This is a genomic window from Leeuwenhoekiella marinoflava DSM 3653 (assembly GCF_900129005.1).
GTDB lineage: Bacteria > Bacteroidota > Bacteroidia > Flavobacteriales > Flavobacteriaceae > Leeuwenhoekiella > Leeuwenhoekiella marinoflava.
This window is the reverse complement of sequence record NZ_FQUN01000023.1, coordinates 24,097-80,678: the sequence shown is the minus strand read 5'-3', so window position 1 is coordinate 80,678 and position 56,582 is coordinate 24,097. Positions and strand designations below refer to the sequence as shown.

29 protein-coding genes are annotated in these 56,582 nt (G+C 40.1%); 15 read left to right on the top strand and 14 right to left on the bottom strand.

Annotated elements, in window-relative coordinates:
- A partial coding sequence (locus tag BUB91_RS18195) for a transposase (RefSeq protein ID WP_217653702.1) occupies positions 1–468 on the top strand: 468 nt, incomplete at its 5' end.
- A gap of 118 nt (positions 469–586) precedes the next feature.
- Here the strand turns inward: BUB91_RS18195 and BUB91_RS18190 are convergent.
- Complete coding sequence (locus BUB91_RS18190) at positions 587–2,209, bottom strand: RagB/SusD family nutrient uptake outer membrane protein (protein ID WP_073100628.1); 1,623 nt, start codon at positions 2,207–2,209, stop codon at positions 587–589.
- Positions 2,210–2,219: 10 nt separating this feature from the next.
- Positions 2,220–5,231: a SusC/RagA family TonB-linked outer membrane protein gene (locus BUB91_RS18185; protein ID WP_073100624.1), complete on the bottom strand. Its 3,012-nt coding sequence runs from the start codon at positions 5,229–5,231 to the stop codon at positions 2,220–2,222.
- A 221-nt stretch (positions 5,232–5,452) separates the two neighbouring features.
- On the opposite strand from BUB91_RS18185, the gene BUB91_RS18180 reads away from it, so the two are divergent.
- Complete coding sequence (locus tag BUB91_RS18180; RefSeq protein WP_073100623.1) at positions 5,453–7,171, top strand: GMC family oxidoreductase; 1,719 nt, start codon at positions 5,453–5,455, stop codon at positions 7,169–7,171.
- Between the two features lie 3 nt (positions 7,172–7,174).
- Complete coding sequence (locus BUB91_RS18175) at positions 7,175–7,888, top strand: gluconate 2-dehydrogenase subunit 3 family protein (RefSeq protein WP_073100622.1); 714 nt, start codon at positions 7,175–7,177, stop codon at positions 7,886–7,888.
- Positions 7,889–7,998: 110 nt separating this feature from the next.
- Here BUB91_RS18175 and BUB91_RS18170 read toward each other — a convergent pair whose 3' ends face one another.
- The 8 genes from BUB91_RS18170 to BUB91_RS18135 all read right to left on the bottom strand — a co-directional run bounded on the left by BUB91_RS18170 (position 7,999) and on the right by BUB91_RS18135 (position 20,095).
- Positions 7,999–9,186, bottom strand: coding sequence for a Gfo/Idh/MocA family protein (locus BUB91_RS18170; RefSeq protein WP_073100621.1), 1,188 nt, complete (start codon positions 9,184–9,186; stop codon positions 7,999–8,001).
- A 6-nt stretch (positions 9,187–9,192) separates the two neighbouring features.
- On the bottom strand, positions 9,193–10,530 hold the full coding sequence (locus BUB91_RS18165; protein ID WP_073100620.1) for a Gfo/Idh/MocA family protein: 1,338 nt from the start codon (positions 10,528–10,530) through the stop codon (positions 9,193–9,195).
- A gap of 2 nt (positions 10,531–10,532) precedes the next feature.
- Positions 10,533–11,909: a 3-keto-disaccharide hydrolase gene (locus tag BUB91_RS18160; RefSeq protein ID WP_073100619.1), complete on the bottom strand. Its 1,377-nt coding sequence runs from the start codon at positions 11,907–11,909 to the stop codon at positions 10,533–10,535.
- 106 nt (positions 11,910–12,015) lie between these two features.
- Complete coding sequence (locus tag BUB91_RS18155) at positions 12,016–14,061, bottom strand: glycoside hydrolase domain-containing protein (RefSeq protein ID WP_073100618.1); 2,046 nt, start codon at positions 14,059–14,061, stop codon at positions 12,016–12,018.
- A gap of 47 nt (positions 14,062–14,108) precedes the next feature.
- Entirely contained in the window at positions 14,109–15,428 is a 1,320-nt protein-coding gene (fucP, locus tag BUB91_RS18150) for an L-fucose:H+ symporter permease (protein ID WP_073100617.1), read from the bottom strand.
- Between the two features lie 191 nt (positions 15,429–15,619).
- Complete coding sequence (locus BUB91_RS18145) at positions 15,620–16,429, bottom strand: alpha/beta hydrolase (protein ID WP_073100616.1); 810 nt, start codon at positions 16,427–16,429, stop codon at positions 15,620–15,622.
- Between the two features lie 30 nt (positions 16,430–16,459).
- The gene (locus BUB91_RS18140) at positions 16,460–18,172 is read right to left on the bottom strand and encodes an arylsulfatase (RefSeq protein ID WP_073100615.1); all 1,713 of its coding nucleotides are present in this window, start codon (positions 18,170–18,172) and stop codon (positions 16,460–16,462) included.
- Positions 18,173–18,286: 114 nt separating this feature from the next.
- On the bottom strand, positions 18,287–20,095 hold the full coding sequence (locus tag BUB91_RS18135) for a glycoside hydrolase family 2 protein (protein WP_073100614.1): 1,809 nt from the start codon (positions 20,093–20,095) through the stop codon (positions 18,287–18,289).
- A gap of 253 nt (positions 20,096–20,348) precedes the next feature.
- On the opposite strand from BUB91_RS18135, the gene BUB91_RS18130 reads away from it, so the two are divergent.
- Positions 20,349–24,317, top strand: a complete 3,969-nt coding sequence (locus tag BUB91_RS18130; RefSeq protein WP_073100613.1) for a hybrid sensor histidine kinase/response regulator transcription factor — start codon at positions 20,349–20,351, stop codon at positions 24,315–24,317.
- A 161-nt stretch (positions 24,318–24,478) separates the two neighbouring features.
- Here the strand turns inward: BUB91_RS18130 and BUB91_RS18125 are convergent, their stop codons facing one another.
- The 4 genes from BUB91_RS18125 to BUB91_RS18110 all read right to left on the bottom strand — a co-directional run bounded on the left by BUB91_RS18125 (position 24,479) and on the right by BUB91_RS18110 (position 31,442).
- A complete protein-coding gene (locus BUB91_RS18125) occupies positions 24,479–25,990 on the bottom strand; it encodes a rhamnogalacturonan acetylesterase (protein ID WP_241652676.1) in 1,512 nt (503 codons plus the stop codon).
- 157 nt (positions 25,991–26,147) lie between these two features.
- Positions 26,148–29,006 (bottom strand): glycoside hydrolase family 2 TIM barrel-domain containing protein, encoded by a 2,859-nt coding sequence (locus BUB91_RS18120; protein WP_073100611.1) that lies wholly within the window; start codon positions 29,004–29,006, stop codon positions 26,148–26,150.
- A gap of 6 nt (positions 29,007–29,012) precedes the next feature.
- Complete coding sequence (locus BUB91_RS18115) at positions 29,013–30,293, bottom strand: rhamnogalacturonan acetylesterase (protein WP_073100610.1); 1,281 nt, start codon at positions 30,291–30,293, stop codon at positions 29,013–29,015.
- A 102-nt stretch (positions 30,294–30,395) separates the two neighbouring features.
- On the bottom strand, positions 30,396–31,442 hold the full coding sequence (locus BUB91_RS18110) for a GntR family transcriptional regulator (protein WP_073100609.1): 1,047 nt from the start codon (positions 31,440–31,442) through the stop codon (positions 30,396–30,398).
- 151 nt (positions 31,443–31,593) lie between these two features.
- On the opposite strand from BUB91_RS18110, the gene BUB91_RS18105 reads away from it, so the two are divergent.
- The 11 genes from BUB91_RS18105 to BUB91_RS18055 all read left to right on the top strand — a co-directional run bounded on the left by BUB91_RS18105 (position 31,594) and on the right by BUB91_RS18055 (position 54,741).
- Entirely contained in the window at positions 31,594–33,690 is a 2,097-nt protein-coding gene (locus tag BUB91_RS18105) for a bifunctional aldolase/short-chain dehydrogenase (RefSeq protein ID WP_073100608.1), read from the top strand.
- 94 nt (positions 33,691–33,784) lie between these two features.
- Positions 33,785–35,065: a sugar isomerase gene (locus BUB91_RS18100; RefSeq protein WP_073100607.1), complete on the top strand. Its 1,281-nt coding sequence runs from the start codon at positions 33,785–33,787 to the stop codon at positions 35,063–35,065.
- Between the two features lie 18 nt (positions 35,066–35,083).
- A complete protein-coding gene (locus BUB91_RS18095) occupies positions 35,084–36,457 on the top strand; it encodes an FGGY-family carbohydrate kinase (protein WP_073100606.1) in 1,374 nt (457 codons plus the stop codon).
- A gap of 5 nt (positions 36,458–36,462) precedes the next feature.
- Complete coding sequence (locus tag BUB91_RS18090; protein ID WP_073100605.1) at positions 36,463–37,614, top strand: alpha-hydroxy acid oxidase; 1,152 nt, start codon at positions 36,463–36,465, stop codon at positions 37,612–37,614.
- A 3-nt stretch (positions 37,615–37,617) separates the two neighbouring features.
- Positions 37,618–39,027: a purine-cytosine permease family protein gene (locus BUB91_RS18085; RefSeq protein WP_073100604.1), complete on the top strand. Its 1,410-nt coding sequence runs from the start codon at positions 37,618–37,620 to the stop codon at positions 39,025–39,027.
- Between the two features lie 1,123 nt (positions 39,028–40,150).
- A complete protein-coding gene (locus tag BUB91_RS18080; RefSeq protein WP_073100627.1) occupies positions 40,151–41,635 on the top strand; it encodes a glycoside hydrolase family 28 protein in 1,485 nt (494 codons plus the stop codon).
- A 2-nt stretch (positions 41,636–41,637) separates the two neighbouring features.
- Positions 41,638–44,139, top strand: coding sequence for a glycosyl hydrolase 115 family protein (locus BUB91_RS18075; RefSeq protein ID WP_073100603.1), 2,502 nt, complete (start codon positions 41,638–41,640; stop codon positions 44,137–44,139).
- A 12-nt stretch (positions 44,140–44,151) separates the two neighbouring features.
- The gene (locus BUB91_RS18070; RefSeq protein WP_073100602.1) at positions 44,152–46,032 is read left to right on the top strand and encodes a rhamnogalacturonan lyase; all 1,881 of its coding nucleotides are present in this window, start codon (positions 44,152–44,154) and stop codon (positions 46,030–46,032) included.
- Between the two features lie 24 nt (positions 46,033–46,056).
- Positions 46,057–48,936, top strand: coding sequence for an exo-beta-1,4-galactosidase (locus BUB91_RS18065; RefSeq protein WP_073100601.1), 2,880 nt, complete (start codon positions 46,057–46,059; stop codon positions 48,934–48,936).
- The gene (locus BUB91_RS18060; protein ID WP_073100600.1) at positions 48,933–52,580 is read left to right on the top strand and encodes a DUF4450 domain-containing protein; all 3,648 of its coding nucleotides are present in this window, start codon (positions 48,933–48,935) and stop codon (positions 52,578–52,580) included. Before BUB91_RS18065 ends, BUB91_RS18060 begins: the two co-directional genes overlap by 4 nt.
- A gap of 7 nt (positions 52,581–52,587) precedes the next feature.
- Positions 52,588–54,741 carry a hypothetical protein gene (locus tag BUB91_RS18055; RefSeq protein ID WP_073100599.1) on the top strand — a complete coding sequence of 718 codons (2,154 nt, stop codon included), beginning with the start codon at positions 52,588–52,590 and terminating at the stop codon, positions 54,739–54,741.
- Positions 54,742–56,582: the final 1,841 nt, after the last annotated feature.

Genomic DNA, 56,582 nt, shown 5'->3' with positions numbered 1-56,582 from the left:
TTTTGGTACGATAAGCACCAAAAGGTATACGAGTTCATTACCAACAGCTACGACCTTGATGCAGACAAGATTGCCGATATTTACAAGAACAGATGGCAGATAGAGACCATGTTCAAGCGCCTCAAGCAGAACTTCCCGCTAAAGTATTTTCTCGGGGACAACCAAAATGCCATTGAGATCCAGATATGGGTAAGTTTGATCGTTCAACTTTTGATGCTGGTGGTGCAACGTAAGGCAAAAAGAAACTGGGCTTATTCCAATATGATGTCCGTAATACGGTATCATTTGATGACCTATATTGACCTATTCAAATTCTTGAAGAACCCAGGGGGCCAAATGGGAGGAAGTCACCACAAAGGACATTGGACAACTAAGCTTGTTTGCCTCTCCATAGGGAGGTTCTATTTTGAAATGACCAAGGTAACTCAACAAAAAAGGGCAGTCACAAAGGATTATTCCTTATTTTAGATTTTTACCGGACAACAATGATAATTTATAAACTTCTTCAAATAAAAAAGCCACCTACTGAAATCACATAGGTGGCTTTGGCTAAATAAAGACCTTCAAATAAATATAAAGTCCTTTTCTAATTATATCCCGGGTTTTGATCCAAATTAGGATTTGCCTGTAACTGGTTAAATGGAATAGGATAAAGTGTCAGGTGATCGTCACCGCTAGGCTCATGATCCCACCAGCTTCCTGTTGTGAATTCGCCAAAACGAATTAGATCTGTACGGCGCATTCCTTCAAAAATGAATTCACGACCACGTTCTGCTAATAACTCATCCATTGATAATGTAGCTGTAGTGTACATCTCATCTGCCCAGTCTTCTGAAGAAAAATAACGCTCTCTACTCGCATTGATTAAATCAACTGCATCCTGAGTCGCATTCCCTCCATTCTGACGCATTAAGGCTTCTGCTTTGTTGAAATAGATTTCAGTTAAACGGTAGATCACATAATCTCCTTCTAAATAGTTAGGATCATCTTGTGTTCCTGAACGGTATTTATGAAAACGTGCTCCACTATTTTCTTCTCCGTCTGTCATAGAGCCCACTCCTGTTTGGCCTTCACTGTTACGACGAATGTTATTGACATAAACAAACGGCTGACCATTATACTCTTCTGAACCTAAAATAGGCTCATCAGTACCCAGCTTATACTGTGGACCAAACAAAAACCACTCCTGCTTACGAATATCATTTTCCTGATAGGCATCAAAAGCACTTGGTACCACAACAAAAGCATTGTTGCCGGAAAAATTAACATCTAATGCAGCAGTCATGTTAGAGAAGCCCATATAAAACGACCCCCAGCTGTAACCAAACCCATTTTTTCTACTAAATGGAAACTGAAAGATGTTTTCTGGTGAATCTTCATTCGTATTATTAAACGGCCCTAACGGATCTTGATCTAAAGCCATATTTCCGGTTAAGGAACCGCCTTCACCATTAATTACTTTATCACTGTATGTAATACAGTCTTCCCAGCGCGAAGTACCTGACCAAACCTCTGCATTTAGGTATAATTCAGAAAGAATTGAATATCCTACTGCTTTACTCATTCTACCTATCAATTTAGGAGATAAGGGCTGTAATTTTTCTACATTTTCAAGTAGTTCTTGTTCAATAAAAGCAAAAACCTCTTTACGTGAAACAGTCTCTGGGTTTTGAGGTATACCTACCTGAGTTACGATAGGTACATTACCCCACATATCCATAATTTTCATATAGTGATACGCACGTAAAACTTTAGATTCTGCAATAATAGATTCTAAACGTTCTGGAGTTACATTTGCTGCCGCAGCATCAACATTCTCTATACTTTCTATTGCATTGTTAACAAAACCAAGACCCGTCCACATCAAGCTCCAAGCATTATTAAGACGTCCTTCGCGCTCTGTCCACGTATGATAATGCTGCCTAATGTGATCTGCATTGTCATAACCATGTCTTCCTTTTTGTGGCCAAGCCGTCTGATCTGCTGATAGTTCGTTATGGTAGTAATAACCACTTTGACCAGACCATGCCAACCAGGCCTGCATATGGGTAAAGGGCCTTAATGTAGCCTGAATCAGTTCTAATTCGTTATTGTAAAAATTAGATTCTGAAAGTTCTGAATAGGTGGTCTCGTCAAGATCGGTGCACCCAAATGTGAGTAATAGCACCATACCACAGGTAACTTTCTGAAGTATATTTATATTTTTCATCTTTTTAATATTAAAAATTAACATTGATACCTGCCGTTACCGTAATCGTTCTGGGGTAGAAATTTCTGTCATCTACACCAGGATACAAACCGGTATCCTGCACCTCAGGATCTCTTCCGCTATATCTCGTAAATGTTGCAAGGTTTCTGGCGCTACCATAAATACGTAATCCGGTAAAAGCACTCTTCTCTGGTAAATTGAACGTATAACCCAGAGTTAGGTTGTCCAATTTTACAAAATCTCCTTTCTCTAGATAATAGTCTGAATATTGCGGAGCTTCAGAAATTTGACTGTATTTACCCAATGCTGATGTTAGTAGGTTACCTCCACTGTTTGGGTTACCATAAAACAAGTTTACGGTATTTAAAATATCATACTTAAATTTCCCTCTAAAAAAAACAGTTAGATCAAAACTCTTATACCGAAACGTATTACTTAAAGAAGCAAAGTATTTAGGTAAACCGTTACCTATGTAAGCAAAGTCTTCATTGGTCATCTCATCCGAAAGAGCAATACTTCCATCTGCCTTATAAAATTGCCATTCACCATCATCCGTGAAACCCGCAAAACGCTTTCCATAAAAATTACCTATGGGACCACCTTCCTCATTTCTAATAGCGTCTCCCAAGTCTCCAGGATTACCTATATCCCCTCCATACAAATCACTAATAGAGAAAATTTGGTTCGAAAGACTGGTCAATTCATTTTTCTGATAACTTCCTGTAAAATCAACATTCCATTGAAAAGCTCCTTGATCAAGCACCCGATAACTTAAAGCCAACTCAATACCCGAATTTGTTATTGTACCAACGTTTGTATAAATACTACTCTGTACATAGGGGGGTTGTGGCACACCATAATTTAATAATAAATCTTCCGTTTTACGGCTGTAAACGTCAATAGCACCTGATAATTTATTACTCCAAAAACCGAAATCAAGACCAATGTTCAATTCTTTTTTAGTTTCCCATTTTAAATCAGGATTAGGATTTTTTACCGGACCGTACGTCTGATAATAGGTCGCCCCGCTTGCATCTTCTAAAAACACCGGATATTTTCCTCCTGTTCCTAAGGTTACTATAGATTGATAGTTTGGAATTCCCTGATTACCGGTAACCCCAAAACCTGCACGCAATTTTAAGTTGGTTACAAAACCTGCATTTTCCATAAAAGATTCATCAGAAATTAACCAACCTCCTGAAATTGCCGGAAACGTGGCCCATTTATTATTAGCTCCAAACCGCGAAGAACCTTCATGACGCACAGATGCTTGTAAAAAATAACGCTCTTTAAAATTATAAGAAACACGTGAAAAATAAGCAATAAGTGTATTATCTTCTTTAAAACTTGAAAGATTTGGCCTTGGTAAATTAGTATCGGTAATTGCATTACCAGAACCAAAATTCCAATCTTCAAAACCGTCTGTGGTGAAGCCACTATTATCCATAGAATATTCTTCTGTAGTAGAGTATTGGTAACTATATCCACCTAACACTTCAAGTGTACTTTCTTCAAAATTCTTCACATAATTTACTGTTGGTTCTATAGTCTGGGTAAAATCTAAGTGATTTCCTTTATAACCATATCCTGTACCTCGGTAGGAACTCCCAGGTCCGTATTGGGCATAATCCATAGTACTTCTGTAAAAGCGATCATCCCAAGAGTTTCTTTGATAAGACCCAAAAATAGAAGCTGTAAAACCCGGAGTTATCTCATAACTCAACTTCATATCGCCTGAAAACGTAATCTGTTTACGCTGGTTAAAACGGTTTTCATATTCTGAAAACGGATTATACCCGTTAGCTGGCTGATAAAATCCATAACGCCCTTGATTAAACAATTCATTCTCTGTATCATCATTAAAAGGGGCATATATTGGCGCTGTTGGATTCCAATCTGCAACAATACCAAACTGACCACCTCCCAATAAATTAGCATCATTGATATTTACCGCTACGCTGGATGCAAAATTTAATTTATCATCAAAACCTGATTGGTTAAAATTAGCACGAACACCAAACTCTTCTCTACCATTTTCTAAAGCGATACCTTCTAAATCTCTATAAAAAATTGAAGCTCTGTATGTACTATTTTCTCCACCTCCGGAAGCTACAAAGTTGTGATATTGGCTAATATTTGTATCATTAACTAATGCATCAAAAATATCTGTAGAAGCCCCTAAATCAGTTATCTGATCTATAACACCATCTGCACTAGCTTGTCTTAATTGAGATGCATTTAAAAAACTAGGCTTACTGTTTACATATTCTCTAGATAAAAATGTTGAATAATTAAAGGCTGTAGTTCCTTTTTTACCTTTCTTAGTAGTTATTAAAATCACCCCATTAGTCCCACGCGTACCATAAATTGCCGCTGCAGCACCGTCTTTCAACACATCAAAAGATGCTATATCATTTTGTTGAAGCAAATCAAGGTTTCCACCCGGGATACCATCAATGACAATCAATGGTTCTCCAGACCCAGTAATAGAAGTAACCCCTCTCAATTGAATAGAAGCGCTTGAGTTTGGATTGTTACCACCTGGACGTGTGATTTGCAAACCAGCTACTTTACCGTTAATCAATTCTAATGGTGAAGTGACTACCCCTTGATTAAAATCTTCAGTCTCTACTTTAGAAACCGCAGTTGTAACGGCTTTACGTTGTTGACTACCATAACCTATCAAAACGACTTCATCTAATGATTGGGCATCAGACTCCATTGTTACTGTAATCGTATTTTGAGAACCTACCGTCTTCTCAATTATATTCATACCTACATATGAAAAGACCAGTACAGCTGTATTTGAAGTAATTTCAATGCTATAATTACCGTCAAAATCTGTCGCAGCTCCATTAGATGTACCTTTTTCCTGAACCGTAACTCCAGGAAGAGGTAAACCGGTATCATCTTTAACAGTACCCGTCACGGTCTTACTCCCTTGTGCAAATACAGTATGACTGGTAGTCATACCTAGCGCAAAGAAGAAAATCATAATAAACTTTCTTAATTGTTTGTTCATAATTGCTTTTTGGTTTTTAAAAAATTGTTTCGACAACGTTAAAGTAAAACGTTTTAGCAATTTTAATAAAACGTTTTACTATAATTGCTATCGAAATGGTTAAATTTAGATAATTTAACATAATTCATATTTCTTACAAGTTATTAGCAGTATCTCATAACTATTATGAATTTAAACGCCAAATAGTTGAACATAATTTAAACTTTTAGTATTCTTACTCTATGCAAATAAAAGAATCATCAAAATTTTATGACATAATCATTGTTGGCTCTGGTGCCGGTGGTGGTATGGCTACAAAAGTTCTGGCAGATGCCGGACTCAAGGTTGCAGTGGTAGAAGCAGGTCCGTATTTTGACCCTGCCGCTCCAGAACAGCGCACTCAATTAAAATGGCCTTATGAATCTCCCAGACGTGGTGCTTCTAACCGAAGACCTTTTGGTGACTTTGACAGTGCTTACGGGGGTTGGGATATAGAAGGTGAACCCTATACTCAAAAAGATGACACGCAGTTTGACTGGTTTAGATCTAGAATGCTGGGTGGGCGTACCAATCACTGGGGCCGCATCTCTTTACGTTTTGGTGAGCGAGATTTTAAACATTACAGTTACGATGGTCACGGCGATGACTGGCCAATAGGCTATGAAGATGTAAAACCTTATTATGACAAAGTTGATAAACTTATAGGTGTTTTTGGCACTAAAGAAAATATAGAAAATGAACCTGATGGCTTTTTCTTACCTCCACCTAAGCCCAGATTACACGAACTCTTTTACATCAAAGGAGCACATAAATCTAACATACCGGTGATCCCGTCACGGATGTCTATGCTTACTAAAAAGATAAATGAAGATCGTGGTATTTGCTTTTATTGCGGGCAATGCTCTCGTGCCTGTGCGGTTTATGCTGATTTTTCTGCCGGAACCTGTTTGATCTTTCCTGCTCAAAAAAGCGGCGGTCAGATTGATCTCTTCGTGAATTCGATGGTGCGCGAAGTGACCACTAATGATGAAGGAAAAGCTACTGGGGTTTCTTACATTAGTAAGGATGATCGTAAAGAATATAAACTCAAAGGCCGTGTTGTTGTACTGGCAGCTTCGGCTTGTAGTTCGGCTCGTATTTTATTGAATTCTAAAAGCGAGCAACATCCTAACGGACTAGGAAATAGCAGTGATATGGTGGGGCGTTATTTACACGATTCTACCGGTGCCAGCCGTTCGGCTTTTATACCAGATTTAATGAATCGCGATACTTATAACGAAGATGGTGTGGGCGGAATGCACGTGTATACGCCCTGGTGGGGAGATAATAAAAAACTGAATTTCCCGCGTGGATATCATATTGAAGTTTGGGGAGGATTGAGTATGCCGAGTTATGGTTTTGGATTTAACCCAAATGACCTGAACCGCTTTTTTAATCAAAAAGTAGGTGGCTACGGTAACAGCCTGCGTTCTGATATTAAAAAATATTATGGCTCTACGATAGGTATGGCAGGTCGTGGTGAGTCTATAGCTATGAAAGATAATTATTGTGAAATAGACCCCACAACTGTTGATGAATTTGGTATTCCGGTGCTTCGTTTCAATTACAAATGGTCTGAACACGAGGTCAATCAAGCGAAGCATATGAATGATTCTTTTGAAGAAATCGTACACAATATGGGAGGTACCATGCTTCAGGATGCGCCTTCAAAAGCGTCTAATTACGGTCTTGAAAACCCCGGGCGTATCATTCACGAAGTAGGAACCACGCGTATGGGAAGTGATCCTAAAACTTCTGTGGTAAATGAATTTCAGCAACTGCACGATGTAGACAATGTGTTTATAGTAGACGCCGGTCCTTTTGTATCTCAAGCTGATAAGAATCCAACCTGGACTATTTTAGCGCTTTCGTGGAGAGCTTCAGACTACATCATAGAACAACTTAAACAGCAAAACATTTAGATTATGGATAGAAGAGACAGTTTAAAATCTATATTTTTAGGTTCTCTAGGAACCGGTCTTTTACTTACTGGATGCAATACGGATGTGTCTGCTCCAACTCCGGAAATTGCAAAAGCAGCTGAAGATTATTTTGGCCGCACTCCTAAAGAAGCTGCATTAATAGAGGAACTAAATTCTGAACAGTTTTTTAATGAGCACGAGATGGAAACCTTAAATATTTTGTGTGCGCTCATTTTACCGGCAAACGATGAGTACGGGAGTGCTACGGATGCAGGTGTTCCTGATTTTTTAGAATTTATTGTTAAGGATATGCCTCATTTACAAACTCCAATACGCGGGGGTTTGATGTGGCTGGATCACGCTTCTAATTCCAAATTTAATACTGAATTTAAAGAGGCTTCTGAAGAAAATCAAAAAGCTATTCTTGATACAGTAGCTTTTCCTGATCCTGATAAGCCCGGTTGGGAACAACCCGTACAAGTTCAGTTTTTCTCTTTGATGCGGAATCTTACTATGACGGGTTATTATACTTCAGAAATGGGTATAAAAGATTTGGATTATAAAGGAAATCAGCCAAACATTTGGGATGGTGTTCCCGAAGAAGTTTTACAAAAGCACGGCGTAAGCTACGATCCCGAGTGGATTGCAAAATGTGTAGATCAAAGTCAGCGTGGTGTTGCTGCAGCATGGGATGATGAAGGTAATTTGATTACCTGATAATTTTTAAGCATTGCATACAAAAAGCCTCCTGTATCAGGAGACTTTTTGTATTTAGATAAGAATTTAAAAATTCCAGTAAGAATCTAAAATAAATTAAGGTTGAGCAATTAAATAGTATGCTTAGGATTCCATTTTACAATTTCATTATTTAGCATAGAATCTATAGCCATCTGCACACATATAGCCGTATTTGCCCCGGTCTTTAAATCAGATAAAGGTTTAGTATCATTCTTAATCGCATCTCTAAAATCCATTAAAGCTTGTTTGCTGGGATCTGCGTGACTAAACTCAAACGGGATACCTTTACCAGCATCCCAAGGTATCGTTGCTCCTGCAACACCATCTACATCTGCACGCTTCTTCGTATAGTTTCCTTCAGGATAAAACCAGCCGTTTACATAATCTAAAATAATGGTGCCTTTATCACCCATAACTTTAATCTGATAATCATCTTTTGCATTGGTTGTTAAGCAAGTAAACGTTGCCTCTACTCCGCTAGGATACGAAAACAAGTGATGGACATTGTCAAAGGTCTCGCGTCCATCTTTCCAATAATCAATTCCGCCGGTTCCAAAAACTTGCGAGGGTGTTTCTCCCAAAACCCAGTTTACAAAATCAATCTGATGCGAACACAGTTCTGCTGTTAATCCACCTGAATATTCCCGATACATACGCCAGTTTATCATACGCTCCAGTTCAGGTTTAGGCACATTACGACGCCAATTTCCGCTACGATTCCATTGACATTCAAAAGCGGTTATTTTTCCTATTTTACCATCCTTGATAAGATCAACAACGTGCGTGTAAAGCCTGGAACTGTGATACTGATGACCGGTTTGAAAAACCAAATTTTCTTTTTGAGCATCAACTACATTTAAAATATCTTTATAGCCCTTAGCCATGGTTTTCTCACCATACACGTGTTTCCCGGCTGCCAAAGCATCTAATTCTATCTGGCCATGGGTGCTGAATGGAGTGGAAACCAAAATCGCATCAATACGTTTGTCTTCTAATAATTTTCGATAATCTGTAAATGCCTTTGCAGAATCACCCGCTCTTTTCATCCCATTTTCTAACCGAAACGGAATGATATCACAGCAACCGGCAACTTCTATTCCTTCAATACCATTCATTACTGAAATCAATCCGCCACCACGATCTCCGGTCCCAATAACGCCTATGCGTATGGGTGCGTTAGTTCCTATATGCTTATTGATATATGCAAACCCCGGACTAACAGATGAAACTGCCGCCGCCGCAAGACTGCCTTTAATTACAAAATCTCTACGCTTCATTGCTCACTAAATTTTCGGTTCCCAATTAGGTTCATAATCCCGGCTCCAAAGTTGCATAGCGTCCCGATCGTAAATCCGGCCTGTTTTATCATCTATATCAAAACCGTGACCTACCCGATACGCCATATTTGCATAATGTACCATAGCCATACTTACCGAAGCATCTTCGATAGGTGCTTTCAACGTTTCTTTTCCGCGAATACTTTCAAAGAAGTTAACCATATGTGCAGTTGAAGAATCGCCTCCACCACCCAGTGCGAGTCCACTTTCATCGGTCTCATCACTCTGCTTGATTACTTTTCCACCTCGATCCATCAACAGATAATTAGAACGATCTACAAGTACTGAACCTTCAGTTCCAAAAATTAACGTACCGCGACCACGACCATAAGTATTATACCCATTGCGACTTTTGCCATCCCAATTGATGACTTTATCATCTTCAAAATTGAACGTTGCATACATCGTATCATACATCTCCCAGCCGTCGTTTTTAAAATGTCTTTTTTCGGCTTGAACCTCAGCATATTTTGGAAAATTTACACCCAATGCCCAGCGGGCAATATCCAATTCGTGGGTTGCATTATTCCCGGTTTCTGCAGTACCATATGCCCAACCATACCAGTGCCAATTGTAATCCCAGGTTTCACTGGTATACGCTCTTCTTGGTGCAGGCCCTTGCCATAAATCCCAATCGAGTCCGGCCGGTACAGCCGCCTTTTGTTGTATTGGCGTTTCTCCCCGTGCATTAGAATAAAAAGCCACCGCTTTATATACGTCGCCAATTACACCTTTATGAATCTGATTGATGATATCTATCGTGTGTAAAGAAGAGCGCTGCTGATTGCCCATTTGCACTTTTTTATCAAACTTTTTTGCAGCTGCTACCAGCAATTCATTTTCATCCATATTGTGACTACACGGCTTTTCTACATAAACGTGTTTACCAGTCTTCAGGGCCAGTATAGAACCCGGAGTGTGCCAGTGATCTGGCGTTGCATTTATCAGAATATCTACATCTTTATCGTCAATCACTTTACGAATGTCATTCTCGAGTTTAGGGTTGTAATCTATATGTTCTTTAAATTTCTTAAGTGCGTTGAGTCGGCTTTTCTCCATCACGTCACATAGATATACTAAACGTACATTAGATTCTTTACGAGCTATGGGTGCATAATAAGCCCCAAGGCGACGACCAAGACCTGCTACGGCGACATTAAGTCTATCATTTGCTCCTATAATATTGCGATAACTACTGGCAGCCATACCCATTGTGGTGTTACTCAAAGCCAAAGCCGTACCGCCTAAAAGTGATTTATTTAAAAAAGATCTCCGTGTTGTCATAATTAAAGTTCTTTGATTTTGATATTTTTAAAAGCTACACGATCCCCGTGATCCTGAAGCAATATGTTTCCCTTTTCAAATGTTCCGAATCCGGGCCAGTCTTTGTATTTACTTTCTTGAACCAGTTGTAAAAAAGCATCGGTATTTCTATCATAATCAAGAACTTTCACATCGTTAAGCCAGTGCTCTACATGATTATCTTTACTCACTATTCTTGCGGTGTTCCACTCCCCAATAGGATTGACCGGTTTAGCAGGATCTGCCTGAATTAAGTCGTACAGAGAAGCCAATGTGCGACTACCTTCGTGATTACCCAATTTCGCATCAGGGTGACGCATATCATCTAAAATCTGATATTCTAAACCTATAGAAGAACCTTCGCCCTTATTCAAATCTGTATCTACATAATATTTTATACCGCTATTTGCACCTTCTGTTATTTTAAAATCTACTTTAAGTTCAAAATCCTGATACTGTTTTGTTGTCACGATATCACCTCCGGCAGTAGATTCTTCTCCTCCGGTGGAAAGCACAATGAGTTCGCCATCTTCTATTACCCACCCTTTTTCAGGAAAATGATCTAGTTTTCCACCACGCCAACCATCAGTGGTTTTACCATCCCACAATAATTCCCAGCCGCTTTCTTTTTCGGCTTGTGTTAAATTGTTTTTAGTATTTAAAGCTGGTAAGCTCATCGGCTTGGCGTATTGCTGTGCATTTTCTGAAATAATATTGATATTCTTCCAACGAATTTCTTTACCCGGCTTTTCGTCTTTTCCAATTGCGTGAACCTGCAATGCAATAAATCCTTTTGCTGTTTGATCATCTACTAAGTGCGCGGCTTCTACCCCATTAATCCAGGTTTTTAGTGTATCACCCAAAGCTTCTACACGATAGTGGTTCCATTCTCCTTGCTTAAAAGCTTGTTGCGCTTTTGTGTTACCCGTAAGTGGATACAGCCACCCTTTGCGCGCCTCATCATAAATACCGGCACTCCACGCCCGATCTGAAGGATCAATCTCAATCTGATAGCCATGCACTCTTCCATCTTTAAAATCGGGTTTGCTTAAACTGCGGATTTGTATTCCGGAATTCATCGTAGCATCTACTTTATAATCCAGGTCTAAAATAAAATCACTGAAATCCTGAGTTGTTGCCAAAAAAGAGTTTGGAGTGTTTGATACGGTAGTTCCCACAATCTCATCTCCCTCTATACGATAATCTGCCTTACCATTCAATTGCTCCCAGCCGGTTAGTGATTCTCCATCGAATAAAGGTTCCCAAGGTTCATCGCTGTCTTGATTTGATTCTTTACAGGAATTTAGTGAGAGAACTCCTGCTAAAACTAGCGGCAAGAGCTTCAAATTCTTTGTAATCATAAGTTTGTTATTTAGTTGTTTAATAGTCTCTTTAAATATACGAAATCGATATTGTGTTACTTATAAAAAATAGCGGAAGCATTTTTAAATCCTTCCGCTATTTAACTCAGTTTAATTCAACTTTTGTTATAAACTGATTGGTCGTTCCCCAACTTGTATTCGGTAATTTACTGGTTTCAATAATCAGATTTCCACCAGATGTTATTTCTTGATGTGTTAACCAGTTTCGGTTTATAGGCTTACCGTTTAACCTAGCTGATTTAACATAAAAATGATCTTTATTATAATTCTTTACTGAAATTTTAAAAGTTTTTCCCGGAGCTGTATTCAGTTTTACTTCCTTAAAAATAGGCGCAGTCAAATAGTAAACCGGACTCCCTACATTTGCTGCCGAAAGTCCGATGCTGTGTAACACAAACCAAGAAGACATGGTACCGGCGTCGTCATCCATTGTACGTATATAAGCCTTCGGTTTATTTTGATAGATACGCCCTACATACGGATCAATCCCTTTACTATTATCATTAAAATAGGTTTGAACCACCGTATCTAAAAGAATCTCCCGGAATAACTTTTGAGATTTATAAGGCTGCTTGGTCGCATTATACAATCCGGGTACTTGCAGATCTGGTTGATTGGCATGGTTATAATTGAATTCTTCAAAAAATTGATCCAACTGATTTGTAAATGCTGTTGAACCACCTGCCAAACTTTGCAATCCATTTATATCCCAAGGTACAAACCAGCGATATTGCCAGATAGTCCCTTGATATAAACCACGCGCCTGCATTCGGTCTACATCACTTCTAGTCAAATCTTTAAAATCTTTATCCCAGTAGGCTTTGTAATCTAAAGCTTTATTCAGGTAATCCTTACCCGTATTTGTATCGCCCATCTCATTAAGAATCTCACTCATCGCCCACAAATCGTAAGAAGATTCTAATGCTTTGTCGGGTGCACCAAAATCAAGGGTTTTAGCTTCTCCTAGTAAAGAATCTTTTATGGCTCTAAAATCTACTTGGTAACCTTTTTTATAGGCATCGAGCAAAACAACCATTGCATGTTCGGTGCGAACCGTAGGCGAAGTCTCGTGCTCTGTTGCCCAGTTCTTTTTACCAAAACGATACAGGTTTGCTATACTCGTAGTGATGTCTTTATATACTTCAGGATATGCAAGAGAAAGTAAAGGCAACTGCTCTCTGTAATTATCCCAAATTGCCCAGCCATTATACACTTTATAATCTTCATTTTGAACAGATCCATCTGTTGCTCTAAACGTACCATCTTCTTCGGAAACTAAAAAAGGAGATTGCGCACTTCGATATAATAGTGAATAAAATAAATCTACCCGATCTTGCTCTCCTTTAACATCAATGTGACTCAATTGTTTGTCCCAACTAGCTGAAGCTTCTTTCTTAAGTTGGTTGAAGGTTTTAGAAGCAATTCGCTTTTTAGCATACCCCGCATTCACCGAAGAAAAACCAACCTGAACTACTGCATTCGCTCCTACAGATTTAACGAGCAATTTATGCGCATCAAGCTGTTGAATTTCTGCAGTCTCTGGCAACTTAATCGAATAATAAATTCTGTACGTTCCCGCGTGACAAGTAGTTTTGGTATCCACATAACCTGAAATTAAATTTCTTCTAACCTCGTGATTTTCTGAAACAAAACGATTGCTCAATGCAAAAGACAAATCAATATACAAGCCGCCGTTTGAATTAGGGAAACTGTAATTATGCATTCCTAAATTTTGAGCAACCGTCATTTGTGCGTCAATTCCGTTTTTAAAATTCACGTGATAATATCCCGGTGTAGCTTGCTGGGTGGTTCGTATTAACTCGGTCTCGACATCTGCATAAAGTATAGGCTTAATCAAAATATTACCACCACTTCCCGTACAACCTACACCTTCCATTCTGGTGTGTGTAAAGCCATCAAATTCTTTAGCGTAATACTCATAACCCGTATGCTGGTGTGGATTAGTCTGCGGTCCCAGATTCATCATATTAAAAGGCGTAGTAGCTGAGGGGGACATCTGCCCGTGATCGCCACTCGTACCTAAAAAGACATTTACAAATCTATTTTTTTGTTGCTGTGTATAACCGGATAGTGCAAGAAAACAAAGGAGAACCGGGATAATTTTACTCATTAAAGATTTTTTTGATTTTGAACTTTAAAAATAAAGCTTTACTACACTTAGGCTATTTCGGCAATGTTATGTTTTTTATGAATCCACATCCCATAAATCGCGACACTAACAAAACAAATCACGGGTAGTAAAAAAGACAAGTTCATTTCTGATAGCCCCATTACGGTAATGTCATTTACTTCCACTCCTCCTAAATCTATAATCATTCCTTGTAGTTTAGGTAATAATGCTCCACCTACAATTGCCATAACCAGACCTGCAGCTCCTATTTTAGACTGGTCTTCTTTTAAACCTTCTAAAGCGATACCGTAGATAGTAGGGAACATAATAGAAAGAAAAAGCGAAACCATCACCAAACTGTATAAACCGGCATCCCCTTCTAAAACAACTGTTCCTAAAGCAAATAGACCTCCTAATGAGGAAAAATAAAATAACAATTTGCCCGAACTTATGAACTTCAGTAAATAAGTACCTATCGCACGCCCTACCGTAAACAGGATGAATGCAACCAACTGATAGTTTGCAGCCGTAGAACTGGAGATTCCTTTAGATTCGGCATATTGGTAAATGTAGGTCCAGCATCCTATTTGCGCACCCATATACAATACTAGTGATATCACGCCCAAGGTGTACTTCTTATTTTTAAACAACTCTGCAAACGTATCTTTAATGCTAGGCATAGCCCCATCTCCCTTAGCTTGCGGCATTTTGTTCACTGCAATTAGGATTAAAATGGCTAAAACAACCAGACCTAAAATCACATACGGATTGCGAATTACCATCAAATCAGCAGATTTTATGAGGAGTTTTTGAGTTTCCGGCAGCACCGAAAAATTCTCCACATCGTCGGATTGTAACAAATCAAGAACAAAGAATTTTGCTACCATCAAGCCCACAATCAACCCAACCGGATTGAAGGCCTGCGCCAGATTTAAACGCTGTGTAGCTGTTTTTTGATCTCCCATCGCAAGAATATATGGGTTTGCGGTAGTCTCTAAAAATGCCAGACCAAAGGTAAGAATGTACAATCCTAAACAGAAAAACCAGAATTGCCCGGTTGTTGCTGCAGGGTAAAATAATAAGGCGCCACCGGCGTAGAGCGTGAGACCAACCAAAACTCCTGACTTGTACGAGAACTTACGTACGAAAAGTGCCGCCGGAAGCGCCATGCAAAAATATCCTCCATAAAAAGCCATCTGTACCCATGCGGCTTGTGAATTGGATAATTCTAATACTTTTTTAAAAGCCTGAACCATTGGATCTGTTACCGCATTTGCAAACCCCCATAGTGCAAATAAAGATGTAACCAGAATAAAAGGGAGTAGTAATTTTTTAGGGACAACCGGAGTTGCTTGAGATGTATTCATTTATTTAATATTAAAACCATTGCATTTCTGAAATCGAACCCACACAATCGTTGTAGTTGAGTACTTTCAGAAATTTTAAAACGATGTTTGTGTAAAACCTGAATTAGCGAAAACGATATCTGAAAATATCACTAAAACGTTTTACTTTTGTAAATCTATATTTTAAAAGTCAAAAATAAAAGTGCAATTATTTATTTCTCAAAATAGGAGTTAAAAAATACCAATTGGTATTTGATAGCATTACGCCAAAAATCCCAGGTATGCCCTCCTGGACTTGAGATAAACGTATGCGGTATATTAGTGTATTCAAGCTTCTCGTGCAGGTTTACATTAACCTTGTAAAAGAAATCAGATGTACCACATTCTATAATTAGTTTTAATGAATCAGGTGTTAACAGGTTTGTAAGGTTGATCACCGTATTGGCCTCCCATCGCTCTTTATGTTCTGCATACGACCCTAGATATGAAGCCAGTTCCCAATTGTTAGGAAATGGAGTTATATCTACGCCGCCGCTCATACTACCGGCAAGTGCATATATATCCTGATGCTTAAAAGCCAGATACAATGCACCATGGCCTCCCATACTCAAACCGGTGATTGCTCTTCCACTCTTATCATTAATAGTACTGAAATGCTGATCTACCCAATGCACCAATTCTTTTGCAACATAAGTGTCATATTTACTTTCAGGCTTAACTTCACTGTCAAAATACCAGCTACCATAGTTTCCATCAGGACATACGATAATCAGCTGGTATAGATCTGCATAATCATCCAAATCAGGTACTTGTTTTGACCACTCTGTGTAATTTCCGGAATAGCCATGTAGCAAATAAACTACCGGATATTCTTTGGATGTCGAATACCCTTCAGGAGTAATTACAATAGCATGGATATCTTTCTGCATCGCGTCACTGTGTGTCGTAACCGTTTGTATTTTTCCGGCATAAGCCGAAATAGAAAAAGAAAGAGCCAGAAAATAAATACCTAACAAACGCATAGCTGATTTTTTAGATTGAAAAGTTAGCTATTAATTTGGGAAAACATCGGTTTCCTGTGCCATTGTATTCCATTCTTCTTGCATCGCAGATACCCGGTCTGGAAATTGAGTTGCAAGATTATGCATCTCGGTACGATCTTCTTTAAGATTATACAATTCCCAAGGTGCATTAGCGTCTAACTTAACCAGTTTCCAATCACCCTTACGCAAAGCAGCAGCTCCAAAATGTTCCCAAAACAAGGTTTCATTTATCGTGGTTTCTTCAGCATTTTTAATTGCAGAAACCATACTGTTACCCATATATGGGTCTATCTGCTTCCCATTAAATTCCTCGGGATATTCTGCACCAGAAAGCTCTAGAACGGTAGGCATAATATCTATAATATGCGCTGCAGATGATTTTACACCTCCACGTTCTTTTATTCCGTTAGGCCAGTGAATGATAAATGGAGAGGTGATTCCTCCCTCATAAACACGTGCTTTCCAATATCTAAATGGTGTATTGGCCACATTAGCCCATACCGGACCGATACCAGACATTACCGTTTCGGGTCCGGGAAGGTGCTTCTCACTTTTCTTTACAGGATAGTGTATCTCCTCCCCTTCTCGGGTTTCTGAAGGTCTGTCAAAACCAATTCCGTATTGTGACGGGCGCTCAGAACTTGCTCCGTTATCAGACATAAACAGAATTACTGTATTGTCTAACTGACCGGTCGCTTCTAGCTTGTCTATAAGTTTACCTATATTTTGATCCATACGATCTATCATCGCTGCGTGAACCGCCATTGCCCGGGAATCCCACTTCTCATCTTTGTTTTTTGCCCAGTCTAAATCAGGAAACATAAATTCTGAAAGCTTTGTGGTATCTCCTTTAAAAATTCCTTTTTCGATCAGTTTTTTATAACGTTCTTCTCTGATTTTTTGCCATCCAGCATCGTAAACCTGCTCGTACTTTTTGATCTCTTCTTCCGGAGCCATTAGTGGCCAATGCGGAGCACAATGCGCTACATATAGAAAGAAAGGTTTTTCTTCTTTTACAAAATGATCCACATAAGCTACTGCAGAATCCCCTATGGCATCTGTATAATAAAAATCATCTGGCACTTCTTTTACCGGCTCGGTACCATTAACCAAAGCAAACGGATCAAAATAGTCTACCACACCCCAAATGTTTCCATAATATTTATCAAAACCCCGTGCTGTTGGATAGGTGTCTAAATCTGAAAAAGTTTCCTTTTCGGTTTGATGATTCAACCATTCTAATTGCTCATTGCCTCCCAAATCTTCAGTGGGTGAAACGTGCCATTTTCCTACCATTCCGGTCTGATATCCCGCAGTTTTTAGAACTTCGGCTAAAGTCACCGTCTCATCATCTAAGCGACCTCGATAACCCGGAAGGTTACGATCCATCGTCATCTGCCCTATCCCTGCCTGATGTGGATATTGTCCGGTGAGTAAAGCTGCCCGAGAAGGGCAACACCGGGAAGTATTATAAAAAGAATTGAAACGCAAACCACCCGCCGCAAGACTATTGAGGTTAGGGGTATCAACTTCACCGCCGTAACATCCCAGATCTGAAAAACCCAAATCATCTGCCATGATCAACACGATATTAGGCTGATTTACCGCTGTTCCTTCTGCCTTTGCGGTATCTGTATTAGCATTTCTACAGTTAATAAACAACAAAGAAGCTGTTGATAATAGCGCAATTTTTTTAAAAAAGTTGTGAGACTTATAATTCATACTAAAAATGGTAAAACGTTTTACTTCGTGTTAAAATTAGATTTAAAAAAAGCAAAATCATAGTTCTCTATAAAAAATTGAGAACTATGATTTTAAAATACTTCCTAAGATCTATTAGTTATGGAGTTCATGGATAACTTCGGTATTGATTTTATTCACACGCTTGATATCAAGTTTATCAATATCACGGTCATAGGTCATCAAACCGTTTACCTCCCCTTCTACATCTGTCGTTTGTGTATATATCGCTCCAGAAAACCCAGCACTTACGAGCTCTTTTAGCTTTTCGGCATAAGCAACATACTCGTCTGTAACTTCTTTAGAATTGTTGAATTTCACATAACCCCAGTTGTTACCTGTTTTCCATAAATGCCCTTCTAATGGCAAACCTATGCCGCCATACTCACCAATCACATTAACGCGGTTTGCATCGTACAAATACATTTTAGGAGCCGGATAATGGTGCAGATCTAAGATGTCTCCGGTCTGGAAAAAGTTACCGCCACTTGCCGAATTCACTAAACGTGAGGGGTCGTATTCATTAGTCCAATCTGTGATCTCTACAGTTTTAAACTGCCCCCAGGATTCATTAAACGGCACCCAGATCACGATACTTGGGTATGAGTATAAATAATCCATGATTTCTTTCCACTCTTTGCGGTAGATCGCTTCAGACTCGGCGCTGCGTTCAAACTCATTACCTTTATGATAATTTTGATTTTGCCAATCACGAGAATCATCCCCATTAGGCATGTCTTGCCAAACCAAAATCCCCAGGCGATCGCAATGCGTATACCAGCGTGCCGGCTCAACTTTAACATGCTTACGTATCATATTATACCCATAATCTTTGGTCTTGATGATATCGTATTTTAAAGCTTCATCAGTAGGCGCTGTATATAAACCATCAGGCCACCAGCCTTGATCTAACGGACCAAATTGAAAATAATCTTTGTTATTCAATTGCATACGCACAATGCCTTTATCATCACGCTTTTTTGAAATTTTTCGCATAGCGAAATATCCATTTATTGCATCATGAGTTTTTCCGTTAGCGGTAAGTTTAATTTTGGTGTCGTATAAAAATGGAGATTCTGGAGACCATAATTTTGCATCTGGGATCGTAATCACCAGTTGCTCACCGGCAGCTGCTTTTGCTGTTGCGATCGTTTTGTTTCCATCTAAAATCGAGACCTCAACAATATCACCATAGCTAAAATCTGCTGAAGCAACATCAAAAGTAACCGTGCTCTTATCAATATCAGCAGTGGTACGCACCTCTTCGATATGTTTTGGCTGCACAGGTTCTAACCAGACGGTCTGCCAAATCCCGGTTACCGGCGTATACCAGATCCCATCAGGTTTTTTAACTTGTTTTCCTCGAGGCTGTGGCCCATCGTTTGTTGGATCCCACACTTTTACCGTCAATTCTTGTTTGCCACTTTTTAAAAACGGACTGATATCAAATGAAAAGGGTGTAAATCCGCCGGTATGCGAACCTATTTTAACTCCATTGATCCATACTTCAGTTTCCCAATCTACCGCACCAAAATGCAATAAAATCTCTTTATTCTTCCAACTTGAAGGAACCGTAAACTCCCGATTATACCATACTTCTTTAGCAGCACCTACTTCTTTCATCACGCCAGACAAACTTGACTCTACCGGAAAGGGCACTAAGATCTCCCCCTCGTATGAGGTAGGTACTGCAGCTCCTTTATTTTGAATACTGTACTCCCAAAGACCGTTTAAATTCTGCCACGTATCGCGTTGCATTATAGGACGCGGATATTCTGGTAAGACATTATTTACATCTATTTGAGAAGCCCACTTAGTCTTAATCTTGTCACCCGCAGGTTTCCATTGTGCAGATACTGATGCGGCAACAAACATCAACATAGCTAAAAGCTTAGTTTTTTTCATACTTAGATTTTGATTTAATTTCGGTCTTAAAAAATTACAACGTTGTAAATCTTTGAGAGTACTATTTTTCTGAAATTCAAAGTAAGATATACAATCTCCTATTTTAAGCGGTTTTTTGTATCAATTTGGCATTAAATCAATTCAAAGATGCCTTATTTCTAAAAACTTGCAGCTATGTGAGACGATATGTTGAAAGGCTGAACTGTTTTATTGATTCGATATCTGTATCTTTTGACTCCTAATAAATTAGACTTTGAAATATTTTATTTACACCTTTTTTCTCTCACTATTATTAACTCAAAACCTGACTGCTCAGGATTATTATTTTGAGCATTATACTGTAGAAGATGGTTTATCGCATAACACAGTTTTATCTTCTCTTCAAGATTCTAAAGGCTTTTTATGGTTTGGAACCAAAGATGGTTTGAATCGCTTTGACGGATATGCGTTCAAGAGATTTCAATATAAAATCAATGACAAAAAACAACTTTTAGGGAATTATGTAGAGTCTCTATTAGAGTTAGACGGTCATATCTATGCCGGTACAGATAATGGCTTGTTTCAATATGATTATAAACGAGAGAATTTCACTTTAATTGATGGTACAGAAGATATCACAATTCACGATATAGAGTCTGATGCTTCCGGAAATCTATGGTATATAGGCAACGGAACGATTTACAAATACAATCCTGCTACAGCAAAAACGGTTAATTTCCCTCCTAGTAATCACTTTACCTGTACACAATTGCTACAATCTCCTGATGGAAAAATCATCGCTTCTGGTCTGGATGAGCTTTATTTATATGAAGAAAGCAGTGATTCTTTTAAAAGCTTAGGTTTTAAAATGCCTAATGTTCTCATGTCTGCTTTTAGTATAAATGCACTTCTGATGCTTAATAGCGATGTGGTGCTAATGGGTACATATAACTTTGGAGTGCTTTCTTTTAATCTAAAAACCAAAGAAACAGCACAATTCTTACCGGTTGAAAATCCATTTTACATCCACGATCTCGCATTAAAAGATGAGAAAGAACTATGGGTTGCTTCAGAATCTGGTATTCATATTTATGATATGGAAACCAAAGACTACACAAACCTTAATAAAAATAACAACGACCCCTATGCGCTTTCTGATAATGCAGTTTATTCTTTAACAGTAGATAACAATGGTGGGATTTGGGCAGGTACCTATTTTGGTGGAATAAACCACTATAATACTTCTTATCGTTTTTTTAAAAAATTCTTTCCTAAACCTGCCGAAAACTCAATTGTAGGTAATGCGGTGAGAGAAATTAAAGCAGACTCTAACGGAAACATTTGGGTAGGAACCGAAGATAACGGACTGAGTAAATACAATCCCAAAACAGATACGTTCACCAATTTTAAATCTGTAGAATCTGGCGGAACTCTGGCTCATCACAATATTCACGCACTAATGCCTGAAGGCGATCGTATTTGGGTTAGCTATTTTGATAATGGTATTGATCTAATAGATATCAATACCCATCGGGTTTTAAAACATTATCAGGTGGGAACCTTAGGTAAAGAGCGTAATAATTTTGTTTTTAGTCTTGTAAAAACAAAATCCGGTAAAATATACGCAGCAACAGTAAGTGGCGTAAAAGTACTAGACCCCAAAAAAGACCAATTTGTAATAACAGATTATTTCCCCGAAAACTATCATTATACTGCTTTTATAGAAGATGCAAAAGGTGTTCTCTGGGCTGGCACTTACTGGGACGGTATTTACTACTACAACCCAAAAACTCAAGAAAAAGGCTATTATCAAGAGGAAAATTCTCAGAACAAAACCATAAGTCATAATCACATAAACGGTATCTACGAAGATGCATCCCAACGTCTTTGGGTCACTACAGAAAACGGGCTAAATCTTTACAACTCAAATACTCAAGAATTTAAAACCTATACAACTCAGGATGGTTTCGGTAGCAATGTATTCTATACCGTTACAGAAGATGATTCTGGTAAATTATGGGCGACAACTTCTAATGGACTAACCTCTTTTGATGCCGATTTTAAAAACCTGAATACTTATACTAAAGCACAAGGACTCTTGGGCAATCAGTTTAATTACAACAGTGCTTATAAAGATCCTAAGGGGCGTATTTACTTGGGAAGCGTTAATGGAATGGTCAGCTTCAATCCGGCTGAGTTTATTCAAGACAATCTAGAATCTCCATTATATTTAACCGGTTTACAAATCAATAACAAAGAGATTTCGGTTAACGAAAATGATGAAAATCCTATTTTGCCGGAGTCTATCACGACATTAGATAAACTAGAACTTGAGCCAGAAGATTCCTCCTTCAGTATCAATTTTGCGGCATTAGGTTACAATGCTCCGCAAATGACACAATACTGGTATAAGCTAGATGGTCTTAATAATGATTGGGTTGCTCTAGGCACCACAAACACGGTACATTTTACGAAACTGAGCCCCGGAGATTACACCTTACATGTAAAATCTCAAAACAGTAATGGGGTTTGGAGTAAAGAAACAACGCCTTTACAAATTAGAATTCTACCGCCTTTTTATCTTTCTAATATCGCATTTGTATTGTATACGCTATTTGTGATTCTATGTATCGCTGCAACTTTTAGAGTTTACCATTTATATCTAGCTCGTAAAAACAACCGCCGTATTAAGCTTGCAAATGATAAAAAAGAGAAAGAAGTCTATCAGGCTAAAATTGAATTTTTTACCAATATCTCTCACGAAATACGTACACCCTTGACGCTGATCAAAAGTCCGTTAGAAAAGATCTTAAAGAATAAAAAAGCCTACCCGGAGATCGCAAACCATCTTTCTATAATGAATAAGAATACCACACGTATTCTCAATCTGGTGAATCAGTTATTAGATTTTAGAAAAACCGAAACAGAAAATATGAGTCTCACTTTTGTTCAAACTGATATTTCTCAACTGGTACGCAAAACAAAAAGCAGATTCACGGAAGCTATTACAGATAAAAATATGGAGTTACATCTGGACATAGAAGACGGCATAATTGCCTTTGTAGATGCCGAAGCACTCAAGAAAATTTTAAGCAATCTCATAAGTAATGCTATTAAATACGGAGACAAACACATTTATATTCAGCTTGAAAAAGCAGCGCTTCAGTTTAAGATCATCGTTAGAAATGATGGCTATATTATTCCTGAAACAATGAGCCAAAAAATATTTGAACCCTTTTACCGCCTTTCTGAAGGAGAAAATCAATCGGGTACGGGTATTGGTTTATCACTTGCACATTCCCTTACCGAAATGCACAACGGAAGTCTCAAACTCTCAACTTCAGACAATACCTTGAACACATTTGTGGTACAACTCCCTATTCATCAAAAGAAACATTTTGAGTTATATGATCAGAAAACTCAGGAGCAAGAGCCGGTTATGCTCCCTAAAAAACCTGAGAAACTGACTTCAGAATCTAAACCGGTTATCATTGTAGCAGAAGACAATAAAGATCTGCGTGATTTTGTAGCAAAAGAATTGCAAGAAAATTACAAGGTTTACCCTGCAGAAAATGGAGAAATCGCTTTAAATCTTTTAGAAGAACATAGCGCGCATCTCGTTATCAGTGATATTGCAATGCCGGTGCTAGATGGTTTCACACTCTGTAAAGAAGTAAAGACCAATATAGAAACAAGTCATATTCCGGTTATTTTGCTCACTTCAAAAAATGCTTTATCTGCGCAAATAGAAGGTTTAGAAAGCGGCGCAGATGCTTATGTAAGCAAGCCTTTTTCGGTAGCATTTTTAAACAAACAGGTTGAAAATCTTATAGAAAACCGAAAGCATATTATGCAGCATTATGCGACTTCTCCACTTGCCCATATGCGCAGTATTGCAAACACAAAAACCGATGAGGCATTTATTAAAAAATTAGACAATACCATCGCAGATAATATGGCAGATTCTAATCTAAATGTTGAAACCCTGGCTGAAATTATGAATATGAGTCGCTCTACTTTATATCGAAAAATTGCTGAAATCACAAACCTCAGCCCTAACGAACTTATCAATATTTCCCGACTTAAAAAAGCCGCAGAACTTCTCAAAACTGAAAATTATAAAATATACGAAGTCGCAGAAATTGTGGGATACAATTCGGCTACCAGTTTTGGACGTAATTTTCAAAAGCAATTTCAAATGACCCCAACCGAATACCTCAACAGCGATCAAATCATAAACTAAAAAAGTTTGGTAAACTACCTTGGAGGAAGCCTGTCTGTGTCCGACAAAGGCAGGCCTGCAAGGCATTAAAAGAAAACAGCTTTTGACTTCGAGGCAAGCCTCGGAGCATTTAAATCTCGATTATCGCGTAAAACCGGGCATTTTATTCTGTTTGCAGTTTACTATTCTTCTTTTATAAAGACGTAATCCCGCAAATCACTTTGGCGTAAACCTTCAATCAATTCTGCTACAGTAAGCGCATTGAGTTTTGCTCCATCGTGATTTGTATGCGTGTGATCGTCAGGGAAGAGTGCCTTAACGCTATCTTTACCCATTGCTTCATATTTTTGAGCCACAGCTTCATTCAAATTTAAATAAAAACCGCCTGCTTCATCCACAGCTTCTTTTGCCCATTTCACATAACTATCAGTTGGGCGCTCTACTTTTCCATCCGGCCATTCGTTACGCGGTATCATACTCAATACAATAGGTGTCGCTCCGGCTTCTTGAGTTTCTTTAATGTATTGTTTCATATACCAACCATACGTATGCACCGTTTCAATACCCGAACTATCTCGCTGCACTTCTTGCGTTTCATCGCTCATTCCTTTTAAAGAACCTCTGTATTTTGCTTTATCAACGTTTCCTCCGTCATTATGGCCAAACTGCATCAGCACAAAATCACCAGGTTCTAATTCTGATTTCACAGCGTCCCAAAGCTCCTCATATCTAAACGTACGGCTGCTTCTTCCGCCACGAGCTTTGTTATGCACAGTCATACGCGTCGTGTCTATATGTTGCGGTAAATACACACCCCAACCGGTTTTACCATCCTGTCCGTTATCGGCCACAGTAGAATCTCCTATGATAAATAAGTTACGCTTTCGCGGAAGTGTGACTTCAGGATCTTCTAGCAGAAAGTGCTTCAACGAATTATCACTTTCAGTAAGACCTTCAGCGATTAGCGATGCAGCCAGAACTGCTCCTTTTGCTGAAGTATGGGTATGATCACGTTTGTAAAACAAATGTCCGGTAACCAAATCTTCTCCCTTAGCTTCCATAGCTGAAGCCATTTTATCATTCAGGTTGATAAAGGTCACACCTTCTTCTTCGGCGATTTGCTTTGCCCAAAGTCCATAACTTTTATCATTACGCGGTACGCTACCATCTTTCCAATCATTACGCGGAATAGGAGACATAAGCACAGGTATCGCTCCTTTTGACTTAGCTTCGGTCACCACTTTGCGAATATACCAGCCATAACTGTGTACCACTTCGTGTTCACCAGTCAACATATTGTCTATTTCTTCGCTTTCTTCACCGACACCTTTAATGGTTCCGCGTGCGCGGGAATCATCATTTAAAGCCCCGTTGTCGTTATGTCCAAACTGAATCAGTACATAATCTCCTTTTTGCAGACTGTCTAAAACCGGCTGCCACAATCCTTTAGATTGAAAGGTTCTACTGCTGGTACCGCCCAGCGCATGATTTTCTACATCAACCTGTGTGGTATCTAAATACTGATCAATATAATCGCCCCAGCCCCAAAGACCGCCATCACCTTTGCCCTGACCATTTTTCACCGTAGAATCCCCTACGCAATAAACAGTAGGCTTTTGCGCGTTAAGTTTCTCACATTGTACAAAACATATCGCCAACACAAACAGGCTAAAAAGTTTTACTAGTTTCATCATGGTCTATTATTAATTTTTCGGGCGCAACCCTATGGGGTCAGGCTTTTCGTTACAATTCCGTTTGCTCCTCAAGTCGCAATCCGGGATTTTCACTGCAATCCCTTGCGCAAAAAAGTCTTTTTCTAATTGGTATTCTCTGTTCTCTTTTCTATCCTTCTTATTCTCCACGATCCTCCCTAAAATCAAACCACAACTTCATCGAAATCCCATCGTCTCCACTTTTAATCCTAATGTTTGAAGGCTGACTGCTAGGGCCTTGCTGTGAAAGCGGTTTAAAAGCACGTTGCCCCGGAATTTCATACATAAATGAAATGTTTCCGTCAGGAAAAGAAGGCTGAAAGTGACTGCCTCTAAAACCATTCTGAACTTCGTCTGGTGTGAATAATCTCAAAAACAACTTATCGCTTTCGCTAAAAACTTTAAAGCTATTCTCGCCCGCTTGAAGGTTTCCGGCTAAGAAATTGGCATAATAGCCTTTAAACTCCGGGTATACCAAATTATCAAAACTCGCTCCGGTAATCGTCGTATTGTATTCTTTTTCCCAAATACCGTATTCTATTCCCTGTAAACGATTACGCCAGGTATGATAAGGTCCGCGACCAAAGAGTGTAATAGCCTCAACGCCTTCTTCAGGAAAATCAAATGTGATCCCAAATTTATCAATATCGCCTTCATAAAAAGCCCCGTCAAAACCACTGTTTCTACCGGCATTTTTAAGCGCAATCAGTTCCATATGCACGCGGCCGTCGGGATACATCGTCCACGTAATGTGATCAATGCCACCGTTGTAATCAATGCGGCAAATAGCATTTTGACCTTCCTGTGTCAAGGTTACTTTCTCAACTTCCGCTTTCATTCCAATAGGTTTGGGTCCGTTTACAAAAGGGATTGATCGTTTTTTACTGTTTATTTGGGTGATATATCCGGTTTTGGTATTCAATTGAAGCCTTACTTCTTTACTTTTTAAAGTTACCACATCATCATCTTGAGCCACTTTAGCTGCTTTATTAACTTCAGCTTGATAAATTAATTTATTAGCAAAATAATCGGCTTTATGAATGGGCCATGTCCAAGTGTAAATCTCCCGATCGTGTTGATCTGTCGCGGTAATTTCTAACCAATCCCCTTTGAAAAAATCATCAGCTACCGGCATGTTTAAAACGCGGGTTTCGCCGGGAACAGCATCAGGAAGGTCTATCGACCCTGATGTTAAAATAGTTGCTTTCGTTTCTGGGTTGTACATTGCGTTTTTACCGGCTTCCATCACGCGATACTTCATGGTGACTGTATTCAAGTTAGTAAATAAATAATCATTAGTAACCAAAAAACTTCCGTCAAAGGTTTCTGTTATGGCTTTCGGCTTAAATTGAACCGGTGCCCAAACTTCTTTTACGGTATAAAAACTACCTTCTTTCTCTCTATGCGGACCTAAAACACCATCTGAAGCCAAATTCCCTTTGGAGTCAAATTTCTCATCTCCGGTCCAATCTGTTCTCAACACCGCTTCGTCGCTATACACCCACATAAAACCACCGGCAAACAACGGACTCTCACTGTAGTGTTCCCAGAAATCTTTGAGTCCCGCTCCTATACCATTATCATAAGTTCCGTGCATAAATTCGGTAGGAAAAAACACATTTTCTCCGCTACCAAACCGGTGCACACCGGTTAAATAAGTTGGATAATGATGGGTGTCCCAACCGTTAAAATCAGACCACGGATGAATCACAATACGGTTTTGAGGATCGTGTTTTGCAAAGTCATCGTCTAATTCGTAATTCCAGCCACCTTCATTACCCTGATCCCAGATAATCACGGAAGGATGATTCACATCGCGGTCAATCATTTCTTTGATGAGTTGCTCTCCCGTCTCGGTATCATACGGATTTTGCCAACCGGCCAATTCGTCTAAAACAAACAGCCCCAGCGAATCACAAACAGCAAGAAAGTGATCGTCTGGCGGATAGTGAAACCGCACCGCATTCATATTCATATCTTTGATTAGGTTCACATCCATCACGCTAATGCGCTTGCTGGTACTACGCCCTCCTTCCGGCCAGAAACTGTGGCGGTTAATCCCTTTCATAACTATTTTAGTTCCATTTAAATAAATACCATCCCGCTTTCTAAAATCTAAAGTTCTAAACCCTATACGTTCTGAAATCTCGTGAATAGTTTTACCGTTTTCTTGCAACTGAAGAGTAAGAGTGTATAGATTAGGATTTTCAGGATCCCAGGTTTTGACACCTTTCCACTTTGCTTCAATAATTTGTTCTTTATTTTTTGAATCCAACTGAATGGTCTGCGACTCAAAATCAGCTTCTCCTATTAAAGGGGTAATCGAAGCAACAACTTCAAGATTATTAGAAAGATTCTCAATATCTAATTGAGCCTTTAGACTCCCGTCCATTTTAGCATCAACTGCGATATGATCAATGTGCGTTTTCGGTTTAATTTCTAACCAAACCGGACGGTAAATTCCACCAAAAAGCCACCAGTCTGCTTTTCGCTCTGCGTTATTCACACTTCCATTTTCAGAATGTTTCCAGACGTGAACTTCGAGTAAATTCTCTGAACCAACTTTTAAATAATCTGTTATATCGTATTCAAATTCATAAAAACCACCGTGGTGTTTGGGACCTACAACTTCCCCATTAACGTTTACTTCCGTATCGGTCATCACCCCTCCAAAATGTATGGTCACCACCTTACCTTTTGCATCAGCCGGAACTTCAAAATTAAGTTTATAAAGCCCTTCTTCTTTACTGGGTTCATCTTGCTCCAACTCTTTATACCAGCGACCGTACGTATACTCGCCAAAGCCTTGCAATTCCCATTGAGATGGGACTTCGATGGTAGACCACGCACCACTATTGTTACCAGCCGAAACTTTAAAATCCCAGGTTTTGGGATGTTCAAAATCAGTTCCTGAAAGCCAGATTTTATCTGCTTTTTGAGCGAATATTTTTGTGCTAAATAGCACTGCTAGAGTAGATAGAAGAAGAAGTTTTTTCATAAAAGATTAGTTACCGTCTGGTTTTTCAATTTTAAAACGACTGCTAAACGGAATCGTGTAGCTGTCTGTAGCATGGGGTTGAGAAGGTTTATATTGAGGGGTTTCTGTAGCTATATAATGCTTCAATTCTGAGTCAGAATCCCTGATTGCATTGGCTACAGCAAGAGCAATCTCATTTGCTCCAAAATTGCTAAAATGAGTATTGTCTTCCAGATCCTGATGTTGACCCGGAAACATATTTGCTGCATATTGCACAAAAGCTCTTCTTGAGAGCTGCGGCCCCCAAGCCTCATACATAGCTGTTGTAATTTGAGTAAGATCTATCAAAATCACCGCTTCGTTTGCTGCAACTTTGCGCATCGCATCCGGGAAATCGCCGTGTGTGGGTTTTAGTTTTTTACCCTCAAAAGCTCTTCGCTGTGTGGGTGTTATGAGTATAGGTGTAGCCTTTTTCTTTTTGATACGCTTGATGAAATCGGTCATTGTTTCGGTATACAACCCCCAAGCACCATTACCTTCCCCCTTTATTTTCTCATCGTTATGACCAAATTCAATAACTACAAAATCACCTTCTTTAAGCTGACTGATAATCTTATCAATTCTACTTCCTCTAAATGACGCGAGTGATGCTCCTGACGAAGCCTGATTAGAAACCGCAATACTATCATCTAGATATGCGGTTATAAACTGCCCCCACGATGCCCAAGGTTCTACATCCTGATCTGTAACGGTAGAATCTCCAGCTAGAAATAACGTTTTTACATCGTTTGCATTTTCTATTCTTATAGATTCAATCGTGCTGTTTCCTAAAAACTCTAGTGTAAGCTTATCGTCCCAGTCTAACTTAACGCGCTCCCGATCTTTGAGATCAACATCGTATCCTTGAGAAATCTTTTCATTGAAGACATTCACAATAAAACTCGTTGTAATACTCTTATTTGAATCTACTTTTAGCTGCGGAATAAAAAGACGCTTAGACTCTGCTTTAATAGTAGTTTCTGTATTCTTTCCTGATAAGGTAACAGTAACTTGATAAGAACCTTCCGGTACTTTTACCGAAAAATAAATAGGTCCGACAGTTACCAGACCGTGCTCTGTAAAGGAGGTTTTATACGCTGTCCCAAAATCAAAACCATAACCTACCGCATCATTGTATGGCAGAGAACTACTAAACGCTATTGCATTCGCTGAAGTCTTATGGGTACCGAAATCAAACGCGTGATCGATTGTATTTTGAGAAAAACAAGCACTAGCAATTAAAACTACAAGCCAACAAACAGTACGCATTTCTTTAAGATTTCAGTATTTGCTCTAAATATACAATTTGAAGCAGAAACCACTATCCTGTACTGTTATGATAAACGTATTTATTACAGTTAATAAGTATCTTTAAACTGAATTCCGCTCTATATACTTAAAAACGTTCTTGACCTTTTCTTTTTTATTCTTCAAAACCATATACGCAGCAGTCTCCCCCATCGCTTTAAAATCTGTACTGATTACGGTAATCCCCAGCAACTCTTTTAATGGAGTTTCATTATACGAAATCACTCCTATATCTTTACCCATAACCAGATTACGACTGCGTATTTGACGTACGAGATTTACCAGATCCATTTCTTCAATAGTAATGTAAACGTCTCGTCCTTCAAATTCCATATCGTCGTAGATCTCATTAAGTATTTCGTATTCAAAATCGTACTTCATACAAAATTGCTTAAACCCATGTAAGATTCTACGAGGATAAGGGTGAGTCAATTTTTCTGGATAAACCAAAATAAGCTTCTCATATTTTTTGAGTTTTTCCATCCCTTCGATCAGGGCGTTATAAATATCTTCTTTAAAATCCTGATATATTGCCCCGTAATTTCCTTTAATCTCTGGTTTTGTATTATCTACCATAAGCAATTGATCTTTTGGTATAGTTTCTATTGCCTTCAAAACCTCTGGTGTAAAACTCACATGATTGAGATCATTATCTTTAAAATGCGGCATGATCACATAATAATTATAAGCGCCTATATTTTTCTCGATAGCGTTTACAAACAGGGATTCTTCACAATGATAAATAGATAAATTCACATGTGCGTTGACTCCTAACGTATTTACAAAATGATTAAAAATGATCATCTTATAAGAACTGGGCTTATTGATTAGAAAAAACACATTGATCTTAGATATCAATTCGGTTTTTGCAGTGTAATACCCTTTTCCTTTTACAGAGATTATGACCTTGCGTTCTTTGAGAATTTTATAGGCTTTTTCTACTGTATCTCTACTTAAATATGCAGCTTCACTCAGTTCATTAATAGAAGGAATTTTTGCTCCAACTTTCAATTTACCCTTAGCGACATCGTCTATAATAGAGTCTACAATTTGCTTGTATTTAGGTATTCGAGATTCTTCATTAATATTAATTTGAACATTTTGAGACATATTGGGGAAGCATGTGTTTGTTTGTGTGTTGTAAATCTAATCAAAAGAAAAACGTATTAAAACAAATATGTTGCAGTACAGCACAGGATGCCTTACTTATCGTTAACCTATAATTTTGAGAACAGATGCTTTAACCTATACTAAAAAAATAATGGAAAAAACTTTTAGCCACGTAGATTATCTTTGGGATGAGCAAAAGGCTGCAGAATTAGGAGACGATCAAGTTGCTCTTTTTCTGTATCGCTCAAACATCCTTGGCGCAGATTTAAGAATTACAAATTATGGCGGCGGAAACACCAGCTGCAAAACCATAGAAAAAGATCCGCTTACTAACGAAGAAGTTGAAGTGATGTGGGTAAAAGGTTCTGGTGGAGACATAGGTACATTAACCAGACAAGGAATTGCAGGTTTATATACAGAGCGTCTTAGAAACCTTAAAAACGTTTATGGTGGTCTTGAAGATGAAGATCGTATGGTAGGGCTTTTTAACCACTGTATTTACGACTTGGATTCTAAAGCACCTTCAATAGATACTCCGCTTCACGGATTATTACCTTTTAAACATATTGATCACTTACACCCTGATGCGTTGATTGCGATCGCAGCGGCAGAAGACAGTGAGAAAATAACCAAAGAGATTTGGGGAGATACAATGGGTTGGGTGCCTTGGCAGCGTCCCGGTTTTGACTTAGGTCTGCAACTGGAAAAATGCCTGAACGAAAATCCAGGAATTCGCGGAATTGTTTTAGGAAGCCACGGTTTATTTACCTGGGGAGACACTTCTTATGCGTGTTATATAAACAGTCTTGAAGTAATCGAGAAAGCTTCTTCTTATATCGAGAAAAAAGTAAAAGAAAACGGAAGCGTTTTTGGTGGTCAGAAACTAGAAAGCCTTCCTGCTGATAATCGTAAAGACCAAGCCGGTAAATTGATGCCGTTGCTTAGAGGTCTTGCTTCTTCAGAAAACAGAATGATAGGTCACTTTACAGATAGTGACACCGTGCTTCAGTTTATAAACAGTAATGATCTTGACAGATTAGCTCCTATGGGAACTTCGTGTCCAGACCATTTCTTACGAACAAAAATTCAGCCGTTGATTCTAGATTTAGAAAAAGATGCTGATCTTGACGATACAGAAGCTGTTTTGGCTAAACTAGAACCCTCTTTTGCTCAATACCGTCAGGAATATAAAGACTATTACGAAAACTGTAAACACGACAACAGCCCTGAGATGCGTGATCCTAATCCGGTTATCATCATTTACCCGGGTGTTGGGATGTTCAGTTTTGCAAAAAATAAGCAGACTACACGAGTAGCAAGCGAATTCTACATCAACGCGATCAATGTGATGCGCGGTGCAGAAGCGATTACAAGCTATACTTCGTTACCGCGTCAGGAAGCTTTTGATATTGAATACTGGCTTTTAGAGGAAGCTAAATTACAACGTATGCCTAAAGAGCAACCGCTTTCACGTAAAGTAGCGATTGTTACCGGTGCTGCCGGTGGTATTGGTAAAGCGATTGCTGATAAATTAGTTGCTGAAGGTGCCAATGTGGTACTAACCGATATGAGCGAAGAAGCTTTAAAAGAAGCTGTCGCTACCTACAAAAAAGATCAGGTTGCCGGTGCGGTTTGCGATGTAACCAGCGAAGAGGCTATTGCTAAAGCGTATAAAGAAGCTTGCCTCGCCTTTGGTGGTGTTGATATCGTGATTCACTCTGCAGGTCTTGCAATTTCTAAACCTTTAGAAGATACTACTCAAAAAGACTGGGATTTGTTACAGAATGTACTCGTAAAAGGGCAGTTTTTAATGGCTCAGCAAGGTGTTGCGGTAATGCGCAAACAAGGTTTGGGTGGTGATATCGTAAATATCGCTAGTAAAAACGGACTCGTTTCAGGGCCTAACAATGTAGGTTATGGTACTGCAAAAGCTGCTCAACAACATATGACACGTTTATTAGCTGCCGAGTTAGGTGGAGATAAAATCCGTGTGAACACCGTGAATCCAGATGGTGTTATCGTAGGTAGTAAAATCTGGGAAGGTGCATGGGCAGAAGGTCGTGCCAAAGCTTATGGTATCGAAGTTAAAGACTTACCTGCACATTATGCAAAACGTAATTTACTGAACGAAATCATCCTGCCAGATGATATCGCAGACGGTGTTTTTGCATGTATAGGAGTACTTCTGAAAAGTACAGGTAATACCATCAACGTAGACGGTGGTATGGCTAATGCTTTTGTACGCTAATTTTAATTGAATTTTTTCTAATTAACAGAAACTCCAGATTCTGTTTCCAGTCTCAGGAGTTTCTGTTAATTTAAAGACCGAAAAAAACGCTCCGATGAAACTTAAACAACAACAACTCGAAGACCTAAATAAGAAAGGGCTTTCAGATCATAAATCTCATTTTGATTACACAACTCAAACGTTATCTAAAAACAATGTTGATGTTAATCAGGTTATTAAAAAACTAGCAGAATTTCAAGTTGCAATCCCAAGTTGGGCTTTAGGCGCAGGTGGAACACGCTTCGGAAGATTTTCTTACGGCGGTGAACCCGCTTCTTTAGAACAAAAAATTGAAGATATAGGACTTATTCATAGACTTACGCAAACAGCAGGAGCTGTTTCGCTTCATATTCCGTGGGATGTACCTAATGACTATAACGCAATTAAAGAACTTGCTGCGATTAACAAGATTAAATTTGATGCGGTTAACAGCAACACCTTTCAGGATCAAAAGAATCAAAAGGAAACGTACAAGTACGGTTCTTTAAGTAATACCAGTGCTGCAGTACGCGAACAAGCGATTGCGCACAACAAAGAGGTGATTGAAATCGGTAACAAACTGGGTTCTAAAAGTCTTACCGTTTGGTTAGCAGATGGTGCTTCATTCCCCGGTCAAAACAATTTTCAAACTGCTTTGACGCATACACAAAACAGCCTGATAGAGATCTATGAAGATATGCCTACAGACTGGAAAATGTTTATCGAGTACAAACCCTACGAACCGTATTTCTACAGTACGGTTATTCAAGATTGGGGTACATCTTTAATGTTGGCAAACGGTTGCGGTGAACGCGCGTATACCTTAGTTGATTTGGGTCACCACTTACCAAACACCAATATTGAACAGATTGTTTCCATTTTAATGCTGAAAGGCAAACTGGGCGGTTTCCACTTTAACGACAGTAAATATGGTGATGACGATATCACCGTAGGCAGTATCAAGCCGTACGCCTTATTCTTGATTTTTAATGAACTCGTTTACGGGATGCAAAACAATCCTCAAAACCCGGAATTGGGTTGGATGATTGATGCAAGCCACAACCTTAAAGATCCACTAGAAGATTTAATCCAATCTTTAGAAGCTATTCAAGAAGCATATGCTAAAGCATTATTGATTGATCAACAGGCATTAAGAGCTGCTCAGGAAGCGAATGATGTAAGCCTTTGCCAGGAGATTTTACAAGGAGCTTACCGCACTGACGTAAGACCATTAGTACGTGAAGCACGTTTACAAACCGGCGGGGTGATTAATCCTATTGATGCCTACAGAAAACTAGAAGTACGCGAGCAGCTGATCAAAGAGCGTGGTAAAAACACAATCGCTACAGGACTTTAATACCGAAAGAAGCTTTTAATGAAGAAAACAGTAACGGCAGTATTTGACATCGGTAAAACCAACAAGAAGTTCTTTCTTTTTGATTCTGAATTTCAAGAGGTTTATAGAGAATACATTCAGTTTGATGAGATCACAGACGAAGATGGGCATCCTACCGAAGATCTTTCCGCTTTGCGCAATTGGCTAAAAACCGTATTTGACCGCATTCTAAAAACGGAAAAATATGAGATCAAAGCAATCAATTTTTCTTCGTACGGGGCAAGTCTCGTTCATCTTGATGAGAATCGCGATGTGATTTTCCCCTTATACAATTATACGAAATCGATTCCGCAAGATATTATTGACAGCTTTTATGATAAATACGGCCCTGAAGAAGATTTCCATCAGAAAACAGGGTCTTCCAGCTCGGGGATGCTCAATGCGGGGATGCAATTGTATTGGTTAAAAAATACCAAACCGGAAGTCTTTAAAAAGATACGCTACTCCTTACACCTTCCGCAGTATTTGAGCTTCGTTTTTACAGGAATTCCACTTAGTGAATACACCAGCATTGGCTGTCACACGTCGCTGTGGGATTTTGAAAAGAAAGATTACCACGATTGGGTTTATGCCGAAAATCTAGATCAAATGCTCCCTCCTATCGTTTCGACAGAGACGAGCATCAATATGAATTACAACGGAAAACGCATCAAAATTGGTGTGGGAATTCACGACAGTTCTGCTGCTTTACTTCCGTATGTGCGCAGTCTTAAGAAACAGTTTATTTTAATCTCTACCGGAACCTGGAGTATTGCGCTCAATCCTTTTGTAGAACGCACGCTGAGTAAAAAAGATGTTGCAGGTGATTGCATCAATTATATGCGTATCAACGGGAAACCGGTAAAATCTGCACGTTTGTTTTTAGGAAATGAATACAGCATACAGGTAAAAAAATTGACCGAGCATTATGGTGTTGACAAAGATTATCATAAGACAATCATGTTTGAGCCTGAAACGCACTACGAACTCGTAAAAGAGTTTGAGAAAATGTTTCATTGGGAATCTATAGACGATCCTGATATGCCGGCGGAAACCAATTTACCCTATCATTCTTTTGATCACGCCTATCATCAATTGATGATGGAACTCGTGCTTTTACAGGTTGAAAGTATCAAGAGCGCAAAAGGTAAAATGACGATTGAAAAGTTATTTGTTGACGGTGGTTTTAGCGACAACGATGTGTACATACACCTATTATCTCATCACTTCAGAACGATGGAATTGCGCACCACAGACTCTTCTTTAGGATCTGCATTAGGCGCAGCAATTTGCATCTCTGACACCCAACTGAACTCAAAATTTTTAAAGAAAAATTACTCGATGAAAAAGCATATTCCGTTCATCGCTAAATAAACTATATGGCCAACTCATTTGACACAGCATACCCGTCTGTAGACGACCTTCGTACCAAGGCAAAAAGCAGAGTTCCTGCTTTTGCTTTTGAATATCTTGATGGCGGGTGCAACGAAGATGTGAGCATCAAACGCAACACTTCTGAGATACGCGATGTACAATTACAGCCGCGTTACCTCAACAATTATGGCAAAAGCTCAACCAAAACTAAAGTTCTGGGAATGGAGTTTGATGCGCCTTTTGGTATTGCTCCCGTGGGTTTACAAGGCCTGATGTGGCCCAATTCTCCAGCTATTTTAGCTCAAGCGGCTCACAAGCATAAGGTACCGTTTATACTGAGTACAGTTACGACAATGGACATTGAAAAAGCCAGTGAACTGACCGAAGGTAACGCCTGGTTTCAATTGTATAATCCGGTGGAAGATGCAGTGCGTAATGATATTATAGATCGCGCAGAAGCTGCCGGTTGCCCGGTTTTGGTACTGCTTTGTGATGTACCTACTTTTGGTTTTAGACCCCGTGATTTCCGTAACGGCTTAGCACTTCCTCCTAAAATGTCTGCAAAGAATATTATGCAGATTTTGGGCAAACCTACCTGGGCGTTCAATACGCTTAAATACGGCCAACCAACTTTTGAAAACTTAAAGCCTTACACGCCTGAAGGTTTAAACCTAAAACAACTAGGCGCTTTTATGGACCGTACCTTCTCCGGAAAACTCAATGAAGAAAAGATAAAACCCATCCGCGATCGCTGGAAAGGAAAACTGGTTTTAAAAGGTGTGCAATCGTTGCAAGACACGCAAGATGCAATACGTATGGGCTTTGACGGCATTATCGTCTCTAACCACGGCGGGCGTCAACTAGATGCAGCACAATCTACCATAAACAGCCTTAAAGAGATCGCTGCTACCTACGGTGATCAAATTGAAGTGATGATGGACAGCGGCTTGCGATCGGGTCCGGATATTGCCCGAGCAATGGCCTGCGGAGCGAAATTCACTTTTATGGGGAGATCGTTTATGTACGGTTGTGGCGCACTGGGAAATAAAGGAGGTGATCATACAATAGGAATGCTTAAAACTCAATTTAAACAGGTGATGGATCAGCTGGTTTGTGAGCGCGTTGAAGACTTACCAAAACATTTAATAACTACCTAAACTATGTCGCAATACAACCAGGAAGAAGAAGTTATAGAGGAAATCGCAGGAGGCGAATTTGAACGTCAGGCAGTACCTCAATCCAAATTACAAAGCTGGAAAGCATTTTTAGGAATGTACGCCGGCGAACATGCCGCAGGAACCGAATTCGTAATCGGTCCACTGTTTTTAACTACAGGGGTTAGTGCATTTGACCTCATTGTAGGTTTACTCATTGGTAACCTTCTGGCGGTGTTGAGTTGGAGATTTCTTACTGCAGAAATCGGTACAAAATTTAGATATACGCTTTATTTTCATTTAGAAAAGATTTGCGGTACGCGTCTGGTAACAGCATATAACCTCGCAAACGGAGTGCTTTTTTGCTTTCTAGCCGGGGCGATGATAACCGTATCGGCTACAGCAGTTGGGATTCCTTTTGATATGGAAATGCCCAAACTGACCGATACGACGCCTAACAGCCTCACTTGGGTAATCATTGTGATTGCCATAGGAGCGGTAATTTCGCTTATTGCAGCAAAAGGCTATAGCACAGTTGCAAAAGCTGCAAACTGGATGTCACCTATTATTGTACTGGCATTTATTGCCTGCGGTGTCGTGGCGCTCATTCAACTGGATGTAAACAGCTTTTCTGATTTTTGGAACATCTGGGGAGAAGGGGGCGATCCCTTCCCCGGACAAATAAAATACACGTTTTGGCATGTGGTCCTGTGGTCTTGGTTTGCTAATGCTGCGATGCACATTGGGATGTCTGATCTATCGGTTTTCCGCTTTGCGAAAAAAGCAAGCTCTGGATGGACGACTGCTGGCGGAATATATATCGGTCATTATGTGGCTTGGATTGCAGCTGCGCTACTATATGCGGTTTACCTAAAATCTCCTGAAGCTCAGGCGATGCTTGCCGGTGGAGAAGCTCCATCTGTAGCTCCCGGACCTTTAGCTAATAATGCTATTGGTGTATTTGGAATTATCGCAGTGATACTTGCCGGATGGACGACCGCAAACCCTACGATTTACAGAGCCGGTTTGGCTTTTCAGGCAATTATGCCAAAAGTATCAACCTTTTGGGTAACCATCTTAGCGGGTACGGTTGCTACTGTTGCCGGATTATTTCCTGCCTTTGCAATGAAGCTTTTAGGCTTTGTAGCCCTTTACGGATTCATTTTAGCACCTGTGGGAGCAATCATTGTTTTTGAATATTTCTTCGGAAAACAAGCGGGTATCCAGTCGTTTTATGCCGAAAAAACCGGTATTAAATTCAATTGGGCGGTATTTGGAGCCTGGGCATTAAGCTTCGGTGTTTTCTATTTTATTTCGGTTCAATATGATGTATTCTTATCCTTCTTAACCTTACCTGCCTGGATCAGTTGTGGTGTTTTGTTTTTAATATTTAGTAAATTCTATCAAAAAAATTGAGCAACTCCGTTGCCTAAAATATTCCTTCGAGAAAACAACAATTATTTGTGTGTGTAAATGGTCGTCAAGCTCGCAACTGGCGGCCATTTCTTATTAGCGCTTTTAAATATAAATCGAAAGACATCATTATGAATTTAGTTCAGAATCTCATCTGCTTCATTTATAAATGCTAATGAGAACCTAAAACTCCCGAAGCCTTGGAAGCGCATAAAGGATTTCAACGCTTTTATAACAGAAAGTTAATCCGGGATGAGGAATTGTGTAAATGAGCTGGGAGATTATGGGTTATATTCACGAAACAACGTGTACAATATTCATTTATAAAGCATTGTAAATAAAATGAGTACAACTTGTTTACTTCTTATCCCCGTTGGTGCGCGTTTCTAATGCGTATCCTCCCTAGTTATCTCGCATTTCTAACCCTGTTGGTGCGCGTTTGGAACGCGTATCCTCAGTCCTGCTCTACATAAAGGGCTTTTGGTATTCTTCGGACTTCACAATAATGGGGTTGCTTACCTGTGTGCATCCCCGATCCCACAGCCTTTCAACCCGATTGGATCGATGAAATCCGATAGAACTAGTTCCATTAAAAAATCAACTATAACCGAATCTACCCCGAAGCAATACGCCGGCACACACGTAAAACGCTTTAAGTCAACAACAAGGTTTATCAACACATTAACAGCACTCTCTCTTGACAAAGGCTTTAAAACACACTATATTAGCATCTTATACAGAAGTCATTCCCAACTAATCACAACCTATCCTAAAGCAGATAAAGGTTTTCGGGTATTCAATGAAGCTACCCCCTGCTCCACCCTTCTGTCACGATAGTATAAACTCCACCAGTTTATTAACCAAATTTCAGGTTTACCCGGGGTTCACCCACACTTCACCCGCAGTTCACCCGACTTTCACCCGGGGAAAAGGCATAGATAAGGCCTAGATATGCCATAGACACCTCCCGCTAGGGCTCACAAGGATACAGGGATCTCACCATGCAAAACCATCCATTTAAAAAATACGGACTACTTAAGCGGTTCGTTCTAGCCCAACAGGTAAGAGCAGGATGCAGAATCCTTCTTAAATCAAGAACTTGTTTGCTGATACCCAAACACGTAAAATGAAAATAGTCCTACCCCTCTTTGCATGTGTGTTCCTAACCGCTATAGGCTGTAAAAACACCACACAAAACGCCGATAAGATTGCTATAGAACAAACTGCTTTTCAACCCGATTGGATTGATGAAGTAGGTGCCGATACAAATGAATTTAAAGAAGACGTTTTTTATGTAAATGACTACGGTGCGATTGCAGACGGTAGTGCTCTAACAACAACGGCCATTCAAAAAGCCATTGATGCAGCATCAGAAAATGGTGGCGGTACGGTGACCTTTAAACCGGGTAAATACCTCAGCGGTTCTGTTTTTATCAAAGAAAATATTCAGTTCACCATTCCTGATGGGGTACAAATTTTAGGAAGTGAGAACATAGATGATTATCCGGAAATCGATACCCGCGTTGCGGGCATCGAAATGCAATGGCCGGCTGCTTTGATCAATGTTCTAGACCAAAAAAATGTCACCATAAACGGTGATGGTCTTGTAGATGGTCAAGGAAAAATTTATTGGGATTACTATTGGAATCTTCGAAAAGAATACGAACCCAAAGGCCTACGCTGGATTGTAGATTATGACGCCAAGCGCCCCAGAACAATTCTTATTCAAAATGCAGAAAATGTGTTCCTAAAAGACCTCAACATACAACGGGCAGGTTTCTGGACGGTTCAGGTACTCTACTCCAACCAAATCACGGTAGATGGTCTTACCATCCGCAACAACATTGGCGGCCACGGTCCCAGTACTGACGGGATTGATATAGACAGTTCAAAATATGTTCTGATACAAAATTGCGATATCGATTGCAATGATGATAACTTTTGTCTGAAAGCCGGACGCGATTGGGATGGTCTTCGCGTGGATCGCCCCACCGAATATGTGGTTATTAGAGATTGTATCGCACTGGCAGGTTCTGGATTGTGCACGATAGGAAGTGAAACCAGTGGCGATATTCGGCACGTATTTGTATCGAATATTCAAGGCAAAGGAACTTCAAATGGGCTCCGGATCAAATCGGCAACAAATCGGGGTGGCACAGTTGAAGATATACATATGGAAAATATTAAAATGGACAGCGTAGGAACAGTTATGCGGATAACGATGAACTGGAATCCCGCGTATAGCTACTCCAAGCTTCCTGAAGGGTATGATTACGATTCGATACCCAAACGCTGGAAAACCTTATTGCACGAAGTTGATCCACCTTCAAAAGGAATTCCCACGTTCAAGAATATAAGTATTAAAAATATTGATGTCAAAGGGGCAAAAACAGCTATTTACGTTAACGGAATGGAAGAATCCGTCGTCAGTAATGTCACGCTCGAAGATGTACAAATCACTGCTGCAGAAGCCGGCCAAATCACCTATAGTAAAGACTGGACGCTTAAGAATGTAAGTCTAACTATAAAAGATGGTTCTAAGCTAAAAATTGAAAAATCACCCGGAGTTTCGGTTGCTGACTCTTTATATCAAACAACTTCAAAACGCTAAATATGTTTAAACAGTTTGTTTTTCTCTCTATAAATATATTCTGGTTTTGCCAGATACAAAGCGCTAATGCGCAACATGATTCAGCATTATTTGAGGTGGTTACCTCAACTGAAAAGGCAAGTATTATTTACGATAAACACGGTAGTCCGTTAGATTCTATAACCGCTCACCTACTCGCTTCAGATATTGAACGCGTCAGCGGATACCTCCCAAAACTTATAACAGACCTTAATTTGTCCTCAAATAACGCAATCGTTATCGGCAACAAGCAGTCAGCTTTAATTCAATCTTTTTTAGGAAAGGACAATTCATCTAACGAATGGGAAACCTATGCTATTCAGGTTTTAGAAAAACCCAATTCTAAAATAGATAAAGCTTTAGTCATTGCTGGTTCTGATGCGCGCGGTACAGCCTATGGTGTGTTTTCCATTTCAGAGAAAATAGGAGTTTCACCATGGTACTGGTGGGCAGATGTTCCTCCCAAAAAGCAAAAAGAACTCGTTCTAAAAATTGAAAACACACAGTCTAAAAGTCCGAAAGTAAAATACCGTGGTATTTTTATAAACGATGAAGACTGGGGATTACAGCCTTGGGCAAAACAAACTTTTGAACCCGAAACCGGAGATATTGGTCCAAAAACTTACGCTAAGGTTTTTGAATTGTTGCTGCGTTTACGAGCTAATAGTATTTGGCCGGCGATGCACCCCAGCACAAAAGCCTTCTTTCATTATCCCGGAAACAGGAAGATGGCTGAAAAGTATGAGATTGTCTTAGGCTCTTCTCACGCCGAACCCATGCTGCGCAATAACGTGGATGAGTGGGAGCACGATACAATGGGTGATTTTAATTATTTCAGCAATAAAAAAGGAGTTTTAGATTATTGGGAAGATCGGGTTGACGAAGCAAAAAATGTAAACGGCATTTATACTTTAGGAATGCGCGGCGTTCACGATAGCGGAATGGAAGGTGCTAAAACGACTGCCGGTGCTGCAACTATGTTAAAGGATATTTTAAAAGATCAACGGGCACTTATAAAAAAACATATCGGAAAACCGGAAAGCGTTCCGCAGGTATTTACCGTCTATAAAGAAGTGCTTGATTTATATGATTATGGTTTAGAGCTACCGGATGACGTGACCCTGATGTGGACGGATGACAATTACGGGTATATAAGACGTCTGAGCAACTCTGAAGAACGCAAACGCAGCGGGGGAAGTGGCGTTTATTATCACGCTTCCTATTGGGGCAGACCACATGATTATTTATGGTTAAGCACCACGCACCCGGCTTTGATTCGGGAAGAAATGCTGAAAGCCTACGATACCGGTGCAGATAAAATTTGGATTCTCAACGTAGGCGATATCAAACCCGCAGAATACACTATGCAGTTCTTTATGGATCTGGCTTTTGATCCGGAAAAGTTTAGAGAACCTGCCAGCTATAAAGCTCATATGTTGTCATTTTACCAAGATATATTCGGAAGTGTTGAAGGTGAAAAAATCACTGCGATGCGTAATGCATATTACAACTTGGCTTGGATCCGCAAACCGGAGTTTATGGGTTGGAGTCAAACCGAACCTACCCGTCCTACGCAAGTAACCGAATTCAGTATTAAAGAGGAAAACCCTGCACGCATTGCGACGTATCAAAGCTTAACAGCACAAGTTAAAAAACTAAGTCCAACTATATCAAAAGAAAACCAAGACGCTTTTTTCCAGCTGGTTTCCTACCCTATTCTTGGGGCTGCTGCTATGAACAAAAAATATTTGTACCGGGATTTACAAGTGTATCACCACAATACAAACGAAAAGGAATTTGAAAAATATCGGGATTCTGTCAGTTTCTATCACAACAAAATCAATGAGTTGACCGATCACTACAATCAGGAAATCGCCTCCGGTAAATGGAATGCTATTATGCACCGCGCACCACGAGGATTACCGGTTTTTAAACTTCCTGACACGACTATAGAAACTACCAACCAAACTGTTGAAACTCCTAAAGTTGAAATTTATAAAGCTGTAGCAGATTATGATAACGCTTCCAAATTTGAAAAAGAATTTCCTAAAAAATTAACCGGTTTAGGCTATACCCAAAATGCCTTACAAGTGGCATCAGCAACAGCGACTTCAAAAGTTGATACAACTTTTAAAAAGAATGCTTCCTTAACATATAAATTCAATTTTGAAGAAGCTATTCAAAAACCACAAATCACCATAACTGCGATCCCGAACCATCCCATAAACGGAGATCAAAAATTACGATTAGGCATTCAAATTGATAAAGGCGACATTAATCTTATTGACTTTAAAACATCCGGAAGAAGCGAAACCTGGAAGTTAAATGTTTTGCGCAATCAGGCACGAAAGAGTATTGAATTAGAAGAGCTTTCAGCTGGCAAACATACACTTACAATTTATGTAATAGATCCGGGTGTAATTCTCGATTATTTTGTGATTACTCAATCTGGTAATCCTATCCCCTATACACTCCCCAAAAACTAAAAGCCTATTAAAATGAAAAAACAGCTATTCGCATCACTTGTATTTGTTTGCAGTCTATTGAGTTTCACAAGTTGTTCTGCACAACGTCTTATGGAAAATCTTGACCGTGGCGTTATTGCCATTCCGCAAGAAGATAATACTGCTGTGATTAGTTGGCGTGTTTTAGGTACAGATTCAGATGATCTCCAATTCAATTTGTACCGGCAACGTGAAGGTATGCAACCCAAGAAATTGAATGACCAACCCATCACGGGCGCTACATTTTATAGAGACTCCAACATTGATTGGTCACAAAAAAACACTTGGTATGTTACTTCGGTTTTAAATGCTGAAGAACAGCGAGAACCGGGGTCTTATACCATACAAGCCAATAGCGAATTAAAACCCTATCACAGCATTCCCTTAAAAATGCCGGAAGGATACAGAGCAGGAGATGCGAGTGTTGCAGATTTGGATGGCGACGGGGAATATGAAATTGTTTTACACGTAACCGGTCGCGGTCACGACAACTCACACCGGGGTCTCACAGACGAACCTATTTTTCAAGCGTATAAACTATCAGGAGAATTGTTATGGGAAGTCAATTTGGGCAAAAACATTCGGGAAGGCGCTCATTATACCCAGTTTTTAGTGTATGATTTTAATAGCGATGGCAAAGCCGAAATGGTATGCAAAACAGCAGACGGCACAACCGATGCTTTAGGCAATAGCATTGGAGATCCTAATGCAGATTGGCGCGACACCGATGAAAAAAGCAGAACCTTCGGAAAGATTCTGGAAGGCCCTGAATACTTCACGGTTTTTGATGGGCAAACAGGAAAAGCATTAGCAACCACAGACTATATTCCTCCTCGTGGAGACATTAGCGGTTGGGGTGGTGATGGCGGTAATGGAGGTAACGACAATTCCGGAAATCGTGTGGATCGCTTTACGGCTTGCGTGGCTTATTTAGATGGCGTTCATCCTAGTATGGTAATGGGTCGCGGCTATTACGGGCGTACGGTGCTGGCTGCTTATGATTTTAACGATAATAAATTGAAATCCCGATGGGTTTTTGACAGTAAGAATCGTGAAAATCCTTTTTCTGGGCAGGGCAATCACAATTTATCGGTAGCTGATGCTGACAGAGATGGGAAAGATGAAATCATTTTTGGCGCAATGGCCGTAGATGATGACGGCACCGGAATGTATTCTACCGGTTTTAGACACGGTGATGCCATTCACGTAAGTGATTTAGATCCTGAAATCCCGGGCTTAGAACGCTTTGGAATTCACGAAATCGAAGACGGAACAAAAGGACCCGGTATTGCCTTATTTGCTATCAAAGATGGAAAAGTCTTATTTACGGCAGAGCCCAATCGAGACATCGGTCGAGGAGTTGCGGCTAATATTGACACCACACGCGTTGGCGCACAAATGTGGTGGTTAGGTTCTAGAGATTTACACGATATAAAAGGTCATGTTATAGGTAGCGCACCACGATCTGCCAACTTTTTAATCTGGTGGGATGGCGATTATAGTCGTGAACTTTTAAACAAAAATTACATCGATAAATATGGAAAAGGTCGCATTTTCACGGCAGAAGGTGCACATGCCATAAATGGTACAAAAGCGACTCCTTCTCTATCTGCAGACATCTTAGGTGACTGGCGCGAAGAATTGATTTTGCCCAGCGATGACGGTACCGAGCTGCGCATTTACAGCACAACTATTCCTACGGAAAACCGTATGTACACCTTGATGCACGACCCGCAATATCGTCTGAGCATAGCGTGGCAGAATGTAGGATACAATCAACCGCCACACGTAGGTTTTTATATGGGCTTTGGGATGGGAAAAGCACCTAAACCCAATATCAAATTAGTTCCTGAAAAATTAAAGAAAAAACAATAAGACAAACGGAAATTGCCACCTCCTATGAAAACCAAATTTATACTTATTGCTTTTATTTTTAGTGTTTTTCAGCTTTCAGGGCAAATCCGGGATACTCTGGATTTAGAAGGGAGCTGGGGTTTTCAGACAGATAAAAACGACAGGGGTATTACCGAAGCATGGTTTGCTAAAAAGCTTCAGGATGCTATTATTTTACCCGGCTCTATGCTGGTGCAAGGAAAGGGTAACGACATCACTTTAGAAACACAGTGGACGGGCAGCATCTACGACAGTTCGTTTTACTTCAACCCCAGATTTAGAAAATACCACCAACCCGGAAATGTAAAATTTCCGTTTTGGCTTACTCCGAAAAAAGAATATGTAGGCGCCGTCTGGTATCAAAAAGAAGTTACCATCCCAAAAGACTGGAAAGACCGCCACGTCTTTCTGTTTTTAGAACGTGCGCATACCGAAACCGTGGTTTGGCTCGATGACACCAAACTGGGTATGCAAAACTCTATGGTTGCTCCACACCAATACACCTTACCTCAAGACCTGAAACCCGGCAAACACACCCTAACCATTCGCGTAGACAACCGCATCAAAGAGATTAACGTAGGCCCAGACTCGCACAGCCTTACCGATCACACCCAAGGCAACTGGAACGGTATTATTGGCAAGCTCAAACTGGTTTCTACCCCTTCAGCATATATGGGTATCATTCAGACGTTTCCAGATCGGGAGAAAAAAGAAATTCTCTTTAAAATTCCTGTAAATCAAGTGGAAGCTAAACAAACTAAAATCTCCCTGAATCTTGATCTTTCGACCTTCAATACTGCTGAAACAGCTGATTTTAAATTCCGTAATAAAACATTTCGCCTAACTAAAAAAACAGACACGTTACAGCTTACTTACGATCTGGGTGAAAACCTACAACTCTGGGATGAATTTAATCCGGCTTTGTACCGGGCCTCTTTTAGCCTAAAATCAAAAGCAGGCACAGACAGTCAGGAGATTACTTTTGGCATACGCGATTTTAAAACGCAAGAACGAACCTTTACCATTAACGACCGGCCCACTTTTTTAAGAGGAACGCTTGACAACGCGATTTTCCCAATTACCGGATTTCCACCAATGGATGTGCCTTCGTGGAAACGCATCTTTAGCATCATCAAAGACCATGGCCTCAATCATGTGCGTTACCATTCCTGGTGTCCACCTGAAGCTGCATTTAAAGCCGCAGATCTTATGGGTATGTATTTGCAGCCTGAAGGCCCCAGCTGGGCCAATCACGGCACCGCGCTGGGCATAGGGCGCAACATCGACCAATATATTTATGAGGAAACCTATCGGATGATGCAGCAGTACGGCAATTATGCATCGTATGTGATGATGGCCTACGGCAACGAACCCCGAGGCAAACAGGTGGAATACCTCACGGCTTTTAACAACTACTGGAAACAAAAAGACGACCGACGCCTCTACACCGGAGCTTCGGTGGGCGGCAGCTGGCCGGTGATCCCCAACAACGAGTTTATGGTACGCGGCGGTGCACGTGATCTCGACTGGAAAAATCGAGCTCCGCAATCTGTAGCAGACTTTAGTGAAAATATTAAAGACTTTAAAGTCCCATTTGTATCGCACGAAACCGGTCAGTATTGCGTATTCCCAAATTTTGATGAAATCAAAAAATATACAGGTGCCTATCAGGCTAAAAACTTCGAGCTTTTTCAGGAAGATTTAGCAGATCACCACATGCTTGATCAGGCACATAACTTCTTTATGGCTTCTGGTAAATTACAGGTACTGTGTTATAAATACAGTATCGAAAAAGCGATGCGCACGCCTGGCTACTCGGGTTATCAATTGCTTTCTCTGAGTGATTATAGCGGACAGGGAACCGCCCTGGTGGGGATTTTAGATGCCTTTTGGGACTCCAAACCCTATGTACATGCTAAAGAATGGAGGGAATTTAGCAGTGAGACCGTACCGCTTGCTGAACTTCCGAAATTTGTTTTTACCAATACCGAAACACTTACGGCAAATATCCTGGTCGCTCATTACGGTAAGGAAAACATCAAAAATAATCAAAGCTGGTCCATTACTGATGCAAACAATCAAATCCTCGCAACAGGAACTTTTGACCAACCGGTAATCAATCCCGGACTTTCTAAACTAGGAGTTGTTGATTTTTCGCTTCACGGAATTAAAACGGCTCAAAAGCTAACCTTACGGGTTACTATTGAGCAAACCGATTTTACCAATCATTGGGACTTTTGGGTATTTCCTGAACGACTTCCAAACGTAGAAAACAGCGTTTATGAATGTGCTGCTTTAGACGAAAAAGCGCTTGAAGTACTGGATAATGGTGGGAGCGTATTACTCAACGCAGCCGGAAAAATCGTAAAAGGCGCAGAAGTGGCGCAAACCTTTCTCCCGGTATTCTGGAACACTTCCTGGTTTCAAATGCGACCGCCGCACACGCTGGGTATATGGGTAGATCAGGAGCATGCCCTATTTAATAACTTCCCGACAGACAATCACAGCGATTTGCAGTGGTGGAGCATCCTAAACAAACAGCAGGTAATGCATCTTGAAGACTTCCCAGAAGATTTTAAACCGCTCATTCAGCCTATTGACACCTGGTTTATGAACCGAAGACTTGCTTTGGCATTTGAAGCTCAAGTGGGCAATGGGAAATTGCTTGTTATGAGTATAGACCTCAACGATCCCAAAAAAGATGCGGCTGCACACCAATTGTATTTTAGCATTCAAAAGTATATGGCTTCGGCTGATTTTGATCCGCAAACAGAACTTTCGGTTGATTTAATACAAGAGTTATTTACAACACCTTCCCGCCAGCAATTTGACAAATACACCAAAGACAGTCCCGACGAACTGAAACCTAACAATCTGGAAAAATGAAAAAATCAATTCTAAGAATACATCACAGCATTATAATACCACTACTGCTTCTCGTTGTCTTTGGGAATCTGTATGCCCAAGATCAAAAACTATGGCACAATCAAGAACGTCAAATTCATTATAAACCAGAAGGTAAAAGCTTTGTTTTAGCTAACGGAAACCGAAAGTTTAACCGGGCACTTTACGGTACCAATACGGGATTTAGAGTAGAAACCGGTGATCTGCCGGAATTTGCACTCTATATGCCGGGAATGGGTGGCAATTTTAAACTCGGGATTGCAACCGGAAGCCAATCTAAATGGATTACTGAAGCTGATAGCATTCACACCAAATACACACCCGGGGTAATGGAATATGAAATTAGAGATCAACATTTAGGCAACGGATTTCTAAAACTTACCGTACTCGCTTCTGCAGATAACGAGGGTTTTCTCCTAAAAGTAGAAGAACAAGACCTTCCCAAATCGGTAGTAATTAATTGGTTGTTTGGCGGTGCAAGCGGAAAAAAATTCCATAGAGATGGAGATATTGGCGCAGATCCGGAATCGGTGTTTTACCTACAACCGGAATATTGCAGACATAATGAATACCACTTAAAAAAAGAGGGCTTTAGCTTAGACTTCAATTGGGATAAGAAAACAAATACCAATAAAAGAAAACTACTTGGTAGCGTTCCTTCAGGAAAATTGAATATCGGAAACGCACACGCAATTCAGAATTTTGAAAACCTGAAAAATTCGACTCCAGATTCACTTCCGGTAGTTTATGGTACACTTGCTAGAAACGCATCAAAAACCTATTACTGGAACATTCAGAACGCAACTGATGCAACAAACCATCAGACCAAAAGCAGACCGGAATTAGCTTTTGAAAAAGCATTAAAAAAAGCTAACGAGTTAGCCGCTACCGTTACACTTTCAACACCAGATCCTTATTTAAATACCTTAGGAGGAGCATTAGCTACTGCTGCTGATGCGATTTGGGAAAACCCTGCCTATTTACACGGTTCGGTAGCCTGGCGTATGCACCTCAATGCATGGCGGGGTGCATATGCTGCTGATTTGTTAGGTTGGCATGATCGTGCTAAAACGCATTTTACCAGTTACGGAAAATCTCAGGTTTTAGAGCCTGAAACCGGCCCGGTTGTTTTAGATACCAGCCGCAATTTTGCCCGCCAAAAAGAAGTCTTAGGTACAGCGATGTTTAGCAGAGGATACATCAGTAGGCATCCCAATCGCAATGATCGCGCCCATCATTATGATATGAATCTGGTATTTATAGATCAGCTACTCACCCATTTCAAGTGGAATCAAGATTCAACTTTTTTAAAGGAAATCTTTCCGGTCATCGAGCGGCATTTAGAATGGGAAAAACGGAATTATGATGCGAATAATGACGGACTTTACGATGCGTATGCAGCGATCTGGGCTAGTGATGCTTTGCAATACAGCGGGGGTTCGGTCACCTATACTTCGGCTTATAATTATCGAGCAAATACACGTACTGCGCAATTAGCAAAAATCTTAGGTAAAGACCCACAACCCTATGTAGCCGAAGCTGAAAAAATAAAACAAGCGATTGAAAAAAACCTTTGGTTACCCAATAAAGGCGTTTATGCAGAATATAAAGATGCACTGGGAAACAAATTATTACACAAAAATCCAGGAATCTGGACAATTTATCACGCGATAGACAAACAAGTTCCGGATGCCTTTCAGGCGCAAATGGCGCTTAATTACATCAAAAATGAGATTCCGCATATTCCGATTCATGCAACAGGATTACCACACCCCGATTTAGAACTGGTTTCTACAACGAATTGGCAACCCTACACCTGGTCCGTTAATAATGTGGCGCTGGCCGAAAACCTCAATACGGCACTGGCATTTTGGCAAGGCGGAAATACGGAAGCAGGTTTTAAACTTTTTGAAAGTGCATTGATTGAAAGTATGTATCTGGGTGCTTCTCCCGGTGGTTTTCAGCAATTATCATTTTACGATGCCATACGCGGGGAGTTGTATCGGGATTTTGCAGATCCTATTGGGGTTGCTTCCCGCGCATTGGTTGAAGGGCTTTTTGGTATTCAGCCTAATGTATCAGAAAACCAACTTTTGATCAAACCCGGATTTCCGGAAGAATGGGATCATGCCAGCTTAGCGCTTCCTGATGTGGAGGTTTCGTTTAAGAAAAGTAAAACAGAGACCATTTACACCATCAAAAATAAATTCAACACCGCTTTAGACTTGAATCTGGAATTGAATAGCACTGCAACTTCAGTTCAAGAGGTTTTGGTAAATGGCAAAAGAACCAGTTTTGAGATTGATTCAAATGCTGTAGGAACTCCTAAACTAAACATTGCTGCCGGTACAGCTCCTTCATATACCATTCAGATAAAAACAGGGGCTACGGTAATTGAAAAACTGAAAACAGCAGAAGCATATACAGCAGGAAGCTCTTTTGAAATTACTACAGAACAAGCTGAGATTTTAGAACTAAAAGATTTACAAAATACGCTGACAGACCTGAAAATTTCAGCAAAAAAACGTTCAGGAAAAGTACAGTCAGATGTTGGGAACAAAACCATTTTCATTAAACTCAAACAAGATGAAATGATCTGGTGGCAACCGGTAAAAATTAAGGTAAAACCTGTTTTAGAAATAAGAGACAATAAATACCAAAATGACGAAATCAAGCTTGATTTAATGAACAATACTCCTAAAGACTTACGTGGTAATTTTACTGTAAATGATTCACAAAATTCTTCTTGGAGTATTTCAGCAAATACTACACAAAGCTTTAAAATCCCAAAAGCTTCAGTCGTTTCTGGTACCAATACGGTTTTAGTTACGTTGACTTCCGGTGAAGAGATTCCGTTACAATTTACAAACTGGGACATACCTGCATCCAATCAAAACAACTTGGAAACAGTTCCTTTATCAGATCATTTTAATGCAACTGTAAATAGCATTTTTGAACCCAAATACTTAAGTCCGCGACCAGACTCTCCTACCCTACAACTCCCCATCACAGGAATCGGTAACTGGTGCTATCCCAATGTCGCTGATGATGTGATTATTGATGATACGGGTTTACGCACCAAAGCAGGTTCTAAAGGTTTTATAGTGAGTCCGCAGCAAATACCATTTGCAACAAAATCCAATACGGGTAATAATGTCGTGTTTACCTCGCAATGGGATACCTATCCAAACTCAGTTTCGATTCCGATTAGCGGAAAGGCACAACACGCTTACTTAATGATGACCGGTACTACTAACCCGATGCAAACGCAAATGACTAACGGTATTGTAACGATCACGTATACAGACAATACTCAAGAGGTTTTAGAATTGAAAAACCCGGAAAACTGGTGGCCCATTGAACAAGATTATTATACAGATGGTTACGCTTTTAAAACCAACGCGCCTAAACCACCGAGGGTTATTTTTAAAACCGGTGATATTACACGCGATTTTAAAAACTACTCCAATATTCACGGCTTTACAAACTATGGAATTGAAAGCGGTGCCGGAACGATTGTAGACCTTCCGTTAGACCCTAAAAAAACATTAAAAAACCTAAAAATTGAAAGCCATACTAACGATGTTGTCATCGGATTGATGAGCCTCACCTTACAACGTAATTAAACACCTTATGAAACTATTCAAACAAGCTGTAATCTTGCTAGGCTGTTCACTACTATTGAGTTGTGTAGAAGAGCAAAAAAAGGAAGCCAATGCTGAAAAAAACATCGACCGAAAAGCCGTTGTTTCTCGCCATAATGTACACATTACCGAAGTTGATACTCTGGCTTCGTTAACGGTAGGAAACGGCGCATTTGCATTCACGACCGATGTGACCGGACTGCAAAGTTTTCCGGATTATTATCAAAACGGAATTCCATTAGGAACCCAATCTGAATGGGGTTGGAATGCAAAACCCAATGATGCCGGTTATGATTTTAGTGAAACACTAAAAGATTACGTTCAAAACGGAAGAAAAATCGCTTACGCTACGCAAATCAAAGAACCGCAACACGCTAAAGAGGCTGTGGAATTTTTCAGGTCTAATCCGCATCGTATTCATTTAGGAAATCTCGGTTTTGAAATGACTAAAAAAGATGGTTCTCCGGTTAAACCTGAAGACCTTCAGGATATTGATCAAACTTTAGATTTATGGACGGGCATGCTAACCAGTAAATTTTCTGTAGAAGGTATTCCGGTGGAAGTGCAAACTGCAAGCAACCAAGATAGCGATGCAATTGCAGTAAGCGTAACATCGAAGTTGGCTGAAACCGGTCAGCTGAAAATCAAATTACGCTTTGCCGCACCCACAGGAGCCTGGTCTGATTACGGTACGCAATGGAAAAACCCTGCAAACTACACCAGTACAATTACCGAGCAGGCTGACAATTCCGCGATAATCGAGCGAAAACTGGATTCCTTAAACTATAAGATTGGTTTAAACTGGGAAGGTCAAGCGAAAATTATGGAGAAAGAAGCACATTACTTTTTAATAGAACCTGATAGTGAGAAAATCAGGTTTACCTGTGAGTTTTCAGATAAACCTGTACAAACAAAATTAGAAACGCAGACGGTTTTTAATAACAGTATAAACACTTGGAAAGACTACTGGATGAACGGCGGAATCGTAGATTTCTCCGGAAGTACTGATCCGCGGGCAGAGGAACTCGAACGTCGTGTTGTACTTTCACAATACCTGACTAAAGCACAAACAGCCGGAACTATGCCTCCGCAAGAAACCGGTTTAACCTACAACAGCTGGTACGGCAAACCACACCTGGAGATGCACTGGTGGCACGGCGTGCATTACGCGCTTTGGGGCAAACCTCAATATTTAGAAAATACGTTAAACTGGTACGAAGACGCTTTTGAAAATGCCAAAAAGCTAGCGAAAAGACAAGGTTTCGAAGGGGCACGCTGGCAAAAAATGACCGATCCGTATGGGGATGAAGGCCCGTCTTCTGTAGGCGCTTTTCTCATCTGGCAACAACCGCATTTTATCACCTTTGCAGAATTGCTTTATCGTGCAGATTCCACTGAAAAAACGTTAACCAACTATCAGGAACGGGTTTTTGCTACGGCTGATTTTATGGCTTCTTTTCCTGATTATGACAAAGAAAATGATCGGTATGTGTTAGGTCCGCCGGTGATTCCTGCACAGGAACGTTTTGAAAAAACCGAAACCCTTAATCCGACCTACGAACTCGCGTATTGGAATTGGGCGTTAAAAACAGCTTCAAAATGGAAAAAACGCATAGGTGAACCCGTCCCGGAAAAATGGACGGAAGTATTGAACAAGCTTTCGGCACTGCCGGTGCAGGAAGACTATTATCTTGCTACGGAAAGTGCAACCGACTCCTATACCAATCCGGAGTTTTTAACCGATCACCCTTCTGTTTTTGGGACCTTTGGAATGCTTCCGGAAACCGCATTGCTTGATAAAACCACCATGCGGAATACCTTTGATAAGATTTGGGATATCTGGCACTGGGAAGATACCTGGGGTTGGGATTTCCCGATGACGGCAATGACCGCCGCCCGATTGGGAATGCCCGAAAAAGCAATAGATGCTTTATTTATGGATGTGCAGACCAACACCTATCTCAAAAACGGACACAATTATCAGGAAGAACGTTTAACGCTATATATGCCCGGAAATGGCGGACTCTTGACCGCTGTCTCGATGATGTGTGCCGGTTGGGACGGCTCTGAAACCAAAAATCCCGGCTTCCCAAAAGACGGAAGCTGGGATGTAAAATGGGAAGGATTGAAGCCGTTTTTTTAAGTCGTATATTTTTTATGTGAAATTATCAAATAGATAAAGTCAACGACTAACCGCTCCTCACCCCCAACCCTTCTCCCTTGACTCCTTCCCTAAGGTCAGAGAGGGAGTTTGATTCTTGACAGCACTCCTTGTGAGATGCTGAAACAAGTTCAGCATGACGATTCACAAACCCAAAGGGGTTAAACGAATTACAATCCCTTGGTTTAGAATAACCGCGAGAAGCTCCCAAAAAGTACTATTTTCTAGGAATGAAAACGTTTCAAAATCGGCATATAGAAAAGGACTCGTGAAATTTTCTGCTGTTTGACCCGCAGCGGAGTTCAGTAAATTTAGAAGCCGAACGATAAATTTAGAGTCGTTTTCTTAAGCCTAGACTTTTTTTATTCTTTTTTGGGCGATGCAAAAAAGAATACCATGACTATACCTATGATTATTCAAACTGACGTTAGGAAGTTCACGTATTTTTATTTAGAATAGGGAGTAAAGGGTAAATAGGACTACCTGTTGATAGTTCTGTTCTTTTGTCTTGATACAAAAGAACCAAAAGATCAAAGCTTACAGGAGCTTCTCTAAATTTTTTGTTCCCTACGCTGCATGCGCTTAACTCGGCCACTGGCCTCAAACAGAACCGCCTGCTACGCTACGCTCACTGCAAATTTCACGATACCTTCTTGTAGGCCATTCTTCAAGTATTAATAAGTATTTAAATGATATTAATATCCGAAGGGTTAAACGAATTATCAATTCCCTCGGTTCAGAATAGGCGCAGGAAGCTCCGAAGGACAGGAGCGGTAGCGACGCGGAGCTGACAAAGCGGTTTTCGGCCGTTAAACGGCTTTTGCAAGGAGTAACATAATCGCTTAAGGACTAAATCTAGGAGGCAAGACCAGCTTAAGAAAAATTAATCTCGATTATCGAGCGAAAAATTTCGAAGCAAGGGTGTCTTTTCTTTTGGTTCGTTTTCTTTGGAGAAGCAAAGAAAATGAACAAAACATGATATAGAAACTATAACTTCTATTTATACTCCTGTTCTTTTGCCTTGATACAAAAGAACCAAAAGATCAAGGCTCACAAGACGGTATCTAAATTTTTCGTTCACTGCACTGCATGCGCTTAACTCGGGCGGCACACCGCCCTCAGACAAAACCGCCTGCGACGTTCCCCTCACTTCAAATTTGACGATACCTTCTTGTAGGCCGTTTTAAAATGTATTGAATAAGAGATTTTAGAAAAAAGAAAGTATTCATACCCGAAGGGTTTAGTTTCCTTTTGGTCAGTATAGCAAGGGTATCCCGTTAAAAATTATCCTCATCCCCAACCCTTCTCCTAAGGAAAAGGCAGCTTGATTCTTACTCAATTTAAAACACTACAATACCCATACCCGAAGGGTTAACTGGATGCCCCTCCCTCGGTTCAGAATAGACGCAGGCCGTTCCGAAGGACAGGAGCGGTAGCGACGCGGAACGGACAAGGCGGTTTTCGGCCGTTAAACGGCTTTTGCAAGGAGTAACATAATCGCTTAAGGACTAAATCTAGGAAGCAAGACCAGCTTAAGAAAAATTAATCTCGATTATCGAGCGAAAAATTTCTTAGCGAGGGACTCTTTTCTTTTCTGCATCCGACGACCGTAGGGAGAGGAATGCACTGTTCTAGACAATCTCTAAACCTCAAACGACGAAGGAGTTTTTGAAGCAAACCGAGGGCACGAGGTTCACGAGCACCCGTGAAATAATAATCACGCGAGCTAAAGAAAATGAACAAAACATGATATAGAAACTATAACTTCTATTTATACTCCTGTTCTTTTGCCTTGATACAAAAGAACCAAAAGATCAAGGCTC

Bases quoted from the DNA above. Each gene is read 5' to 3' on its own strand.
- BUB91_RS18190 (WP_073100628.1), bottom strand. From the start codon at position 2,209: ATGAAAAATATAAATATACTTCAGAAAGTTACCTGTGGTATGGTGCTA.
- BUB91_RS18185 (WP_073100624.1), bottom strand. From the start codon at position 5,231: ATGAACAAACAATTAAGAAAGTTTATTATGATTTTCTTCTTTGCGCTA.
- BUB91_RS18180 (WP_073100623.1), top strand. From the start codon at position 5,453: ATGCAAATAAAAGAATCATCAAAATTTTATGACATAATCATTGTTGGC.
- BUB91_RS18175 (WP_073100622.1), top strand. From the start codon at position 7,175: ATGGATAGAAGAGACAGTTTAAAATCTATATTTTTAGGTTCTCTAGGA.
- BUB91_RS18170 (WP_073100621.1), bottom strand. From the start codon at position 9,186: ATGAAGCGTAGAGATTTTGTAATTAAAGGCAGTCTTGCGGCGGCGGCA.
- BUB91_RS18165 (WP_073100620.1), bottom strand. From the start codon at position 10,530: ATGACAACACGGAGATCTTTTTTAAATAAATCACTTTTAGGCGGTACG.
- BUB91_RS18160 (WP_073100619.1), bottom strand. From the start codon at position 11,909: ATGATTACAAAGAATTTGAAGCTCTTGCCGCTAGTTTTAGCAGGAGTT.
- BUB91_RS18155 (WP_073100618.1), bottom strand. From the start codon at position 14,061: ATGAGTAAAATTATCCCGGTTCTCCTTTGTTTTCTTGCACTATCCGGT.
- fucP (WP_073100617.1), bottom strand. From the start codon at position 15,428: ATGAATACATCTCAAGCAACTCCGGTTGTCCCTAAAAAATTACTACTC.
- BUB91_RS18145 (WP_073100616.1), bottom strand. From the start codon at position 16,429: ATGCGTTTGTTAGGTATTTATTTTCTGGCTCTTTCTTTTTCTATTTCG.
- BUB91_RS18140 (WP_073100615.1), bottom strand. From the start codon at position 18,172: ATGAATTATAAGTCTCACAACTTTTTTAAAAAAATTGCGCTATTATCA.
- BUB91_RS18135 (WP_073100614.1), bottom strand. From the start codon at position 20,095: ATGAAAAAAACTAAGCTTTTAGCTATGTTGATGTTTGTTGCCGCATCA.
- BUB91_RS18125 (WP_241652676.1), bottom strand. From the start codon at position 25,990: ATGATGAAACTAGTAAAACTTTTTAGCCTGTTTGTGTTGGCGATATGT.
- BUB91_RS18120 (WP_073100611.1), bottom strand. From the start codon at position 29,006: ATGAAAAAACTTCTTCTTCTATCTACTCTAGCAGTGCTATTTAGCACA.
- BUB91_RS18115 (WP_073100610.1), bottom strand. From the start codon at position 30,293: ATGCGTACTGTTTGTTGGCTTGTAGTTTTAATTGCTAGTGCTTGTTTT.
- BUB91_RS18110 (WP_073100609.1), bottom strand. From the start codon at position 31,442: ATGTCTCAAAATGTTCAAATTAATATTAATGAAGAATCTCGAATACCT.
- BUB91_RS18105 (WP_073100608.1), top strand. From the start codon at position 31,594: ATGGAAAAAACTTTTAGCCACGTAGATTATCTTTGGGATGAGCAAAAG.
- BUB91_RS18100 (WP_073100607.1), top strand. From the start codon at position 33,785: ATGAAACTTAAACAACAACAACTCGAAGACCTAAATAAGAAAGGGCTT.
- BUB91_RS18095 (WP_073100606.1), top strand. From the start codon at position 35,084: ATGAAGAAAACAGTAACGGCAGTATTTGACATCGGTAAAACCAACAAG.
- BUB91_RS18090 (WP_073100605.1), top strand. From the start codon at position 36,463: ATGGCCAACTCATTTGACACAGCATACCCGTCTGTAGACGACCTTCGT.
- BUB91_RS18085 (WP_073100604.1), top strand. From the start codon at position 37,618: ATGTCGCAATACAACCAGGAAGAAGAAGTTATAGAGGAAATCGCAGGA.
- BUB91_RS18080 (WP_073100627.1), top strand. From the start codon at position 40,151: ATGAAAATAGTCCTACCCCTCTTTGCATGTGTGTTCCTAACCGCTATA.
- BUB91_RS18075 (WP_073100603.1), top strand. From the start codon at position 41,638: ATGTTTAAACAGTTTGTTTTTCTCTCTATAAATATATTCTGGTTTTGC.
- BUB91_RS18070 (WP_073100602.1), top strand. From the start codon at position 44,152: ATGAAAAAACAGCTATTCGCATCACTTGTATTTGTTTGCAGTCTATTG.
- BUB91_RS18065 (WP_073100601.1), top strand. From the start codon at position 46,057: ATGAAAACCAAATTTATACTTATTGCTTTTATTTTTAGTGTTTTTCAG.
- BUB91_RS18060 (WP_073100600.1), top strand. From the start codon at position 48,933: ATGAAAAAATCAATTCTAAGAATACATCACAGCATTATAATACCACTA.
- BUB91_RS18055 (WP_073100599.1), top strand. From the start codon at position 52,588: ATGAAACTATTCAAACAAGCTGTAATCTTGCTAGGCTGTTCACTACTA.